General features: G+C 54.7%; 41 protein-coding genes, 1 tRNA gene and 2 riboswitches. Of the genes, 20 read left to right on the top strand and 22 right to left on the bottom strand.

Annotated features, from left to right (window positions below; genetic code table 11):
- Positions 1-224 precede the first annotated feature (224 nt).
- The 6 genes from dgcN to ABJF76_RS06435 all read left to right on the top strand — a co-directional run bounded on the left by dgcN (position 225) and on the right by ABJF76_RS06435 (position 5,267).
- On the top strand, positions 225-1,226 hold the full coding sequence (dgcN, locus tag ABJF76_RS06460) for an N-acetyltransferase DgcN (protein WP_413822101.1): 1,002 nt from the start codon (positions 225-227) through the stop codon (positions 1,224-1,226).
- 89 nt (positions 1,227-1,315) lie between these two features.
- Complete coding sequence (gene dgcA, locus ABJF76_RS06455) at positions 1,316-2,281, top strand: N-acetyl-D-Glu racemase DgcA (RefSeq protein WP_413822100.1); 966 nt, start codon at positions 1,316-1,318, stop codon at positions 2,279-2,281.
- A gap of 24 nt (positions 2,282-2,305) precedes the next feature.
- The gene (locus ABJF76_RS06450; RefSeq protein ID WP_413822099.1) at positions 2,306-3,106 is read left to right on the top strand and encodes a hypothetical protein; all 801 of its coding nucleotides are present in this window, start codon (positions 2,306-2,308) and stop codon (positions 3,104-3,106) included.
- Positions 3,107-3,140: 34 nt separating this feature from the next.
- Positions 3,141-4,001: a D-amino-acid transaminase gene (locus tag ABJF76_RS06445; protein WP_413822098.1), complete on the top strand. Its 861-nt coding sequence runs from the start codon at positions 3,141-3,143 to the stop codon at positions 3,999-4,001.
- Positions 4,002-4,092: 91 nt separating this feature from the next.
- A complete protein-coding gene (locus tag ABJF76_RS06440) occupies positions 4,093-4,989 on the top strand; it encodes an SPFH domain-containing protein (RefSeq protein WP_413822097.1) in 897 nt (298 codons plus the stop codon).
- The gene (locus ABJF76_RS06435) at positions 4,986-5,267 is read left to right on the top strand and encodes an NfeD family protein (protein ID WP_413822096.1); all 282 of its coding nucleotides are present in this window, start codon (positions 4,986-4,988) and stop codon (positions 5,265-5,267) included. Before ABJF76_RS06440 ends, ABJF76_RS06435 begins: the two co-directional genes overlap by 4 nt.
- Positions 5,268-5,270: 3 nt before the next feature.
- On the opposite strand, the gene ABJF76_RS06430 is transcribed toward ABJF76_RS06435, so the two are convergent.
- The gene (locus ABJF76_RS06430; protein ID WP_413822095.1) at positions 5,271-5,585 is read right to left on the bottom strand and encodes a DUF1244 domain-containing protein; all 315 of its coding nucleotides are present in this window, start codon (positions 5,583-5,585) and stop codon (positions 5,271-5,273) included.
- Positions 5,586-5,666: 81 nt separating this feature from the next.
- Entirely contained in the window at positions 5,667-6,404 is a 738-nt protein-coding gene (locus ABJF76_RS06425) for an N-formylglutamate amidohydrolase (RefSeq protein WP_413822094.1), read from the bottom strand.
- 103 nt (positions 6,405-6,507) lie between these two features.
- Between ABJF76_RS06425 and pyk the strand changes: the two genes are divergently transcribed.
- The 4 genes from pyk (at position 6,508) to rplT (ending at position 8,954) form a co-directional block, all read left to right on the top strand.
- Positions 6,508-7,953 (top strand): pyruvate kinase, encoded by a 1,446-nt coding sequence (pyk, locus tag ABJF76_RS06420; RefSeq protein ID WP_413822093.1) that lies wholly within the window; start codon positions 6,508-6,510, stop codon positions 7,951-7,953.
- 30 nt (positions 7,954-7,983) lie between these two features.
- The gene (locus ABJF76_RS06415; RefSeq protein WP_413822092.1) at positions 7,984-8,208 is read left to right on the top strand and encodes a hypothetical protein; all 225 of its coding nucleotides are present in this window, start codon (positions 7,984-7,986) and stop codon (positions 8,206-8,208) included.
- A gap of 167 nt (positions 8,209-8,375) precedes the next feature.
- Positions 8,376-8,576 carry a 50S ribosomal protein L35 gene (gene rpmI, locus ABJF76_RS06410; RefSeq protein ID WP_413822091.1) on the top strand — a complete coding sequence of 67 codons (201 nt, stop codon included), beginning with the start codon at positions 8,376-8,378 and terminating at the stop codon, positions 8,574-8,576.
- A gap of 15 nt (positions 8,577-8,591) precedes the next feature.
- Complete coding sequence (rplT, locus tag ABJF76_RS06405) at positions 8,592-8,954, top strand: 50S ribosomal protein L20 (RefSeq protein WP_413822090.1); 363 nt, start codon at positions 8,592-8,594, stop codon at positions 8,952-8,954.
- A gap of 316 nt (positions 8,955-9,270) precedes the next feature.
- Here the strand turns inward: rplT and ABJF76_RS06400 are convergent.
- Together ABJF76_RS06400 and ABJF76_RS06395 are read right to left on the bottom strand one after the other, a co-directional pair.
- Positions 9,271-9,347: transfer RNA gene (locus ABJF76_RS06400), tRNA-Arg, on the bottom strand.
- 12 nt (positions 9,348-9,359) lie between these two features.
- Positions 9,360-9,887, bottom strand: coding sequence for a GNAT family N-acetyltransferase (locus ABJF76_RS06395; protein WP_413822089.1), 528 nt, complete (start codon positions 9,885-9,887; stop codon positions 9,360-9,362).
- Between the two features lie 299 nt (positions 9,888-10,186).
- Here ABJF76_RS06395 and ABJF76_RS06390 point away from each other — a divergent pair, with 299 nt between their 5' ends.
- Complete coding sequence (locus ABJF76_RS06390; protein ID WP_413822088.1) at positions 10,187-11,293, top strand: Hint domain-containing protein; 1,107 nt, start codon at positions 10,187-10,189, stop codon at positions 11,291-11,293.
- A gap of 100 nt (positions 11,294-11,393) precedes the next feature.
- On the opposite strand, the gene ABJF76_RS06385 is transcribed toward ABJF76_RS06390, so the two are convergent.
- The 9 genes from ABJF76_RS06385 to ABJF76_RS06345 form a co-directional block, all read right to left on the bottom strand.
- A complete protein-coding gene (locus ABJF76_RS06385; protein WP_413822087.1) occupies positions 11,394-12,461 on the bottom strand; it encodes an ABC transporter ATP-binding protein in 1,068 nt (355 codons plus the stop codon).
- Positions 12,462-12,479: 18 nt separating this feature from the next.
- Complete coding sequence (locus tag ABJF76_RS06380) at positions 12,480-13,334, bottom strand: carbohydrate ABC transporter permease (RefSeq protein ID WP_413822086.1); 855 nt, start codon at positions 13,332-13,334, stop codon at positions 12,480-12,482.
- Positions 13,331-14,272 (bottom strand): carbohydrate ABC transporter permease, encoded by a 942-nt coding sequence (locus ABJF76_RS06375; protein ID WP_413822085.1) that lies wholly within the window; start codon positions 14,270-14,272, stop codon positions 13,331-13,333. The genes ABJF76_RS06380 and ABJF76_RS06375 overlap by 4 nt, the downstream gene beginning before the upstream one ends.
- An 8-nt stretch (positions 14,273-14,280) precedes the next feature.
- A complete protein-coding gene (locus ABJF76_RS06370) occupies positions 14,281-15,531 on the bottom strand; it encodes an ABC transporter substrate-binding protein (RefSeq protein WP_413822084.1) in 1,251 nt (416 codons plus the stop codon).
- Positions 15,532-15,608: 77 nt separating this feature from the next.
- Positions 15,609-16,544: a nucleoside hydrolase gene (locus ABJF76_RS06365; protein ID WP_413822083.1), complete on the bottom strand. Its 936-nt coding sequence runs from the start codon at positions 16,542-16,544 to the stop codon at positions 15,609-15,611.
- Positions 16,541-16,774 carry a hypothetical protein gene (locus ABJF76_RS06360; RefSeq protein ID WP_413822082.1) on the bottom strand — a complete coding sequence of 78 codons (234 nt, stop codon included), beginning with the start codon at positions 16,772-16,774 and terminating at the stop codon, positions 16,541-16,543. The genes ABJF76_RS06365 and ABJF76_RS06360 overlap by 4 nt, the downstream gene beginning before the upstream one ends.
- 52 nt (positions 16,775-16,826) lie before the next feature.
- On the bottom strand, positions 16,827-17,153 hold the full coding sequence (locus ABJF76_RS06355; RefSeq protein WP_413822081.1) for a hypothetical protein: 327 nt from the start codon (positions 17,151-17,153) through the stop codon (positions 16,827-16,829).
- Between the two features lie 315 nt (positions 17,154-17,468).
- Positions 17,469-18,395 (bottom strand): MYG1 family protein, encoded by a 927-nt coding sequence (locus ABJF76_RS06350; protein ID WP_413822080.1) that lies wholly within the window; start codon positions 18,393-18,395, stop codon positions 17,469-17,471.
- Positions 18,396-18,582: 187 nt separating this feature from the next.
- On the bottom strand, positions 18,583-18,894 hold the full coding sequence (locus tag ABJF76_RS06345) for an ETC complex I subunit (RefSeq protein ID WP_413822079.1): 312 nt from the start codon (positions 18,892-18,894) through the stop codon (positions 18,583-18,585).
- A gap of 340 nt (positions 18,895-19,234) precedes the next feature.
- On the opposite strand from ABJF76_RS06345, the gene uvrB reads away from it, so the two are divergent.
- The 4 genes from uvrB (at position 19,235) to ABJF76_RS06325 (ending at position 23,642) form a co-directional block, all read left to right on the top strand.
- The gene (gene uvrB / locus ABJF76_RS06340; RefSeq protein ID WP_413822078.1) at positions 19,235-21,433 is read left to right on the top strand and encodes an excinuclease ABC subunit UvrB; all 2,199 of its coding nucleotides are present in this window, start codon (positions 19,235-19,237) and stop codon (positions 21,431-21,433) included.
- Between the two features lie 2 nt (positions 21,434-21,435).
- Complete coding sequence (locus ABJF76_RS06335) at positions 21,436-22,341, top strand: abortive infection family protein (RefSeq protein WP_413822077.1); 906 nt, start codon at positions 21,436-21,438, stop codon at positions 22,339-22,341.
- A 154-nt stretch (positions 22,342-22,495) separates the two neighbouring features.
- Entirely contained in the window at positions 22,496-22,915 is a 420-nt protein-coding gene (locus ABJF76_RS06330; RefSeq protein WP_413822076.1) for a hypothetical protein, read from the top strand.
- 73 nt (positions 22,916-22,988) lie between these two features.
- A complete protein-coding gene (locus tag ABJF76_RS06325; protein WP_413822075.1) occupies positions 22,989-23,642 on the top strand; it encodes a hypothetical protein in 654 nt (217 codons plus the stop codon).
- Positions 23,643-23,678: 36 nt separating this feature from the next.
- On the opposite strand, the gene ABJF76_RS06320 is transcribed toward ABJF76_RS06325, so the two are convergent.
- A complete protein-coding gene (locus ABJF76_RS06320) occupies positions 23,679-25,964 on the bottom strand; it encodes a glycosyl hydrolase family 28-related protein (protein WP_413822074.1) in 2,286 nt (761 codons plus the stop codon).
- A 202-nt stretch (positions 25,965-26,166) separates the two neighbouring features.
- Positions 26,167-26,592: a tellurite resistance TerB family protein gene (locus tag ABJF76_RS06315; protein WP_413822073.1), complete on the bottom strand. Its 426-nt coding sequence runs from the start codon at positions 26,590-26,592 to the stop codon at positions 26,167-26,169.
- Between the two features lie 145 nt (positions 26,593-26,737).
- Between ABJF76_RS06315 and ABJF76_RS06310 the strand changes: the two genes are divergently transcribed.
- Together ABJF76_RS06310 and ABJF76_RS06305 are read left to right on the top strand one after the other, a co-directional pair.
- Positions 26,738-28,315: a lysine--tRNA ligase gene (locus ABJF76_RS06310; RefSeq protein ID WP_413822072.1), complete on the top strand. Its 1,578-nt coding sequence runs from the start codon at positions 26,738-26,740 to the stop codon at positions 28,313-28,315.
- A gap of 76 nt (positions 28,316-28,391) precedes the next feature.
- Complete coding sequence (locus tag ABJF76_RS06305; RefSeq protein WP_413822071.1) at positions 28,392-28,793, top strand: DUF4864 domain-containing protein; 402 nt, start codon at positions 28,392-28,394, stop codon at positions 28,791-28,793.
- Here ABJF76_RS06305 and ABJF76_RS06300 read toward each other — a convergent pair.
- From ABJF76_RS06300 to ABJF76_RS06285, 4 genes are read right to left on the bottom strand one after another with little or no spacing between them, the layout of a single operon-like run.
- The gene (locus ABJF76_RS06300) at positions 28,790-29,440 is read right to left on the bottom strand and encodes an ABC-type transport auxiliary lipoprotein family protein (RefSeq protein WP_413822070.1); all 651 of its coding nucleotides are present in this window, start codon (positions 29,438-29,440) and stop codon (positions 28,790-28,792) included. The genes ABJF76_RS06305 and ABJF76_RS06300 overlap by 4 nt on opposite strands.
- Entirely contained in the window at positions 29,437-31,218 is a 1,782-nt protein-coding gene (locus ABJF76_RS06295) for an MlaD family protein (protein WP_413822069.1), read from the bottom strand. The genes ABJF76_RS06300 and ABJF76_RS06295 overlap by 4 nt, the downstream gene beginning before the upstream one ends.
- 18 nt (positions 31,219-31,236) lie before the next feature.
- Positions 31,237-32,028 carry an ABC transporter ATP-binding protein gene (locus ABJF76_RS06290; RefSeq protein WP_413822068.1) on the bottom strand — a complete coding sequence of 264 codons (792 nt, stop codon included), beginning with the start codon at positions 32,026-32,028 and terminating at the stop codon, positions 31,237-31,239.
- Positions 32,025-33,149, bottom strand: a complete 1,125-nt coding sequence (locus tag ABJF76_RS06285; protein ID WP_413822067.1) for an ABC transporter permease — start codon at positions 33,147-33,149, stop codon at positions 32,025-32,027. Before ABJF76_RS06285 ends, ABJF76_RS06290 begins: the two co-directional genes overlap by 4 nt.
- 216 nt (positions 33,150-33,365) lie before the next feature.
- Between ABJF76_RS06285 and ABJF76_RS06280 the strand changes: the two genes are divergently transcribed.
- Both ABJF76_RS06280 and ABJF76_RS06275 read left to right on the top strand, forming a co-directional pair.
- Positions 33,366-34,391 carry a glycoside hydrolase domain-containing protein gene (locus tag ABJF76_RS06280; RefSeq protein WP_413822066.1) on the top strand — a complete coding sequence of 342 codons (1,026 nt, stop codon included), beginning with the start codon at positions 33,366-33,368 and terminating at the stop codon, positions 34,389-34,391.
- Positions 34,392-34,472: 81 nt separating this feature from the next.
- A riboswitch (glycine riboswitch) is annotated at positions 34,473-34,564 on the top strand.
- Positions 34,565-34,580: 16 nt separating this feature from the next.
- A riboswitch (glycine riboswitch) is annotated at positions 34,581-34,688 on the top strand.
- Positions 34,689-34,749: 61 nt separating this feature from the next.
- Positions 34,750-35,982 (top strand): D-amino acid dehydrogenase, encoded by a 1,233-nt coding sequence (locus tag ABJF76_RS06275; RefSeq protein ID WP_413822065.1) that lies wholly within the window; start codon positions 34,750-34,752, stop codon positions 35,980-35,982.
- Positions 35,983-36,020: 38 nt separating this feature from the next.
- On the opposite strand, the gene dacB is transcribed toward ABJF76_RS06275, so the two are convergent.
- The 3 genes from dacB to ABJF76_RS06260 are packed head-to-tail and all read right to left on the bottom strand — an operon-like array spanning position 36,021 to position 38,710.
- Positions 36,021-37,514: a D-alanyl-D-alanine carboxypeptidase/D-alanyl-D-alanine-endopeptidase gene (gene dacB / locus ABJF76_RS06270; RefSeq protein ID WP_413822064.1), complete on the bottom strand. Its 1,494-nt coding sequence runs from the start codon at positions 37,512-37,514 to the stop codon at positions 36,021-36,023.
- 47 nt (positions 37,515-37,561) lie between these two features.
- Positions 37,562-38,179, bottom strand: a complete 618-nt coding sequence (locus tag ABJF76_RS06265; protein ID WP_413822063.1) for a nicotinate-nucleotide adenylyltransferase — start codon at positions 38,177-38,179, stop codon at positions 37,562-37,564.
- A gap of 60 nt (positions 38,180-38,239) precedes the next feature.
- Positions 38,240-38,710 carry an MOSC domain-containing protein gene (locus ABJF76_RS06260; RefSeq protein WP_413822062.1) on the bottom strand — a complete coding sequence of 157 codons (471 nt, stop codon included), beginning with the start codon at positions 38,708-38,710 and terminating at the stop codon, positions 38,240-38,242.
- A gap of 152 nt (positions 38,711-38,862) precedes the next feature.
- Between ABJF76_RS06260 and ettA the strand changes: the two genes are divergently transcribed.
- Positions 38,863-40,518, top strand: a complete 1,656-nt coding sequence (gene ettA / locus ABJF76_RS06255) for an energy-dependent translational throttle protein EttA (RefSeq protein WP_413822542.1) — start codon at positions 38,863-38,865, stop codon at positions 40,516-40,518.
- Positions 40,519-41,089: the final 571 nt, after the last annotated feature.

The raw sequence follows: 41,089 nt of genomic DNA, 5'->3' as shown, positions 1-41,089 counted from the left end.
AACGATCTACCGATGTTGATATTAAGTTACGCAAAGCGGTGCAAGTCGGATTGTGCAATTGCAGCATTTTCGCCGATCCGCTCCGAAAATGTCTGAAATGCGCATATTTACCGCAAGAACCGTGCCGATCTGTCTAAATCGGCACCCTACGTGCCGTTTTTCGTAATGCTGTCTGCACAATATTCCTGCACGTTGCCCAAAACGTAACTTCAGAAAGTGATCCGATGATTCAGACTCCGTATCTTTTGTTTTTGGGCGATGCGCCTGATCAATTGGCCGCAAAAGTGGCGCAAGGGATCAAAGATTGGCGTCCTGGAAACGCTGTTGGTCAATTTCGTCTGCCTGGTTGCGGGGCGGATATGGGGCTGTCGGACATGAGCCTTGAAGAAGGTCTAGCGGCTGGCGCCAAGACGCTTGTGATTGGCGTAGCCAACCGTGGCGGCGTTATTTCAGACGAATGGAAGGCCGTTTTGGTGCAGGCCTTGCAGATGGGTTATGATCTGGCTGCGGGCTTACACAACTTGTTGCGCAACGAAGATGCTTTGCAGGCCGCTGCCAAGGTGAATGGCCGCACCATGCATGATGTGCGTGTGCCGTCGGTGGCTTATCCGATTGCTAATGGAATCAAACGCACCGGCAAACGCGTGCTGGCCATCGGTACGGATTGTTCCTGCGGCAAGATGTATACTGCGATGTCGATGGATGCAGAGATGCAGAAACGCGGCATGAAATCAGATTTTCGTGCCACCGGGCAAACCGGCATTCTGATCACAGGCAAGGGCGTGCCTTTGGACGCTGTGATTGCCGATTTTATGGCAGGTGCCGTCGAATATTTGACGCCAGACAATGACCCAGACCACTGGGATCACATCGAGGGTCAGGGCAGCCTGTTTCACGTATCGTTTTCCGGGGTGACTATGGCCTTGATCCATGGCGGGCAGCCGGATGCTTTAATTCTTTGTCACGAACCGACCCGCACAAGCATGCGTGGTTTGCCGCATTTCGGCCTGCCAAGCTTAGAACAGTTGCGCGATACGGCTTTGCCCTTGGCGCGCCTTGCCAATCCTGCGTGTCAGGTGACAGGGGTTTCTGTGAACACCAAAGCGTTGGATGAGGATGCAGCCCGCGCCTGTTTGGCTGACATCGAAAAACGCATGGGTTTGCCTGCGACAGATCCCTATCGCTTTGGCGCGGCGAAATTAGTGGATTCGCTTGTCGATCTGTGACGCGACGGACTAGGAAAGGCTCTGCCGTTGAACGGCGGGGCCACTCGTTGGCCGCTGGGCAGCATTTTTTGAAAAATTGAAGGTGGTTTATGCGCATTGAAGTGACGCGGGACGTGTTCAAATTAGCGCAAGTGTTTACCATTTCGCGCGGATCAAGAACCGAGGCTCAGGTGTTAACTGTGACGCTGTCCGATGGCGAACATCGCGGCTGGGGCGAATGCGTGCCCTATGCCCGGTACGGCGAAACATTGGAGTCCGTAACAAATGAAATAACCGGCCTGCCTGCTGATTTTAATCGGCAGGATTTGTTTGATCTTTTACCTGCTGGGGCTGCGCGCAACGCAGTGGATTGCGCCCTGTGGGATCTTGAGGCCAAGCGTGCGGGGAAACGTGTTTGGGAACTGGCGGGGCTGGCCGCCCCAAAGCCGCAGACCACGGCGTATACCTTGTCACTAGATACGCCCGAAACTATGCGCGCGCAGGCAGCCAAGCACAGCTTTCGTCCGCTTTTAAAAATCAAGCTGGGCACGCCGGATGACATGCCGCGGCTTGAAGCCGTGCGCGCGGGTGCGCCAGATGCGCGGATTATCATTGATGCCAATGAAGGGTGGTCTGCCGAAGTATATGCTGATCTCGCACCCCATTTGGTGCGTCTTGGCGTGGATTTGGTGGAACAACCCTTACCAGCGGGCGAGGACGAAGCGCTTATCGGCATGGCCCGCCCTGTGCCGGTTTGTGCAGATGAATCATGTCATGATCGTGCCAGCTTGGCCGCGTTAAAGGGCAAGTATGATATGGTGAATATCAAGCTCGACAAGACCGGTGGCCTGACCGAAGCGCTGGCTTTACGCACAGCCGCGCTTGCCGAAGGATACGACGTAATGGTGGGCTGTATGGTAGGCTCAAGCCTTGCGATGGCGCCTGCAACCCTTGTCGCGCAGGGTGCAGCCGTGGTGGATCTAGATGGGCCGCTTTTGTTGGCTGAAGACCGCGCATCGCCTTTGATTTTCGATGACGCTGGGGTACATCCACCCAAAGGCGAACTTTGGGGCTAGCCAGCCAAACAGGAGACGAGCGCGTTGCAGAAAGGTTCGATGTGGGTGTTTGGGCTGTGCGCATGTCTGCTGGCCAGCGCAGGAACAGCGCAAGAGGCGTGGACGGTTCAGTTGACGTCAAAGCAAGCTAAGGCACATGCTGAGCAGGCAGGACGGAAAGCAGTCACGGCGTTTGCGATTTCCCCTGATGGCGCGTGGGGTCGGTCCCATGGGTTCCAAGATGCGGATCAAGCGGCCAAAAGAGCCATGTCGTTTTGTCAGGGCGAACTTCGGCCTCGCAAGCGCGATTGCATTCTGTTCGAAGTCGCGGGCAAACGCGCCGCGCCCCAAGTTGTGCAGACCCGCAAAGTAAGCACCGTTTACCAACCCCTAAATGGGCGCAAGGCGGCCTTTGTGTTCGGGCGCGCGGCACTAGATTTTCGTGGCAACAAAGATGGCGCGATGGCGCAACTTGCAACGGCACCTACACAACCAAGCGCCCTCGCCCAAGACAAAAAGCTGCGCGCAGGTCTGACAAACCGCACGATAATGACCACTCAGGCCAAGGGCTTCGGCCTTTGGTTGGGGGATGTCTATGCCGAACATTTGGTATCGACAAACAATGGGGTTCTGGTTGTAGGATTTGACAGCTGGGCCGTCACTGCGCAGGGGTTATTGTGCATGTTCAATGGATTCTGGGACAGTGGAAAACCGGTCGGCACCAAATGCGTGCTGCTGAATTCGATTGGGAATGGATTGGTCGATTTGTCTTGGGACGGATCGCCGAATGCCTCGCGGAAGGGGCAATTAATTGCAGGTGATGCGCGATTTAGCGCCGCGAAATGATACCGGGCTGTGCCCGTCAAAAAGGAAATTAGATATGCGAACCGTATACGTGAACGGCGACTATGTGCCCGAAAATGAAGCAAAAGTATCGATCTTTGATCGTGGGTTTTTGATGGCGGATGGTGTCTATGAAGTCACGTCGGTCTTGGACGGCAAACTGATCGACTTTGACGGCCACGCAGTACGCTTGCAGCGGTCCTTGGACGAATTGGATATGCCTTCGCCGATTGCCAAGGAAGACCTGCTTGAGGTGCACCGCGAGTTGGTTCGCTTGAACGGTATCGAGGAAGGCATGATTTATTTACAGATCACGCGCGGCGCGCCTGCTGATCGTGATTTCGTGTTCCCTGACCCTGAAACCACGCCGCAAACAATCGTACTGTTCACCCAAAACAAGCCCGGCTTGGCGGATAATCCTGCTGCCAAAAAAGGCATAAAAGTTATTAGTATCGAAGACATTCGTTGGGGCCGTCGCGATATCAAAACAGTGCAATTGCTGTACCCAAGCATGGGCAAAATGATGGCCAAGAAGGCGGGTGTGGATGACGCTTGGCTGTTGCAGGACGGTTTTGTGACCGAAGGTACGTCGAACAACGCCTACATCGTAAAAGGCAACAAAATCATCACCCGCGAGGCCTCGCCTGATATTCTCAAGGGGATCACGCGCACAGCTGTGCTGCGCTTTGCCCGCGAGGCGCAAATGGAGGTCGAGGAACGCAACTTTACCATCGAAGAAGCGCGCGAAGCGGATGAGGCGTTTATCACCTCGGCCAGCACATTCGTGATGCCTGTGGTTGAGATTGACGGCACGACTTTGGGCGATGGCACACCGGGTCGCGTAGCCCCACGTTTGCGCGAAATTTATCTAGATGAAAGCCGCAAAGCAGCCATGTGATAGCAAAGAATTGCCGCGTTTCGTCTTGAAAACGGGGCATTTGAACACCAAGTTGTGATGTGAAATTAATTTACTTTGCGGAGTACGATTTGTGAACGAAGAGCTGATTTTAAGTTTGCTCAGTGAAAACCTGGTCTATGTTTTGGCAACGCTATTTTTGGTGCTTTGCCTGTTTCTGGGGGTTCGGATCGTTCCGCAAAGTGAAAAATATGTGGTGGAACGATTTGGGCGCTTGCGTGCGGTGCTTGGGCCAGGGATCAACTTTATCGTTCCGTTTATGGATGTTGTTCGCCACAAAGTGTCGGTTCTTGAACGTCAATTGCCCAACGAAAGTCAGGACGCGATCACGTCCGACAACGCACTTGTGCAGGTCGAAACCAGTGTTTTTTACCGCGTGACCGAACCCGAACGTACGGTGTATCGCATCCGCGACGTGGACGGTGCGGTTCAGACGACCATTGCCGGGATTGTGCGATCCGAGATCGGCAAGATGGAGCTGGATGAAGTTCAATCCAACCGCACGCATTTAATCGGTCAGATCAAGGTGTTGGTCGAAGAAGCCGTAGATGACTGGGGCATCGAAGTGACGCGTGCCGAAATTTTGGACGTGAACCTTGATGTCGCCACCCGAGAAGCGATGTTGCAGCAATTAAACGCGGAGCGTGCGCGCCGGGCTTCGGTCACCGAAGCAGAAGGCCAGAAACGGGCAGTTGAATTGAATGCGGACGCCGAGCTTTATGCCGCCGAACAGGCCGCCAAAGCGCGGCGCATTACGGCGGATGCCGAAGCCTATGCGACCCAAGTTGTGGCAGAGGCCATTAACACGCATGGTATCGAATCTGCGCAGTTTCAGGTCGCATTAAAACAAGTGGAAGCCGTGACAGAGATTGCGCGCGGCGAAGGGCAGCAGACCATTGTTTTGCCATCCAGCGCGATGGACGCCTTCGGTGAAGCCTTTGGTATGTTGACCGGAAAGCGGCGCGCATGAGCGAGCTTTGGACGTACTGGTGGGTCTGGATTGCCGCCGCTTTGGTGTTCAGCATCGTTGAAGTCTTTGTGCCTGCCTTTGTGTTTCTTGGCATGGCTGTGGGCGCGGTGACAGTCGGGGTTGGTTTGGCGTTTGGCCTGTTGGGCTGGCTTGCAACGCCGTCTGTGTTGCTTTTGATTTTTGCGGCGGCGTCGCTGATTGCTGCGCTTGTTTTACGCAAAGTCATTGGGGTTCAGCGCGGTCAGGTCAAAATCTGGGATCGCGACATAAATGACTGAGCCTTAACCCTTTTTTTCGACGTTTTCGGCAAATGCGGTTTTGAACGCGTCTTGTTGTGCGCCTGTCGCGTCGGTTTGATAATTGGCTTTCCATTCATCCATCGTCATTCCGTAGAATGCTTCGCGACCGTCATCTTTGGACATTTCAATGCCTTTTTCTGCGGCCGCCTGTTGATACCAACGCGCCAAGCAGTTTCGGCAAAACCCTGTGAGGTTCATCATATCGATATTCTGCACGTCCGTGCGGTCTTGCATCAGGTGCTGGCGCATCCGGCGGTAGGTCGCTGCTTCGAGTTCAAGTTGGGTTTGTGCGTCCATGTTTAGCGGTCCCTTTAGTTGATCTGTCGGACTGGGGCCCTGCCCCAGACCCCGGAGTTTATTTGGCAAGATGAAGTTAGTTTAAAGATTGGCATGCGCGCGCGCCGCTTCAAGGTGTGGCGCAAGAAGATTGGCCCATTTGTGTTGGCCCGCCTTGTTTGTGATCAGATCTTGGCGAATTTCGAGAATCACGTTGGGGCGGCCAGGCCCATGGGCGTGTTGGCTGAGAGCATCGCCCGGAAAGAAGCCAGCATAGGGAGCGTTGTCTCCGACTGGGCTAGTTAAAGCACCTGACAAACTGGCAATTACAGGATCAGCGATGCGGCGATCCTGGGCAGAAAGGACACCGATTTCCCATGGCCGCGGGGCATGGCCGACCAGTTGCGGTGTGAAGCTGTGTATCGACAGGAACGTAATGCTGCGACCTTTGGCCAAGTCGGCTATGGCGTCATGATACGGTTGATACAGTTTCTGAATGCGATCCGCGCGTTCTTGTGCGTCCACGTGGCTATTCCCTTCAATGATCGTGCCATCATAGAGTTGCGGGATAAGCGTGGGATCGTCAGTGCCCCGGTTCGGGTCGATGACAAGCCGCGAAAAGTTTGAGCAGATTGCTGGCGCATTCAGCGCTGTGGCCAATGCCAATGCAGTATCCATTGCGCCGATGTCATAAGCAATGTGTCGCGCCATTTCGGCTTTGGGCAATCCCAGCGATCCCCCTGCCACAAAATTGGGCACTGTATTCGTTGCATGATCACAAGTGATCAACCAAGGGCCGGTGCGGTCTGGTCCATGGATCGAAAATGGAGAATATATCATGTAAATTTCACCTAATTTAACGAACTTTTAGTCCAGTTGCCTACAGATGTGAATTGAGCAATAACGGGCGCTGTTAGCGATATCACCAAGAAGGCTATGGACCATGAAGCGCAATCGGAACGTAAAAATCGTGGCCACGTTGGGCCCCGCATCTGACACCTATGAAACGATTCGAGCCTTGCACGATGCTGGCGCTGATGTGTTTCGTCTGAACATGTCGCATGGTAGCCATGATGAGATTGCGAAGAAGCACGCAATTATTCGTCAAATTGAAGAGGACACCGGGTCTTCGATCGCTATTCTGGCGGACCTTCAGGGGCCGAAGTTGCGCGTCGGTGTTTTTGGCGCTGAAAGCGAGATGCTGGAAGAGGGCGCGACATTCCGTCTTGATCTGGACACGGCTGAGGGCGACGTCAATCGTGTCTGCCTGCCCCACCCCGAGATTTTCGCGGCTCTTGAGCCGGGCAAGTCGCTGTTGGTGAACGATGGTAAGATCCGTTTGCGGGTCGAGACATGTGGCGAAGATTTTGCCAATTGCGTGGTCATTGCAGGTGGCGCGATTTCCAACCGCAAGGGTGTGAACGTGCCGGATGTGGAACTGCCTTTGGCCGCTTTGTCGGAAAAAGATCGCGCAGATTTGGAATTCACCGCCGACTTGGGCGTCGACTGGATGGCACTAAGCTTTGTGCAGCGTCCTGCAGATGTCGAAGAAGCGCGTGCGTTGGTCAAAGGCCGGGCCGCGATCTTGTCCAAGATTGAAAAACCAAATGCGGTTGAACGTTTCGACGCCATTCTGGCCGCAAGTGACGGCATCATGGTTGCGCGTGGTGATCTTGGTGTGGAATTGCCTGTTCAGAACGTCCCGCCAATCCAGAAGCGATTGGTGCGTAAGTGTCGCCATGCCGCTAAACCCGTCATTGTGGCAACGCAAATGCTCGAAAGCATGATCGAAAGCCCCATGCCGACCCGCGCCGAAGTCAGCGACGTTGCGACCGCCATCTATGAAGGTGCCGATGCCGTGATGTTAAGCGCGGAAAGTGCTGCGGGCAGCTATCCGATCGAAGCTGTGACCACCATGGATCGTGTCGCCTCTGAGGTAGAAAAAGACCCAACATACACCCAAATCATCGAGTCCAGCCGCAGCGCCAACCGCGGATCGGTTGCGGATGGGATTGTTGCGGCAGCGCGTGAGATTGCCGAAACCACCAACATCAAAGCGATTTGCTGCTTCACGCAAAGTGGTACGACTGCATTGCTGGTGGCGCGTGAGCGCCCACGCGTGCCGATCATCGCCTTGACCCCGCTCGCAGGTACTGCGCGCCGTCTTGCCATGTCTTGGGGATGCAACTGCGTAATCACCGACACAATGGATCGCTTTAAAGGTGCTGTTGTAAGTGCAGCCAAAGCGGCGTTAGACAATGGTTTTGCCACATCCGAAGATCAGATCGTGGTCACAGCTGGCGTGCCGTTCAATGTGACGGGCACCACGAACATCTTGCGTGTGGCCCCTTGTGATGAACGTTTGATTTTCTCGACCGATCCGGAGTAACCTTACCGTGATGTTAAGCAGGGTGAACAGATGGATCCGGATACGTTCCTTGTACTAGGGCTAATCGTAGCAGCGTTTTCTGTTCCTTCGATCATGTCGGCACTGTCGGATGGTCGTGTACCTCGGGCATCTGCGATCACTATTTTGATCGCGGGTGCCCTGATTTTATATGCAATCCAGTCGCAACCGGGCGGATACGCGATGTCGCAAATTCCGGATGTGTTTGTGCGGGTAGTGGCGCGATACGTTCCATAACCTAAATCTAGGTTTGCCGATCTTTTTGCTGCATATTTCCCAAGACTTTGCACATTCGACTTGCCTTTGACGCCGTGCCATCCTAAATCGCGGCTTCGTTCCTGTGCGTCCGGCCAATGTGGCATGCCGAGTCGCGCGTAAACCGAACTCGAACTATGGAGACGGAAATGCCCAAGATGAAGACCAAGTCGAGCGCCAAAAAGCGCTTTAAGGTGACAGCGACCGGTAAGGTCCTGGCAAGTCAAGCCGGCAAACAACACGGCATGATCAAACGCACCCGTAAATTCATTCGTAACGCCCGTGGCACTACGACCCTGTCGGCCCCCGACGCCAAGATCATCAAGGGCTTCATGCCCTACGATCGCTGATAGGAGGATACAAATATGTCCCGCACCAAAGGTGGAACCATCGCTCACGGCCGTCACAAGAAGGTCATCAAAGCAGCCAAAGGTTACTATGGCCGCCGCAAGAGCACGTTCAAAGTCGCACGCCAAGCCGTCGACAAAGCGAACCAATACGCGACGCGTGACCGTCACAATCGCAAGCGCAACTTCCGCGCGCTGTGGATTCAACGGATCAACGCCGCCGTGCGTGCCCATGACGAAGCGCTGACATACAGCCGTTTCATCAACGGCCTGTCATTGGCTGGTATCGAAGTGGACCGTAAGGTTCTGGCCGATCTGGCAGTTAATGAGCCCGAGGCATTTTCTGCCATCGTGGATCAAGCCAAGGCGCAATTGGCGTAAACGCCTAAACGCTTAAAATTACGAAAGCCCTGTATGGTTTCCATGCGGGGCTTTTTTGTTTCTGGCTTTCTATGACTGCCCGATTGTCACAAGTGCGCCAGAGATTATCACGGCTGTATCCCTAGGTGCCGTTTGGTTTGTGGATGTGTAACGCAGCGTGAGAAATCCAACGCGCCTCAGCATGCTGCATTGTTCCAATGTAGAGTCCGCGAGTTTGCAGCGTATTGGGAAAGGGATTACTTAACCGCAGCGTATCAAAGCCCTTCCACATCCCAGCACACCGCTTTGCTATGGTCCTGCTGCTAAAACAGTAAAATGGCGATCCCGGAAGGACTCGAACCCTCAACATCCTGATTAGAAGTCAGGTGCTCTATCCAGTTGAGCTACAGGACCGCGCTGTCACAGTCATGCCGCAGGTCTCGTCGCAGGGCAAGTGGGTCCAAGCGTATGCGTCATGAAAATACTAAGTGGATCCAGCGCATAGTCACTAAATGGCGGGCATTCGACAAATCCACTGGCCAAATACAGCGCACGGGCCGGGGCGAACATCTCGGCTGTGCCGGTCTCAAGGCTGACGCGTTTCAGGCCTTGATCACGCGCAACGTCCAACAACGCGGACAAAATCGCACGGGCCACACCGCGCCCCCGCGCCTCGGCGCTTGTGTGCATCGATTTCAATTCACCATGGTCGTCATCAAGCCGAGCCAAAGCCCCGACTCCAAGCACCTTGCCATTATCGCGCGCAGAAAACAGCATCACACCACGGTCGAGCAAAGCTGTAGGTTCCATGACATGGCAACTTTCCTCAGGAGAGCCCGCACGCATTAGATCAAAGTGCCGGAGCAACAGCGCCCGTACATCCGCAGCCTCTGGCGTGTCGCGCGCGATCTGTAACGTGGGGTATTGCCGTTTCGAAGGTGGTGAAATTTCCATGTAATTACAATAATTTGCCCTTGAGGAAGCTACAGTAAGCGGAAAGTTTGCGCCGGAATCAGGGGGAAATCCAGCGAATTCATTTAAAAGGCATCATCGATGCACACTTGCTCAGTGCTGGCACACATAGGTGCCTAAATTTCAAACGTTCGGTGCTAGACTTATCGCAACACTTCCATCGATCGCATAAATTCGGTCAAGGTGATTACTGCACAGATTTTCCCATCTATTGTGTGCCTCAGTTTCGACATACAATTTAATTAAACTGTTCTGGTAACGATTTTCTGTTTGGGTTTTCCATGACAATCTTGGTTGGAAACGGGTTTCATCTTACCACCGCCTTGGGTGCCGCGGGAACTGCGGCCGAAGGTACCGTTCTGTCTGCAAGTGACCTTGGGCAAATCGTAAATATTCAAACAGATGGCTCTCTTGAGGGGGGCGACACCGTTATGCATGCTGGTGACAGTATTGTTGTCGATACTGACGATGATGGTGATTTTTCGGACGAGGCGGCAACCCTACAGGTTAGCAACGACCGCTTTTCGCGCTCTACGATCACCTACACTGACGGGTCCACTTCGAGGGTCACACTGGAGGTGGTCACCCTATCTGACGGCACGCAGACCATTTTGGTAAATGATGCCGGGGCCGGCAACATCAATGCGTCAGCTGATCAGATTGAATCGATCACGCTTGGCACGTTAAACACCAATTTCGTCAACCGTTACAATCAAGGCAATTACAGCAACACCATAACGAATTCTGTCGTTTGTTTTAGTGCAGAAACTCTAATTCAAACACCTATGGGCGAACAAAAAATCGTTTCCTTAGGCATTGGCGACGACGTTATGACTGCCGAAAATGGCGTACAAAAGATCGCTTGGATCGGCAAACGTACGCTGTCCTCCGCGCAGCTTGTCGCTGCACCGCATCTGAAACCGGTTCGCATTCGCGCCGGCGCATTGGGTGCGGGCCTACCGCAGATTGATCTTTTGGTGTCGCCGCAACATCGCATTTTGATTGTGTCAAGAATCGCAAAGCGCATGTTTGGGCAAAAGGAAGTCTTGGTTCCGGCCATCAAATTGATCGAAGCAGACGGCATCGAACAAGTGACCTCGGTCGCACCAGTGACCTACATTCACATGCTTTTTGCAAAACATCAGATCGTCTTTGCCAACGGGACACCGGCCGAAAGTCTGTATACCGGGCCTCTTGCGCTTCAGGCTTTGACGGACAAGGCGCGCAACGAAATTTACGAGATCTTCCCTGAGCTTAAATCTGAGGGCAAAGCGGCGCGTCTTGCATGCCCGGCGGTCGAAAAGCAGGCGCGTGTCAGCAAGCTTTTGGCAAGGCACGAAAAGAACCGCAAGCCACTGGTGTTATTGGACGCAGACGGCCCTGCATGATGGGTGTTTTGGCAAGCCTGATTGGCTGCCAATAGACCGGAGAGTTGCGCCCCTAACTTACCGCCATCGCCTACCGCGTCGCCTGTGCATTGCCGCCAAGTTACAATTTAGCCGTCGGAATTCGGTTGGTGCTTTCTGCATCGAACAAATGCAGTGTCTCGGCCTCATAGCCCGCAACCAGTGTTTCACCAATATCTGCGGTAACCCGATTGGTTGTGACCACCCTAATCGGAAGCCCCATTGGGGTCGTCGCAGAAATATGGGTTTCGGAACCCGTCGGTTCTATTTCATTGACAGTGATCTTCAGTGAACCACCGCTGCCTAATGTCAAATGTTCGGGCCTGATGCCGACAGTCACGTCGCCCGTAACACTATCGTCGACCTTAATTTGCAACAGTGTTCCGTCTGTCAGGTGCACTTGTCCCCCTTCAGCCTTGGCTGGCAGGAAGTTCATTGCAGGCGCTCCGATAAAGCCCGCCACAAACAAGTTTTCCGGATGGTCATATAGTTCAAGCGGTGCACCAACCTGTTGCACATACCCATCGTTCATCACAATGATCTGGTCAGCCATCGTCATGGCCTCGATCTGGTCGTGTGTTACGTAGATCATTGTTGACCCAAGACGCCGGTGCATCGCTCGCAATTCGGTCCGCATCTGACCCCGCATTTTGGCATCAAGATTTGAAAGCGGTTCATCGAACAGAAACACTGACGGATCCCGCACAATTGCGCGTCCCATGGCGACACGTTGGCGCTGACCGCCAGAAAGTTTTTGAGGGCGGCGATTAAGATATTCCGTCAAACCTAGCATTTCTGCGGCATCTTTGACCTTTTCGGCGATTGTCGCTTTGGGAAACCCTGCAACCTTAAGCGAAAAGCCCATGTTTTGCGCGACGGTCAGGTGTGGGTAAAGCGCGTAGTTTTGGAACACCATTGCGATGTCACGCTTGGGCGACGACAGATCGTTCACAACCTTATCACCGATGCTGATTTCGCCGCTGGTGATGACCTCTAGCCCTGCAATCATCCGCAGCAACGTCGATTTCCCGCACCCCGAAGGTCCGACGAGGATCGAAAAACTGCCATCGGGTATGTCGATGTCGACGCCATGAAGGACTTCGTTGGTGCCGTACGCTTTGCGGACCTGCGCGATTTTGACCTGAGCCATTTGGGATAAGCCCTTTTGTTATTTGATGCCGCTGGACGCGACGTTGCGGATGTAAAATCGCTGGAACACCAGGAATGGCAGTGCTGCGATCACGCACACGATGCTCATCGACGAAAACAGCAAACCCCAGTTGGCGCCTTCAAGGCTGATGTTTTTTGCGATTTCCACTTGCGCCACTGTCAGTTCAGCCGACGGTGCGGCGACAAGCGGCCAGAAAAATGCTTCGAATTGTGTGATGAAAATCATGATCGATCCCGTCAGGATGACCGGCCACGAAACAGGCAGAGCAATGGTAAAGAAAATCCGGAACCAAGATGCCCCGTCGATCCGCCCCGCTTCATAAAGTTCGCGTGGAATCGCCGCGAAGAATTGGCGGAACATCAAAATGACAAAGCCATTCGCAAGTTCTGGCACGATAAGCACCGAATAGCTGTCGATCATCCCGAGCCTGTTCACCAGCATGTAAAGCGGTAGCACGATCGCCTCAAAGGGCATCATCGCGGTCATAAGAACCAACAGAAATAGCGGCCCACGGAACCGGAATTCGAACGTCGCAAAGGCAAACGCCGCGGCTGCGTTGACCAGCACGCCGATGACCATCGTCACCCCTGCAACGAACAGTGAATTGCCGATGGCGCGGGGAAAACCGGTTTCCAGCAGACCAGTATAGTTTGAAAAGGTGAACGTCTCTGGCCAGATTGTGTGCCATGAAAAACTACCCGCATAGGAAAACATTTCTTGGGTCGGACGCAGCGAAGACAAGAACATCCAAAGCAGTGGGGCCAGCGCAAGAAAGGCCAACGCACACATTAGGGCGTAACGCCCAGTTTGTTTTACAGGACTGTACGTTCCAGGGCGGAGTGTATCGCTCATTCGCCTTCTCCGGGTTTAAAGAACAACATCTGCGCGGCGGCCACGATGACCACAAGCGCCAGCAGGATGCAGGACAATGACAACGCGCGCCCCCAATCCACAAAGGTAAAGGAACTCTCGTAGGCGCGGTACATCAGCGTATCGGTCGTACCGTTCGGGCCACCACGCGTGATGATGTAAACAGGCGCAAAGAACAGCAGGTTGACCGTGGTATCGGCCACAAAAACGAACAAAAACGTGCGTTTCATTTGCGGCAATGTGATCAGTCGCAGTTGTTGCCACGGGCTTGCGCCATCAACGTGCGCTGCCTCGTACAGTTCTTCGGAAATGCGGAACAAACCGGCCAAGAGGAAGATCATATAATATCCCGCCCCTTTCCATGTCGAAATCCAAATCATGGCGCCAAGCGCTTGATCTTCATCGAAGAAGAACCCCTGACGGCCCAGTGGGGTCTGCGCGAGGACGGAATTTACAAGACCTAAGTTCGGATCAAACAAAAGGTTCCACATTACAGCCACCAGCGCCGTCGACATGGTCATTGGCAAAAAGAAGGAAACCCGGAAAAAAGTTAAAAACCGCCCCGGCGCAAAAACAAGCAGCGCCATGATGAACGCGACGAAAATCTGAAGCGGGTTGATGATAATATTGAACAACAGGGTCACGCGAACGGAATTCCAAAACCCCTCGTCGCTGAATAAAGTGTCGTAATTCCCCAATCCGTGAAAGGTCGTTTCACCTAGCAAAGATTGGCTGGTAAAACTGCCCCCGATCGAGATTGCGATCGGGGCCAGCCTAAAGACGATAAGAAGACTGATCGCCGGCAGCAAAAACATCATAAGCGTCGCCCAACTTGGTCTTTGCGGATCAAGCATTGCGCGTTTCTTCGATGCTTTCCCGACCGATTTGGCCGCTGAAGCTGCTGCTGGCGCGTCAGTCATCTGTTATCTCACTTCTTGTATTTCAGAAGTTCACGATCCATTTCAGCCGCAGCTGCATTCAGTCGCTCCGTGACATCGGCACCGCCCTGAATCTCACGCAACGCACTACGTAAGATCGAGTCATACTCGAGCCAGCCACCAATGGATGGACGCGGCACAGCCGTGTTGTTGATCTCGTAGCGTGCAAGTGTCCAAAGTTCGCCTTCCAACTGATCGCCAAGGCTTTCCCAAGCGGATTTCAGAACCGGTGGGTTAGCGCGGGCACCGAAATAGGCTGATACAAATTCTGGCTGTGCCAGAGCCTGCACAAACGCAGCGGCTTTTTCTGGGTTCGCAGAACGTGGGTTTACACCTAGGTGCCAACTGCCCGTTGGCGTCACAGGGGTGCCGCCCTCAAAATATGGCAGGGGTGCAACCGTCAGGTCCAAACCGTCACGTTTACCGGCGGTCACCGCATCAGACACAACGCCTGCGAACATGCCAACTTTGCCATTCAGGAACAGTTCCAACGCGAGGCTATAATCATACATGCCAGCAGGTGCGATGCCGTCGCTGTACAGCGCCGAATAGGCGCTAATCGCCTCGATGAACTCGGGGCTGTTAACGTAACCCGTTGCCGTTACGCCGTCTTCGCCGATCAGCGTGGCACCGTTGGACTGTGGCATGATAAGTGCCATGTATGGGCTGTCACCGAAGTGGAAATTAAAACCCCAGGTATCTTCGCCCAATGCTGAAATCTTCTTGCCCGCGTCGGCGACTTGTTCCCATGTCCAGCGCTCTTCTGGGTTGTTTGTTGGCGCGTCGATCCCGGCTTGTTCAAACAAAGCATTGTTGACCAGCATCACGACCGTGCTGCTTTCCAGTGGAACAGACATCAATTTGCCGTCGACAGTACCCTGTTGCAAAGCAGCCGATGTGTAGATCTCAGATGCATTTGGCAGGATATCATCCAGAGGCGTCAAGTGCCCGCGTGCCGTATAAGAGGCGGTCAATGGACCATCTACATAGTAAAGGTCAGGGGTTTCATTACGCGCTTGCAGGCGAACTTCGAGGCCCGAAAACAACTGCCCAAAGGGCAGCAATTCAGTGTCAACCGTGACGCCGTCAACATTCGTGGCAGCATCGCTCAACAGGCTTGTCAAAGCGCCATCCGAAAAGGACAGGCCGATTGCACTCAGTTCGGCATCTTCAGCGGCGACTGCACCAGCGGCAAGGGTCGACGCGGCCAATGCAAAGGTGAATTCTCTTAGATGTTTCATTTGTACTCCATGTTGGTAGACCGCGATCTGCGCGGAAACAGGCCCTTCTGTGGGGCGTTTATTTGTGGCTAGCAGGCCTATTCATATTCAAGAATGGCCTCGATCATGGCTTCAACACTCGCTGGGCCATCTACACGCACACCGACTTTTACATTCGGTTTTGGTAACGTCTCCCCCGGGAAAGGGTCGATTTCGCGCATGTCACATATGGTCATCCCACGCAGCGCAGGACTGACCAATTCCACCGACACATTCGTGTCGCGAAATTCAAATAAATCTGGATGCACCAAAGAAATGACAGCAGAGGGGTCGTGCATCGGCGCATCAAGGCGTCTGTAGCGCGCCGAATGCTGTTTTAGATAAAAGCTAAGTATTTGGCCCGCGTGACCGCCGATAACCGTCCCTGCCTTGGCCATCCGGTCGGCATGGGCTTGCGACAAGCGGGCTTGCCCCGTCAGGTTCAGCCCCGCCATGCGCAAGGGAACCCCCGAGGCCAAAACCATTTGTGCCGCTTCAGGGTCCTTCCAGACGTTGGCTTCGGCAAAGGCGGTCACATTGCCGGTCCCGGTTGATCCGCCCATAAACGATATCTCAGATATCCATTCAGCCAGCTTTGGTTCGACACGAAGGGCCAGTGCGACATTCGTCATCGGCCCAAGCACGATCAACGACAGGTTTCCGGCATGGGCACGCGCCATTTCGATCAAATATTGCGCGGCTCCACGCGGGTCCATGTCGCGACGCGTCGAAGGGATGGATTTACCCCCTTCCAGACCGTCAGCACCGTGGATTGGGGACACGACATAGTCGCCCACAATTGGTTTTCCAGCGCCCATCGCAACCGGAATATCAAGCTTTGCCAAATCGCAAATACGCAGCGCATTTTTGGTCGTGTTTTCAACTGTTGAATTACCGAACACCGTCGTTAACCCAATCACATCAAGGCGGCGCGCAGCATAGAGGATGGCGAAAAAATCATCGTGGCCGGGGTCTGTATCAATGATGTACTTCATTGAACCGCCCCTGCTTTTGGTACGGCGCGCGGGATCGCATTCACGATGCCCAATCGCGCGACATGACTGGCCGAACCACCCGCTCGTACAACCGCAACTGATTTGCTAATTCGTTGACTGACAAATCCCGACTGACAACACGGCAACTTAATGGCCTCTTCCCCATCAGGAAAATAAGACACGGGGGCGATAAAATCGCGTTGTTTCGAACCGATACTAACGATAGTCACCGACGTCCCTCCTAGTCTCGGACACATACCTGTCGCAAAGTGTTTTCTTTGATTAGCCTCGATCAGCTGAAAAGCCCCTTCCCTCAAAGCAGATACACGTCGACGCCAACGCAGGTTTTCCCTTCGTTAAGAAGACAGCTTCATCCATATAATGTTGTTTGTATGCATACAACATTTTTTCCAAAGCCACCGTGCAAAGCAATCCTTTTCCAGTGTTTTGGCCTACGCTTTTAGCAACAAAACTCAGCGGCACTTGCGCGCTATGAGCCAAGCTTGAGGGTTGGTTGCCGAGGATGGTTGAGACAAGGCCATTGGCGCGGACCTCACGCTTATAGAAGCTTTTACGTGTGTGAATCTCTTCGGTGCGAACGATGGTCATGCCGCCTTCGCGTAGTTTTCAGTGGCCATGCAGCCATTTGGCGCGCCGACCTCAACGCCTTTATCGCATCCTAACACACAACCCGCAGGACAACCTTGGCCTTCACGGAAACTACGTTCGTGACGGCGGTCATGCCTGCCGGTCTTGCTGATTCAGCTTGGGAAGCTGAGCGCATTGTAAAGCCGGTTGAAAAGGCCGAGGCCGAAACAGCACCAAGGAAGCGTGGATCTTACAAAAAGAAAGATAATTCAAAATGACCCACGACCCGGCAACCATCAGCCGTGTTGTCCGCCGCGACTTCAAGTACGTCAAAGTTTATTCTGTTGCAGCCTCGGCTACGGCAATTTCGGCCATCTTTAGAATTGCGGCGCGGGAGGATGCCACTGCGATAAACCGTCCGTTGTGACAGAATTTTGCACCAACAACGCCGCTGGCAGCTTCGAGCGCGTCGTCAGTCAGGCCGGCCCATGCCGCAGGCAAGTCAGCGCGATTGTCGAATGTGTCATCGCCCACACGGATGGTGGTCAGGGTCCAATCTACTCCGCGTGGATGGACAACGAATAACAGGTGATCAGCGCCAGCCTTTTCTACGCCTGCCCGGAACGGCATGCCCATCGGCAAGTCCAGAACACGGCCCTCTCCTGCGGCTTTGATCGCCGACATCACCATGTCTTCGGCGCGGAATTTGGCCGCCTTGCGTTTGACCTGCGCTTCGATAAAGGCGCGCGCGACGGGAAGTGCTTCGGCAAAGGCGCGATCATCTGCGCCGTCCTCACGATCGTCAAAGACGGTCTTCAGGCTTTCAAGCAGCACCGGCAATGTCATACCTGAAAACAACGGCCCAGCCTCTGACGTGTTCACCGCGCCGTTGTCGACCAAATCGACAGGCAGGACGAAACCTCTGTCAAACGAGGCGTGAATATCTTCAATGTCTTTTTCGGGCACGTCCATCGCTGTCAAATAATCGCGGCCGTAATGTGCCCAAATCAATCCAAATGAGCTATAGGGCTGGCCATCTTCACGCAGCGGGTTGGGTCTTTGATGGTGGTCGAAGATTTGTGCACTCGCATTAAAATCACCGCCTACATCGTAAATAATCCGATCCTCGTTGGGCGTAATCCACGCTTTGTCGCGTGTGCGCAGAAGTGTGGCCGCAGGAAACAGGCGTGTCAGGATGACCGAGGACAACAGCTCATCCGCATGAAAGCCACCGGAATGTGTGACGAGGTGGGTGATGGTCATGAATGTAGGCTCCGGCCTTGTTTGAAACGGTTTGAGCAGCCCAATTGGCTGCACAGCGGATCATGTTTGAATGGGTTTGATGCGATTTCGAAGGCGCCGCCAGAATATGATCGACACATGCAAGCGTCCGTCACATTTGGTTGTAACTTTAGCTTCGCGAAAGTTCTGCGCCGAGCTTACACAGCGATCAGTGGGTCCAAGCCCCACGTCGGCCTGTTGCAAAGTTATCCCCGTAACCGCCGGGACGCACGTTGGCGCGGCGTTTTTGCGGGTCTTGCACGGCCGCGTCGATTCCGTGGTGAGACGCGTAATCAAGCGCGGCTTCCTTGGTGTCAAAACTCATACGCACTTGCGCTTGCGTGTCATCTGATGACGTCCAGCCCATCAAGGGATCCACAGAACGCGCCGACGACGGTGCGAATTCCAACACCCAATGCTTGGTCTTGGCTGTGCCCGAGGACATTGCCGTTTTGGCGGGCTGAAAGATGCGTGCGCGCATAGGGATGCTCCTTGACGATGAACATAAGTATATCGACAATTTGCGGCCCTGTCGCAAGATGCGAATTGTCTCAAGGGTTATTCCCTCTGTTTCGGGAAACAAGATCGACACCTAAGCACAGATTGATTGGACACTTACGCCAAGCCGGAAAGGCGGTTTTGCAAAGAAACCCTTGTATCAAAGGGTCATCGCAGACGAAACGAACCAATCCCTGCTCCCTGTCAGTGTTCAAATTTTTAAAGCGCCGATCATGTCATGAGCACCATTTGCTCCTGCCAAATCTTGACAAGAGAACACCGCACCCCCTTGCACACCCGTTCTTTTGAGCCAAGTTAGCAGCATGCCTCATGTACACACCGATTCCTCTGACACATTTCTTGCCAACCCAGCCGAAGACGTCCGCACCCGTCTAAAGCTGGAAGGTGGGCAAGCCTTGCGTATGAACACCGAATTCAAGCCCGCAGGCGACCAACCCACCGCCATCAAAGAACTGAGCGCGGGTGTTATCGCAGGGGATCGAGATCAAGTGCTGTTGGGCGCAACCGGCACCGGCAAGACCTATACAATGGCCAAGGTCATCGAGGAAACGCAGCGCCCTGCGATCATCCTTGCGCCTAACAAAACACTGGCTGCGCAACTTTACGGGGAATTCAAAGGATTTTTCCCCGACAACGCCGTCGAGTACTTTGTCAGCTTCTATGACTACTACCAACCCGAAGCCTATGTGGCGCGCTCTGACACCTACATAGAAAAGGAATCCCAGATCAACGAACAGATCGACCGCATGCGCCACTCGGCCACGCGGGCGCTGCTGGAACGCGATGATGTGGTGATCATCGCGTCGGTGTCGTGCATTTACGGGATCGGATCGGTCGAAACTTATGGGGCCATGACGCAGGATTTGAAGGTCGGCAACGATTACGACCAACGCCAAGTCATCGCGGACCTTGTCGCCCAGCAATACAAACGCAACGATCAGGCCTTTTTTCGCGGCACATTCCGGGTGCGCGGCGATGCGCTTGAGATCTTTCCGGCGCACTTGGATGACCGTGCTTGGCGGTTGTCTTTCTTTGGTGAGGAACTGGAAAGCATCACCGAATTTGACCCGCTCACAGGTGAAAAAACCGCAACGATGGAACACATCCGCGTTTACGCCAACAGCCACTATGTGACGCCAAAGCCGACGATGTCGCAGGCGATCATCAAGATCAAATCCGAACTGAAAATCCGCCTTGATCAGTTGGTGAACGACGGCAAATTGCTTGAGGCCCAGCGCCTTGAGCAGCGCACCAATTTCGACCTCGAAATGTTGGAAGCCACCGGCGTGTGCAACGGGATCGAGAACTATTCGCGCTATCTGACGGGGCGCGCGCCGGGCGAGCCGCCCCCCACCCTGTTCGAATTTATCCCCGACAACGCGATCGTGTTTGCAGATGAATCCCACGTGTCGGTTCCCCAAATCGGCGGCATGTACAAAGGTGACTTCAGACGCAAAATGACGTTGGCTGAACACGGGTTTCGACTGCCGAGTTGCATGGACAACCGCCCCCTCAAATTCGAGGAATGGGATGCAATGCGCCCGCAATCCGTGTTCGTATCGGCCACCCCGTCGAAGTGGGAATTGGAACAATCCGGCGGTGTGTTTACCGAACAGGTCATTCGTCCCACCGGTCTTTTGGACCCCATGGTCGAAATCCGCCCCGTCGGCACGCAAGTCGATGATCTGTTGGACGAAGTACGCCGCGTCACTGCCGACGGCATGCGCACCCTTTGCACCACGCTGACCAAACGCATGGCCGAAGATTTGACCGAATACATGCACGAACAGGGCATCAAAGTGCGCTACATGCACTCTGACATCGACACACTGGAACGCATCGAAATCCTGCGCGATCTGCGCCTTGGTGCCTTTGACGTGCTGATCGGGATCAACCTGCTGCGCGAAGGTTTGGATATTCCTGAATGCGGGTTGGTCGCCATTTTGGACGCGGACAAAGAAGGGTTCTTGCGCTCTGAAACCTCGCTGATCCAAACCATCGGACGCGCCGCGCGCAACGCTGATGGACGCGTGATCATGTATGCCGACAAGGTGACCGGATCGATGGAACGCGCCTTGGGCGAAACCGACCGCCGTCGCGCCAAACAAATCGCCTATAACGAAGAACACGGAATCACGCCGACCACGGTGAAAAAGAACGTCGAGGATGTGCTGAAGGGCCTGTACAAAGGCGACACGGATCAATCGCGCGTGACAGCCAAGATCGACAACCCACTGGCGGGCGGCAACTTGCAAACTGTGCTGGACGGTTTGCGCACCGACATGCGCAAAGCGGCCGAGAATTTGGAATTCGAAGAGGCCGCGCGTTTGCGAGATGAGGTCAAGCGGCTCGAGGCGGTCGATTTGGTTGTCGCCGACGACCCGATGGCGCGGCAGTATGCGGTGGAAAAGGCCGTTGTGGATGCGAAGAAAGCAAGCGGGCGCAGTACGGCGGGGCGTGCTGGGCAACGTGGTGGGAATGTGAAGCGTCGGGGGCGGTAGTTTTGGCAATACTCAAACACTACCAAAACGAACAAATACGGGATTGGTTTTGCCCAAGTCCTGGTTACGTGTTGGACTTTTCGAACCGTACGTTTGTCGACTTCTTTGAAGACCATTTTGACATAAACATCTACGCTGACGCTTTCAGTGAAAAAGGAACTTCGAAGTTTAATAGACTACAAGCCTTTGTCGAGTTGTCTCCCCCACACTTGGTAATCGAAGTTCTCAAACTGCTTTGGGAACGCCGGAACCAAGAACGAAATGAAGAAATCGAAAATGCTGAAGCAATGGTTGCTTCCGATGCATCGTCAGGTTCATCCGAACACTTGGAAATGATGCATGACGAGGCCGCGAACGAAGATAGGCCTTTTGAAAAGCTAATTGGCGACTTTGCAGGTCTTGCCAGTCATGTTGGTGCGCCACACCTAGCGAAAGTGAGTTCGGAGTGGACTCTGGATACTCTAGAACGAGAATTCAAAAGAGCCTTCGAGAACGTCGACACCGATCCAGAGGCAGCAGTAACAGCATCATGTTCTATGCTGGAGAGTGTTTGCCGATCTGTCTTGAAGGCCCGAGGGATTTCCCCACCAAAGTCTTTGGACATCAAGTCCTTGTACAAGGCGGTTCGCGAACCTCTTGGACTTTCCCCGGCAAAACACATACCTGACGATGAAATCGAAGCCGACGTTAGAGCTATATTGAGCGCGTTATCAAACGCGACGCAAGGAATTGGTGCCTTGCGGACGCATGCCGGAACTGCCCATGGAAGGGAACGTGGATTTCGCCGCTTGGACCCACGTATTGCCAGACTGTCAGTGAATACTTCGACCTCGCTTGCCTTGTTCCTAATGGAGACATGGGAAAAGAAATTCCCGGGCGACAAGCTACCTAAATCAACTGAATTATGATCACCCCGCTAGACGGTACAGCCCGGGAACACTTAACCGAGGCTTGATCCTTTCGCGGTTGAACCGTTCCCACAGATCCTACCCAAGACTCCATTTATCTTCCATCACCAAGATCAACGTTGGCTAAAAACATCAATCAAACTATCCTCAAGTTATGCGCACTCTCGTCCCCCTCCTACTCCTCGCCGCCCCAGCCCACGCATGGGAGTTCACCCCAAACCCTATCTGCACCCTCACCCATACCGAGGACGCAGCTAGCGTCGAACTGATCTACGACCACTCCACCGCGCTTTATTCGATCAACGTCAACACACCCCAAGGTTGGCCCTCCGCCCCTGCCTTTTCGATACGCTTTGACGGACCACAACCAGGCCTCATCTCAACCGCACGCCATCAAATTGTGGGCGATACGATCAGCGTCTCGGACTCAGGGTTCGGCAATGTTCTGGATGGGCTGGAAATCAACACCTCCGCCACAGCATTTACCGAAACGACCTCCGTCACCGTGTCGCTTGATGGCGCGGCAGAACCGGTTGCACGCTTTCGCGACTGCACAGACGCGCCCATTGCCTAACCCCCGATCCTAACCAAATTTTAACCAACATCAGGCCAAGTCATGGTTTGTTTACCATGTTGGAGCGCTCAAAATGCGCACCCCTTTCCTGATCGCGGCCTTGATGCTGTCAGACCCGGCCCACGCCGGCGCGTGGCTGCGCGAACAGGGCAGCGGGTTCTTGTCCTTTGGCTCAACGATCGACGAACTGGGGCGAAGCACAGGTTCGGCTTACGCCGAATACGGCTTGCGGCCTAAGTTAACGTTGGGTGCAAAAGTAGATGTCGACATGACCGCAGGGCAAATCGGCGACGGCAGCGCCTATGTATTTGCCCGCAAACCTATCCCAACTGGCGAACGCACATACAAACTGGCCTACGAACTCGGGATCGGTGGCACAATCGAACAGGATCCATCCGCATTGCTGCGCACCGGCCTTAGCTATGGCCGTGGCATCACAGCGTGGGATCGCGCGGGATGGATTGCGATCGATGGCGCATTGGAATGGGTCGAAAGTGACAGCTCAATCACAGCCAAATTGGACGCCACAATGGGCCTAACATTGAACGACCGATTCAAAGTGATGTTTCAAGTTTTCTATTCGCAAACAGAAACCGAGGCGACGACAACACTGGCCCCCTCGCTGATCTGGACGCCAAAACCAGACAAAAATCACAGCTATCAGCTAGGGGTCGAAGCGAAGGAAGGTGTGCTCGGCCTCAAGCTGGGAGTTTGGCGTTCGTTTTGAAACGGGCGGGCCATTTTTGACCCGCCCGCATGCTGTTTAGTTTTTGTCCATGCGCACCGTCGCACGTATAGACCCACTGACATCCGAACCGAATTCCAGAGTGAATTGATCGTCATTGGTGCCAATGCGCCCTCGGCCAACCGGTGCCGTATAGGTCCGAACATTGGAATTGTTCCGAATGTCGCTGATGGCCACAACTGAATCAACGAACTGACAATAGCTTTCAAAGGGCAACCGTTTGTCGGTGCCGATCGTCCACGTTCTCGCGGCCGAACTTTCCGTGTGATCCACGATCAGTGGGTTTTGGGCCTGCTCCTGAACGTTGTGAAACGAATTTCCATCGAAGGACACAGACCGGTTCCGATCATGGTCCAAATCAGAAAAGCTAGTATCGACGCGTTCTGCCCGTACCATGGTGCCATTGATGGTCCGGAACCGGTTGCCGCGTACAGTCACACCGTTCAAGAAATGCCCGCTACCGTGAGGCTTGACGATCAGATAGCTAAACCACGGCCCCACATCCCCCGACAGACAAACATTATCGGTCATGCTAAACGAACTGAATGAAAAGCCAGACGTGAATTCCGGCGTGCGATCACGTTCATTGGTCCATTCGATAAAGCAATTGTCGATATAGTTCCCAGTGACCACCGACGCCGTAAAGTTGTCTTGAAGGATAATTCCAGCCGTGCGCACACCGCCGGACACCCCATCACCTTGGAAAAAGTGATTGCCCATAATCAGATGGTTCTGCCCAGCCAAACACCCAAAGTGTTTAAACTGCGTCGCCCGACAATCACGAATTTTGGCGTCGTTTGCGTTGACATTAAAGCCAATGCTTGTCCGATCCTCAACGTTCTCGCTTTCTTCGGCCGACAAGAATTGGCAACGATCCAGCAACAGACCCTGACACCCTGTCCCATGAGACGAAAGACCACGGTCCTTAGGGCGACTAAAGAAACATTCTTGGAATTCGTAGGTCGAACCGGACGGCGTCAACAATACACCGGAGCACTTACCATTGCTCTGGAATTCGATGCCGGACATGGCGAACTTGGTCAGTTTAGAAAATCCGCTGAAATCGATCAGATACTTGAAACGTCGGAAGGTGTAATTTTGCGTTCCCGATGCATCAAAGGGTGAGGCATTTAATTCAATCGTTCCGGCTGCGACATTGACACTGCGAACGTAAATTTCACGCCCGACCCCATTGGCTTCGACCAATGAGCCGATAGGAATATTGGCGACATTGGTCACATTGCTCAGAACCCGCGCATTGGATGTGCTATAGGTTGCCTGACTGGTTACCACGATGGTGTCCCAGTTGTCGCCAGTGGCATCAAACTGGCCATTGCGGATAACGCGACGCGTATTGAATTGATCGCGGTTAGGAACTGCAGCCGCCATGTCTATGGTGTCAGTGACCTGTATGCGACGACCGCCCATATCAAGGCTTTCGTGGTCTGCACTGTTCAGCAACGCTTGAAACGCTTTCTTAAATGCTTCCTCTTCATCATCGAAGGCTTCGATATAAGTTGGAAGATCGTAACTTTTGCGCAGCAGCAACATTTTGTCGACGGGCATCGAAATCGTGCCCTCGAACTTGACCAACTCATCGATCGCAACATCTTGGTTCAGGCGGAATGTGCCAGCAGGAACCAAGATCGTGCGCCCGTCCGCGGCAGCGTTGGCGGCATCAAACGCATCACTGTCATCCGTCGTACCATCGCCCACAGCGCCATAGTCGCGCACATCCACAACCGATAGAATATCGCGAAAAAACACCGATGTGACGTCTTCAATCTCGATGTCATCGATGCGCACAACACCGCCATTGGCTCCAGTCAGATCAATACCGAAATGCCCATAGACGGGTTCAGCCCCCCAAACCAGATCGACGCCGCTCCGGTTTCCAGCGCCCACGATGGCCGAAACTTCAACCACCTCGCCATACGTGGTCAGCGCAACAGATGGACCCGTGGTGACAACATCCGAAACAGCCGACCCATTACCCTTAGCCGCAAAGCCGGACACCCGCACCGAAGGCAGGCTGCCACTGATCGCTTTGATACGGGCCGTCACCCGCAAATAGCAGCCCGGCAACAGCGGCGTTTCGCCCATAAAACGCACGCGCGTCGTGCTCGAAACCTTCTGCAGTTCCAACGCACCGCCAAAATCCTGATCGGCGGGTACAAAAGCCGCGTTAACTGCGTTTTGATAGGTATCCGTACCCGGCGTACCGTCGCCGCTCGACCAGACATTCAAGCCGTCTGCAAAGGCCGGTGGCATCAACAGCACACCCTCAGTAATCGCCTTGTTCATACATCTATCCCTTTTTGATGGACGGGCCGGGGGGATCCGACCTGTTCAAAAAGGGGAAGTATCAACGCATGGTTAACGCACTGTCAGAAGGCCGCGCGATGCCCAGCCTGCCAACGCAACGCGCAGACAAAACGAGTCTCCGAATTGAATTTCGCCACCCGGTCAACCGCTGCCGAACAAGCTGACCGGAACAAAACCTTGCTCAGACCGTCATATGCCGCGCACGCGATCCACGCTCAATCGCAGCGGCGTGTAGCCGATCAATCTCCAGCTCGTAACGGATCTCTTCGAGCAACCGCAGCTCCGCCTCTTCCAGCGACCCATCAGCCGCCGCCACATCACACGCCAACGCATAGGCCGTTTCGTTCAAATGGGCAGGCAAGGCATCACGTACCAAACCAAATAGTGCGTCCAAACCGTCTTCTTGTTCGAACAAATCAAACACCGTTTGAGCGGTCACATTCAGCCGATCCAGATCGTAATCCGCAAACACAGGCAGGTGGTTCACCGACGCATTGATCTTAACCAATTCGACCGTGCGAATATCCTCATCCGAGGCAGACACGGCAATCATCAACGCCACAAGCGCATCCTGCGCAGTAAGGCTCAGCTGTTCGGTCTCAGACATGTTCAATCCTTTTCACTCTGTTATGCCCTAAATATTGACGCCTGACGCCCCCCGCAATAGGTAGCGGCGGGATGTCGCCCCCATAAGGGCGCGTCAAATTGGCCCCTGCGCCGGGTACGGGCCGAATAAGTTAGGACAAAACCTTATGTCGAGTTTGCGTGACACTGCGATGACGAGCAAAGCATGGCCCTTTGAAGAGGCCCGCAAAGTTCTTAAACGCTATCAAAAAGCGCCTCCCGAAAAAGGGTATGTCCTGTTTGAAACAGGTTATGGTCCTTCGGGCCTGCCCCATATCGGCACTTTTGGCGAAGTCGCGCGCACATCGATGGTGATGCGCGCCTTCCAAGAACTCTCGGACATCCCGACCAAGCTGATCTGCTTTTCCGATGACCTTGACGGTATGCGCAAAGTCCCCGGCAACGTGCCCAACCCCGAAGCATTGCAAGAACACCTGCAAAAGCCACTGACATCCGTGCCAGACCCCTTTGGTACCCACGACAGCTTTGGCGCGCACAACAATGCGATGTTGCGCCGCTTCCTCGATACGTTCGGGTTTGAATACGAATTTATCTCGGCCACCGAATTCTACCGCTCCGGCCAATTCGACACCGTGTTGCTGCGCGCCGCCGAAAAGTACGACGACGTCATGAAAGTGATGCTGAAATCCCTGCGCGAAGAACGCGCGCAAACTTATTCCATCTTCCTGCCCATCCACCCCGACACCGGTCGCGTGATGTACGTGCCGATGAAAACCGTCGACGCGGCAAACGGCACCATCACCTTCGAAACCGAAGAAGGCAAAGAAATGACCCTGCCCGTCACCGGCGGCAACGTGAAATTGCAATGGAAGCCCGATTTCGGCGCACGCTGGGCCGCCCTTGGCGTCGATTTCGAGATGTACGGCAAGGATCACTCGACCAACACACCGATCTATGACCGCATCTGCGAAATCTTGGGCCACAAAAAACCCGAACACTTCACCTATGAATTGTTCCTTGATGAAAACGGGCAGAAGATTTCCAAAACCTCGGGCAACGGGGTCAGCATCGACCAATGGCTGACATATGCCAGCGCGGAATCCCTGTCGTATTTCATGTATCAAAAGCCAAAAACGGCCAAACGCATGTTCTTTGACGTGATCCCGAAAGCCGTTGACGAATACCACCAGCAACTGCGCGCCTACGCTGGCCAAGACGACACACAGCGGCTCAACAACCCGGTCTGGCACATCCATGGCGGCGACGTGCCTGCAAGCGACATGGTGGTTCCATTTGCCATGCTGCTCAACCTTGCGTCAGTTTCAAGCGCGGAAACCAAAGATACGCTTTGGGGCTTTATCCAACGTTACGCCCCCGACACAGGCCCAGAATCGCATCCTGGCATGGATTTGGCCGTGGGCTTTGCCGTGCGTTATTACAACGACTTCGTAAAGCCTGCCAAAACCTACCGCCTGCCCACCGATACCGAACGCGAAGCACTCGAAGCTCTGCGCGCAGAACTCGCGGCCTACGACGGCGATATCAATGACGAAGCCCTACAATCCGTGGTTTACGCCGTGGGCCGCGACCGCTTCGATCCTCTTCGTGGATGGTTCACTGCCCTTTACGAAGTGCTCTTGGGTGCCAGCCAAGGCCCGCGTTTTGGCGGGTTCATTGCGCTTTATGGCCTGCAAGAAACCATTGATCTGATCGATAAAGGACTGGCTGGCGAATTGGTGGGTTAAAGCCCACCGGCCTGCATACCCTTGGCGGACGCCTGAACTGCGCTATCATCTCCCTTACAAAAAGGGGAGATGATAGATGCGCAAATGGATCTTTGGCTTAGTACTGGCAACGGCCATGACGAGCGCCGCGTGGGCACAAAGCACCGAAGTCGAAAGCACAATCAACAGCCAGATCGAAGCCTTTCAGGCCGATAATTTCACGCAAGCCTTCGAATTCGCATCACCTGCCATCCAAGGCATCTTTGGCACGCCGCAAAACTTTGGGCGAATGGTGACCCAAGGCTTTCCCATGGTCTGGCGCCCTGCCGACGTGACCTATCTTGACCTACGCGAGATCAACGGGACGCTGCACCAGAAAGTACAAATAACAGACGCGGACGGGCGCGTGCATCTTCTGGATTACCGAATGATCGAAACCGATACAGGGTGGAAAATCAACGGCGTTCAGCTGTTAGAAAGCGCTGACCTAAACGCCTAGAAACGCGGCGCGCCATAGCTTGAAATTTCCCGAACGCTCCATTCAACCGCGCGGCGCATCGTGTTCCCCAACGCTTGATCGAAAGCCTCGGCGACTTTGGTTGCATCGTCCGTTTCGGACAAAGCCAGTGCTTCAAAGGAATCTGACGCAATAATGCGATCTGAAAAGGCATCAATCAGCTTGATGTTCAAACGTACATCAATCTCCAACGGCGCTTCCGGATCCTCTTGGGGTACAGTGGCCTGAAATTCGCGAATATCCGTCACAACCAGAAAATCTGCGCGCAGTCCGATCGCAGAACTCCCCACCGCCGGTACCTTGCCAGAGTTTTCAAAGCTCTCGATCAGGAGCGATTGAACGATCAACGGCGCACGATCCACCCAACGCGCACCCGGCAGATACTGAACCCGCAAAGGTGTCGGCTGTACTGCGATCTGATCTGTATCCACAGCAGCCGTCGCCGTCGGTTCTTCGACCGCGATCTGAAATTCCAAAGACGGCAATTTCTCATCAAACGTGCTTTTGGGCGACAACACATAAAGATCGTTCGGCGTCGTCGCAGCCGACAATCCTGAAAGAGCGGCACAGCCGGGCAAAGCCCCCACAAGCAACAAACACAAAGCCCATGGTTTCATTGTCATTTTCATCGGTCAAACCTTGAGTTTTGAGTACCAAGCAGAAAACGCGCAGGATCACGTTCAATTCTATTTACCAAACGATCGATGTTGCCAACAAGGCGGTTCGCTTCGTCGGTAAATTTAAGCAACGAAGGCAAGCCAAGGCGCAAAAAATCTGACAATTGACGTTCGTTGTCCTGAACAACCTGATCCAACGTCCCGGTTAAATTGGCCGCTGAAGCCGCTGCAGAAAGCACCTCGCTCGCAATCGAATCGATACTGCCAGACGCTTTGTTAATCGTCGACGTTAAGGCTGTGGCCGCGCCACGGAAATCGGTGATGATACCATCAATATCAGCGCTGGCGATAATCCGGTTGGCTGTCTCAAAGGTCGAGTTCGCAGTCGCCAAGGTTTCAGACGCATCTTCCATCGCCTCATATATCGCCGCGAGGGTTATATCAGAATTGGCAAACGTCTGGTTTGCGACCGCAATCAATTCGGTGCCATCATCCGCAAACTTAACAAAGCGATCCGCCACAACACTCGCACGACCACCGACGTCGTCAATCACGCGATTGGCTGTTTGAACAGTGGTGCGTAAATCACGAGTCATCGGCGTTAATTGCTCGTCGATATAGGTGTTGGCACGCGCCACAGTGGTGCGCGCATCCCGAATCGTGTTCTGCGCGTCATCCAACGCCACAGCGGCCGAATCCAGTGCCACGCCCCCCTGATCCGCCAGCGTATCGATGCGCCCAGCAACGCGTTGAACTTCGGTGCCCACTTCGGCAATGACCCGGTCAGCCGTCTGCGTTGTCGTACGCAGATCATCGGAAAGCGGCACAAGATTGTTGGCGCGGAATTCATCGATCCCGTCGATGACCGCGTTCGCAGTCACAAAGGTTTGGTTCACGGTGTCCAGCGTCTGCGTGGCACCATCCAGAACCACCGCGCCGCGTGTAGTCAAATCGCCAATCTGCGTGGCAATGACCGACGCCTGCCCGCCGACATCGTCAATCACCCGGTTGGCGGTCATCGTCGCGGTGCGCAAATCTTCGGCCAATGGCACCAGATTGGTGGTGGTAAAATCGCCAATAGTGGCCACCGTGCCATTCGCGGTTTCAAGCGCGCCGGTTGCTGTCGTCAGCGTGGTCTCAGCCGTATCAGCCAGCAAATCCAACCTCTCAGTAAAGACCGCAATCTCGCGTGCTGCAGATCCCAGATCGCCGGACAACGATTCAAAATCCTCCAGCACGGTATCAACACGCTCGGACGCCGACGCGAGGTTTCCCAGCAACACGCTTACGGCTTCCTTGTTCTCAGGATCAAAAACGTCGTTGATGTTTTCCAGCAGCACAACTGCACGGTCCAAAACCACCGGCGCTCCTTCAAACACCGATTGCAACGCGGTGCGTTCAGACGGGATTTCAGCGCCAGCGGGCAAGGCTGTCGATGTCTCTGATCCGCCCGAAAGACCGACAAAACCGACCCCCGTAACCCCCTGCGATTGCAGCTTGGCAACTGTTTCGGAATTCACTGGCGTGTCCGACGAAACCTCAAGCGTGACACGCACCATCGAGGAATTTTCTTCGTCCAACTCGATGTCGACAACCTGCCCCACCGGCAATCCATTATAGCGCACATCGCTTGCAGGGCCGAGCCCGGACACATCCGAAAACAGAACGTCGTAATAGGCGTATTGTTTGTCCACCTCGACCTTGGCGAACCACAATAAAAGCGCCAGCGCACCTATAATGCCACCAAGAGTGAACAACCCGATCAGGACGTAGTTGGCTTTGGTTTCCATTGCTTAACGCAACCTTCCTCAGGACTTTTCTTGGGCTGCGCGGGCGCGCGGTCCGGTGAAATATTCTTGGACCCAAGGGTGATCAATATCGGTCATCCCCTCGATCGGCCCTTCGAACAAAACCCGCTTTTCAGCAAGCACAGCAATTCTGTCGCAGATTGCATAAAGAGAGTCGAGATCATGGGTCACCATGAAAACGGTCAACCCAAGCGAACGCTTAAGTTCGTTGATCAGGTCGTCGTAGGCCGCCGCCCCAATCGGATCGAGACCCGCCGTCGGCTCATCCAAAAATACGATTCTAGGATCCAACGCCAACGCACGCGCCAGTGCGGCCCGCTTGCGCATGCCACCAGACAGCTCAGACGGCAGTTTGCCGCATGCCAAAGACGGCAAGCCCACCAACGAAACCTTAAGCCCACCAAGGCTACGCATCAAAGCCGGGCTTAAGTTCAAATGCTCGCGCATCGGCGCCATCACGTTTTGCAAAACCGTCAATGACGAAAACAACGCCCCATCCTGAAACGCGACACCCCATTGTTTTTCCACCTGCAACCGTTCTTTGCGGCTGCCATGCAACACGTCAGTACCCAACACATTGATCGTGCCAGCAGCAGGTTGGTTCAGCCCAACAATCGTGCGCAACAGTACGGATTTGCCCGTACCCGACCCGCCAACGATACCCAAAACTTCGCCTTTCCAAACATCAAGATCCAGATTGTCATGCACCGTTTGCGTACCGAACTTATTAACCAACCCGCGCACGGTGATCACCGCCTCGCGGTTGGGGTCTTGAGCCGGGGAAACGCTCACAAACCAAGCTCCGCGAAAAAGATGGAAAACACAGCATCCGCCACAATAACCAAGAAAATCGATTGCACCACAGACTTGGTCGTATGCCGCCCGACACTATCGGCAGAGCCCTGCACCTGCATCGCCTGCCAACACGCCACGATAGCGATGATGGCCGCAAAAAACGGCGCTTTGACCATGCCGATGATCAGGTGCCAAATATCGGTGTTTTCCTGCAAACGAGTCACGAACATACTTGGGCTGACCCCCAGTTCTGCCCAACTCATCAACGCGCCGCCAAGCAAACCAGAGATATTTGCGATAAAACCAAGGATCGGCAGCATAATGACCAAGGCAATCACACGGGGCAGCACCAACACCTCAATCGGATCAAGGCCAAGGGTGCGCATTGCGTCTAGTTCTTCACGCACCTTCATTGACCCAATCGAGGCGGTAAAAGCCGAGCCAGATCGCCCAGCCACAATGATCGACGTCAGCAAAATACCCAACTCGCGCAGGATCGAAATGGCGATCAGATCGACAACAAACACCTCTGCCCCGAACTGACGCAACTGGGATGCCCCCTGAAACGACAACACAACGCCGATCAGAAAACTCATCAAAACGACGATGGGAATGGCGTTGAACCCGACCTCTTGCATCTGGCTAACCAAAGCCGCAGCGCGCCAACGACGCGGCCGCACAACGCCAAAAACAAAGCGCGACAACACCTCACCGATAAAGCTCAGCAAAGATATGATCGACGCGCCAGCACCGGCTGTCGCCACACCCACGCTTGCAATCCAAGGCACCAAACCACCGGGCGGGGCCTCGATCCCCTCCTCCGTCGGCAGGGCTGCATAAACTGTTTCAATCAGCGCAGCACGATTCGAGGTCGCGTCGATCAAGGACACCGATACCCCCTGCCCTTCAAGCCGTGCTTTCAGACTGGCCACAAGCCACGCACCACTGGTGTCCAATGCATCAAGCCCATCAAGGTTGATCGCAAGACGGTCAACATCGGTATCCACACGCGCAAATTCAGCCTGAACAGCGTCCGTGTGTTCAATATCCAAATGCCCAGCAAGGCGCAGAATTCCCGCGCCGTTTTCATCACCGAAACTAAGGGTCGGAGCATTCATGAGTGTACCAACAGAATCCAGCAGAAGGATTTAAAAGCAGCGTGAATAATACTCTAATCAACGGGCGCAGCAATGGCCACAGCTTGCAACATCACAGGGCCCGTCCAAGCCGTGCGCGATCAAGGACACCCCTAGGATACATCTTGCGCCACCGCACAATCGCGCATAGCGTAAAATCATATTTTACACCTGTTTTCATACATTTGAGGTAAGCGCATGTTCGCCAAAATGACATTCTCAATCCTTGGCTTTTTGTGTACGGCCGTAACAGCACACGCCGCTCCGACCTGCTCGCCCGGTCACGATTATGGCGTGGCTGACTTTTCTGCGCCCATCACCGATCTGGCAGCACGCGACGGCACCAATGCGACGACCGAATTGTGGCGCTTGGGCATCGAAACGATCATCCGCTACTATGACCACCCCGACGAAACCATCCCCTGCAAAACGCTGGTGCCAGAAGAAACTGATTTCTTGCTCGACAACGGGTTTTCCATCGCCGTCGTCTTTCAACACCGCAACGACAGCCCGCTGACCTTTCTTGATGGGCGACGCGGCGCGCGTGATGCTGAACGTAGCCTTGAATTGGCGGCCGCCAACGGCCAGCCTCTTGGCAGCACGATCTACTTTGGCGTGGACGGCGTGGCCGAGGCACTGAAGGGCGCAAACTATCAATACGCCATCAACAAAGGTGCCGCGATTTCTGCCACCCAAGAGGCGGAAATGAAAGCCCGTATGGGAGCCGGCAACTACAAAAAACACGCCAGTTTTTACGAAATATTCCGCTCAAAACATCAGGAGTACTTTGGCCTACCCGGGGGCAAAGTTCCCCCCGAAGCGATCCTGCCTTTCATCGCACAATATTTCGAGGACATTCGCGACGTCTTCGACACGCACCGTGCGCAAACTGGCATAGGCTACGAAATTGGCGGATATGGCAGCGGTCTGGTCTGCGACGACTTACTGAACCGCGGGCTGATCAGTCGGTGCTGGCTTGCTCAATCCACAGGCTGGCCGGGGTACGAAGGGTTCTCGAATTCTGGCCGATGGGCCTTGCGCCAGCAACTTGTAACCAAATGCGACGGTTGGAAACGCCATTCTGGCGGGCGCGTGGAATTCGATTTCAACGAAGTCAGCCCACAAAACGAAGACTTCGGGCAATGGAACTATCTGGATGAACGCACCACCAGTTTCACCCGCCCCATTCGCAATCCCGCGGCCAGTTGTTACGTCGGGCCTTAAATATTGCTACTTTGTGATGCCCTGTGTGCAGCAATGGATTGACCAAACCCGTTCGCACTCCCTATATCGCACGTAGTCGACCAGACTGACATGGGAGAGCGCAGGACAATACCCTGCCACCGAAGGAGCAACGCCCCGACAAACTCTCAGGTACCAAGGACCGTGTCAGTCGCGCCCTCACCTTGGGCATATCGACGATCTGGAGAGCGGCCGGGATGAAACGCCCCCGGTCCACCGAAGGAGAAAGCGCCGCGCATGTGGCGTCAAGCTCTCAGGTAACGCGACAGATGGGGACGTGACTGGCAATTCCGCCAGTGTCGTCCGTGTCAAATGCGTTCCACTGGGGGAGTAACCCACAATGACCCATATCGCCGTAATCGGTGCTGGCATCACCGGCATCACCACCGCCTACGCGCTTGCCCGTCGTGGCTATGACGTGTCCGTCTTTGATCGCAATCGCTATGCCGCGATGGAAACATCCTTTGCCAATGGTGGTCAGCTTTCTGCATCCAATGCCGAAGTCTGGACCCGTTGGGGCACAGTGATGAAGGGCATGAAATGGATGTTCAACCGCGACGCCCCTCTGCTGGTAAATCCCAAACCCAGCTGGCACAAACTGTCTTGGATGGCGGAATTTGTCGGAAACATTCCCGATTACGAGGCCAACACCATCGCCACCGCCAAATTGGCGATCGAGGCGCGCAAGCACCTTTTGGAATTCGCCAAAGAGGTCGACGTTGATTTCGATATGGAACAACGCGGCATCCTGCACGTTTACAAAAAGCAATCCGAATTCGACCACGCACGACGTGTTAATGTGCTGCTAGAAAAAGCCGGGCTTGAGCGGCGCGAAGTCGGCCCGGACGAGGTTCAAAAACTCGAACCCGCTTTGCAAACCGACACGTTGGGCGGCTTTTATACTGAAAGCGATTTCACTGGCGACATCCACAGCTATTCCCGCAAACTGTCCCAAGGTTGCGAGAAAATGGGTGTGTCCTTCCATTACAAATCCATGGTCAGCCATATCGAACACACCGGCGACGGCGTGCGTGTGGATTGGAAAGAAGACAACGACAAACAAACCGCACAGTTCGACGGCATCGTTGTGTGCGCAGGTGTGGCCAGCAAAGCCATCGCATCCCAACTTGGCGACCGCGTGAATATTTATCCGGTCAAAGGGTATTCGATCACCGTCAACCTCGACGACGAAGCCAGCCAAAAAGCCGCACCATGGATGAGCCTGCTTGATGACGAAGCCAAAGTCGTCACCTCGCGTCTTGGCAACAACCGGTTGCGTATTGCAGGCACTGCGGAATTTAATGGCTACAACCTTGATATCCGCGATGACCGGATCAAGCCGCTGCGCGATTGGTGCGAAACGTTCTTTCCAACCGTGTCCACCGAACATTGCGTGCCATGGGCAGGCCTGCGCCCGATGTTGCCCTCAATGATGCCCCGTGTCGGACCGGGTGCAAAGCCAGGCGTGTTCTATAACACCGGGCATGGGCACTTGGGCTGGACACTTTCAGCGGCCACAGCCCAAGGTGTCGCGGATTCAGTCGATCTTTATCGCACAAGAAACGCAGCCTAAAGTAAGGCGCACCTATTGGTGCGCCACCCCTCCACCCATCAAACGCCGTAAATAGCACCCCAACGTTCAATCAATTGTTGCTGCATCGCCTTGGCGCGCCGGTTCCAACTGCGCCCACCTTGCGGTGACTCGCGTTCGGCTTTGGAAATGCGCGAACGCGTCGCCTCATCGGCCGCAAAGATTGCAAAAGCCAACACGCGCCCATTCGGGGCAGTCATATACCCCCCCAACCCCGAAACAAAATTCAGCGTACCCGTCTTGGCATCAACCTGAATGGGGTGATCCTTGATCAGCCGTCGATTGGCATCACGCATAGGAAAGCTCTTGAGGATCGGGCGCAACGCATTGCTGTCATAGGTTTTTAAAAGCGCCTGCACCATATCATCAGCCGTAATCTTGCTGGCGCTACCAAGCCCCGAATGATCGACCAGACGCAGATTAGACGTCCCAAGGGACTCCCCCGCCCAGCGGTTCATTTCCGAAGCCGAAGCCTTCAACCCCGACGGCACCCGCCCCGTGCGCTTGGCCGTTGCGGCCATTCCCACCATTTCCGCCGTGATATTGGTCGAAAAGCGCAGCATATCGCGCAGGATGGTACGCAAGTCATCGCTTTGGCGAGATACCAAGACAGTGCCTTGCGGCGCACGGTTCACCACCTCTGGGTTCTTCAGCACAATGCCTTGCGCTCGGGCCAGTGTTTGGAACACATCGCCAACATAAAGCGCAGGTTTGCGCACCGGCAGCCAGCGTGACCCGCTACCACCCAACGCACTTCTGGCAACAGTCCAGTCGTCACTGTTTCCACCATCACGATAGCCATACACAGGCGCACTGCGATCAACGATCTGCATTTTGGTCACATAGACCGTAGGGCGCAGACGGTCCGAACGCGCATCCATCGCGACATTGTATGCGCCACCCGAACGCCTCCATTCGAAATGCACCCGGTTGTAATTCAACGCGACCCCGGAAATCGCTGGGCTATAGCCCACATGATCAGGCTGATCGCGGTCGATGGTTTTCACATAGGGCAACGCCCCTTCAGCCACTTTAAACCCACCACGCACTTCGCGAATGCCACGTTCTTTTAGCGATGCAACCATCGCCGCCAACCCATTGGTGTCCAGCGTGGGATCGCCACCGCCCACAAAGATCAAATCGCCTGAAACAACGCCGCCCGAAACAGACCCCGTCGCAACAAGCTGCGAGGAAAAACGATGCCCAGACCCAAGCACATTCATCGCATAAAGCGCTGTAATCGCTTTGGCCACACTGGCAGGCGGCGTACCAACCTTGGCATTGCCACCCTCAAGCTTTTGCCCTGTCGTCGCATCGGCTACCGCAAATACAACTTGCCCATTCAATTGGGCCGCATCGACGATAGCATCAGCGCCTTTGATCGCCTTTTTGGCATGCTCAGCCCCGCGCACACTGGGGCGCAACGATTCAGTTGGCGGCGCGGCGCAAGCTGCCGTGGCAGCTGTACTACCGAGTAAACTCAGGAAAAGGCGGCGAGAAATAAAATCAGTCATAGCGGCATGTAACCCCAGCACGCAGGGGCAAACAAGCACTCAACGCATCACGTTTGCGCAGGTGCATTCCAGCCCCCCGCAGCACGGATCGCGCTAGATGACTGCCCCGACATTGGCACGTTCACAAAACACCACGCTGGCGCATCCGCGCGCACCAACGTCTGGCTTGCGCGCCCTGTGATCCGGTACGGCGCATAAAGCCGCGCGGCACGGCTTAATCGCGCAGAAATACGATCGTCCGGCCGGGCCAGCACACCAACCGGCACGTGATCCATGATCCATTGCCAATCTTGCCAGTGATGCAACTGCGCTAGATTGTCGGCCCCCATCAACCACACAAATCGAACGCCGGGATAACGCCGCATCAATGCCGCCAACGTCTGCGCCGTGTAGCGTGTTCCAAGGGTCCCTTCGATATCTGTGACCGTCACACGCGGGTCTTGGATAACGCCACGCGCCCGCTCCATGCGCTGATCTAATGGAGCAGGGCCATGCGCTTTCAACGGATTTCCAGGGCTGACCAACCACCAAACCCGCGTCAGACCAAAGCGCTTCATCGCCTCACGGGTGATATGCGCGTGCCCCTCGTGGGCCGGATCAAAGGACCCCCCCAACAGGCCAATCGTTTGGCCCGATCGCGCAAAAGGAAGGGAATGACGTTTCAAAGCGTGGTCCTGAGCATACACATTGGCGACGCGGAACCGGACCGTAGTTGGCCGCAATTGTCAATCAAGCGGGCACACCTTGTCACCAAGTCGCACAAGGCCCGGCTGCACCACTTGCGCGCACCATCCTCCGTGACCACGCACAGCCGAATACCCTCCATAACCAAAGGTCTCCTCCATCCGCGAACAGGGCGCACAGATCGTCGTTAGCTGCAAAACAGCCGTGCCGATTGTGATGGAACGCCCCTTAAGGGCTGAAAGATTCAGACCCGCGATCACAAAATTACGCCGCAAATCCATTGGTTGCACCGGATCGCCCCCGAGATACTGACCAATGACTGGCAGATGTTCAGCCTGCACAAGGGTCACCGCCCGCTTGCCGGGGCGCCCATGGTCGCCTTGCAAACCATGGTCTGCAATCTCGACGACATCGACCGGCACAACGATGTCCCGCCGTGCGGGACGCAAGCCGATCCAATTGACCCGGCCCGGCTGCGCAGATCGCGCCATCATCGCATGTAAATCGCTCATAAACGCTCCCCCACTCTGGTCCTAATAAGACACGGGCAGACCCACAAGCCACATGCAAATGACCCAAGCGCGCCTCCCGCCATTGCACCCTGCCATTTGCCCCTGTATCTGACGGTCAAAACCAGTGTTTCCCGCCCGAAAAGGAGCGCGCCATGGCCGCTTATCAATACGTCTATCACATGTCTGCCGTCTCCAAGACCTATCCGGGTGGCAAAAAGTGCTTTGAAAACCTGCACCTAAACTTCCTACCCGGCGTCAAAATCGGCGTGGTCGGCGTGAACGGCGCGGGTAAATCCACCCTGATGAAAATCATGGCCGGGCTCGACAAAGACTTTTCTGGCGAGGCTTGGGTCGCAGAAGGGGCCAAAGTCGGCTACCTGCCGCAGGAACCCTACCTTGATCCAGCCCTGACGGTGCGCGAAAATGTGATGCTGGGCGTGGCCAAGAAAAAGGCCGTACTGGATCGCTATAACGACTTGGCGATGAACTATTCTGACGAAACTGCCGACGAAATGGCTGCCCTTCAGGATCAGATCGACGCCGAAAACCTTTGGGACCTCGACAGCCAAATTGACGTATCGATGGAGGCCCTGCGCTGCCCACCAGACGATGGCGATGTCACAACACTGTCAGGCGGCGAAGCGCGCCGTGTCGCGCTATGCAAGCTGTTGCTTGAAGCCCCTGAAATGCTGTTGCTCGATGAACCGACCAACCACCTTGATGCGGAAACCATCGCTTGGCTGCAACAGCACCTGATCGACTACAAAGGCACGATCCTGATCGTGACCCACGACCGCTACTTCCTTGATTCCATCACCGGCTGGATTCTGGAACTTGACCGCGGCAAAGGAGTGCCATGGGAAGGCAACTATTCCTCTTGGGTCGAACAAAAGGCCAAGCGCCTCGAACAAGAAGCCCGCGAAGACAAAAGCCGCCAGAAAACTCTGGAACGCGAACTTAAATGGATGCGTCAGGGGGCCAAAGCCCGTCAGGCAAAATCCAAAGCCCGGATTAGCGCCTATAACGACATGCTGGACACGTCCGAACGCGAAAAGTTGGCCTATGCCCAGATCGTCATCCCCAACGGCCAACGTCTTGGCGGCAAGGTGATCGACATCGAAGGTCTGACCAAGGGCATGGGCGACAAGCTGTTGATGGAGAACCTGACCTTCTCCATTCCACCCGGCGCGATTGTTGGCGTGATCGGTCCCAACGGCGCGGGTAAATCGACGCTGTTCAAAATGATCACCGGCCAAGAAACGCCCGACGCAGGCACTGTCGAAGTCGGCGATACGGTCGAACTGTCTTATGTGGATCAGTCGCGCGACGACTTGAACGCCGATGACAACGTCTGGGAAGCGATCTCGGGCGGGGCCGAACTGATTGTGTTGGGCGACGCCGAAGTGAACTCGCGCGCCTACTGTTCGTCCTTCAACTTCAAGGGCAGCGATCAGCAAAAGAAAGTCGGCAAGCTGTCAGGCGGCGAACGCAACCGCGTCCACATGGCCCGTCTGCTGAAAGAAGGCGGTAACGTGCTGCTGCTCGATGAACCGACCAACGACCTCGATGTCGAAACTCTGCGTGCTTTGGAAGATGCACTTGTCGATTTCGGCGGCTGCGCCGTGGTTATCTCGCACGACCGCTTCTTCCTTGACCGGATTTGCACGCACATGCCGGCCTTTGAAGGCGAAGCGCATGTGGAGTGGTTCGAAGGCAACTTTGAGGATTACGAAGAAGACAAAAAGCGCCGTCTGGGCGCGGATGCGATGGAACCAAAACGGTTGAAGCACAAGAAGTTCGCGCGTTAACGTTGAACTTTACGAAGTAAATTCAACGGGTGCGAGGCAGGGTATGCGCAAGCATGCCTGTCCGCATTCCAAGAACAAACGCAAAACATCCTTGCAGAATCGCAACGCGCTCACTACCTTAGATAGTGGCAGCGTTGGTACGATGTACCAGTGCTTGTTGACGTAGCGGCCCCGGATGGGCAACCCGCGAAACCAACTCGAAACTGCAAGCGCTTAGCGGCGCTATGTCGAAACCTTTGCGGGAAGTAGGCTAAGGCGGTCCGACAGGTCTCTAGGCGATGCCTAGAGTAATCTGAGCCGGAAGTTGTCGGAACGAGAGCGCCAAGTGATCATAGGTGCAATCAACTGCTAGCAAGGGCAGTATAATCTACTGAGCGAGTGAAATCGCTCGACCGGTCGGGCATCGCAAAAGGCTAAGGCTCATGCGTTTTTTGACCATATTGAAAGGGCGAGTGTCCTATCGCGATTTTGTCGCGACAGTGGCCCTCTTGCTAATGATCATAGATTTATTTCTGTGAATTTGGGCGGTCTTCGGACCGCCCTTTCTTTTCAGCAAGCTGTACCTGGTCCC

It is taken from the genome of Tateyamaria sp., assembly GCF_039940735.1.
Lineage (GTDB): Bacteria > Pseudomonadota > Alphaproteobacteria > Rhodobacterales > Rhodobacteraceae > Tateyamaria.
The sequence above is the reverse complement of the archived record's forward strand: the minus strand, read 5'-3'. Positions and strand labels throughout refer to the sequence as shown.

What these genes read in the sequence shown, in the direction of transcription:
- dgcN (WP_413822101.1), top strand. Translation starts at nt 225, where the DNA reads ATGATTCAGACTCCGTATCTTTTGTTTTTGGGCGATGCGCCTGATCAA.
- dgcA (WP_413822100.1), top strand. Translation starts at nt 1,316, where the DNA reads ATGCGCATTGAAGTGACGCGGGACGTGTTCAAATTAGCGCAAGTGTTT.
- ABJF76_RS06445 (WP_413822098.1), top strand. Translation starts at nt 3,141, where the DNA reads ATGCGAACCGTATACGTGAACGGCGACTATGTGCCCGAAAATGAAGCA.
- ABJF76_RS06435 (WP_413822096.1), top strand. Translation starts at nt 4,986, where the DNA reads ATGAGCGAGCTTTGGACGTACTGGTGGGTCTGGATTGCCGCCGCTTTG.
- ABJF76_RS06430 (WP_413822095.1), bottom strand. Translation starts at nt 5,585, where the DNA reads ATGGACGCACAAACCCAACTTGAACTCGAAGCAGCGACCTACCGCCGG.
- ABJF76_RS06425 (WP_413822094.1), bottom strand. Translation starts at nt 6,404, where the DNA reads ATGATATATTCTCCATTTTCGATCCATGGACCAGACCGCACCGGCCCT.
- pyk (WP_413822093.1), top strand. Translation starts at nt 6,508, where the DNA reads ATGAAGCGCAATCGGAACGTAAAAATCGTGGCCACGTTGGGCCCCGCA.
- ABJF76_RS06415 (WP_413822092.1), top strand. Translation starts at nt 7,984, where the DNA reads ATGGATCCGGATACGTTCCTTGTACTAGGGCTAATCGTAGCAGCGTTT.
- rpmI (WP_413822091.1), top strand. Translation starts at nt 8,376, where the DNA reads ATGCCCAAGATGAAGACCAAGTCGAGCGCCAAAAAGCGCTTTAAGGTG.
- rplT (WP_413822090.1), top strand. Translation starts at nt 8,592, where the DNA reads ATGTCCCGCACCAAAGGTGGAACCATCGCTCACGGCCGTCACAAGAAG.
- ABJF76_RS06395 (WP_413822089.1), bottom strand. Translation starts at nt 9,887, where the DNA reads ATGGAAATTTCACCACCTTCGAAACGGCAATACCCCACGTTACAGATC.
- ABJF76_RS06390 (WP_413822088.1), top strand. Translation starts at nt 10,187, where the DNA reads ATGACAATCTTGGTTGGAAACGGGTTTCATCTTACCACCGCCTTGGGT.
- ABJF76_RS06385 (WP_413822087.1), bottom strand. Translation starts at nt 12,461, where the DNA reads ATGGCTCAGGTCAAAATCGCGCAGGTCCGCAAAGCGTACGGCACCAAC.
- ABJF76_RS06380 (WP_413822086.1), bottom strand. Translation starts at nt 13,334, where the DNA reads ATGAGCGATACACTCCGCCCTGGAACGTACAGTCCTGTAAAACAAACT.
- ABJF76_RS06375 (WP_413822085.1), bottom strand. Translation starts at nt 14,272, where the DNA reads ATGACTGACGCGCCAGCAGCAGCTTCAGCGGCCAAATCGGTCGGGAAA.
- ABJF76_RS06370 (WP_413822084.1), bottom strand. Translation starts at nt 15,531, where the DNA reads ATGAAACATCTAAGAGAATTCACCTTTGCATTGGCCGCGTCGACCCTT.
- ABJF76_RS06365 (WP_413822083.1), bottom strand. Translation starts at nt 16,544, where the DNA reads ATGAAGTACATCATTGATACAGACCCCGGCCACGATGATTTTTTCGCC.
- ABJF76_RS06355 (WP_413822081.1), bottom strand. Translation starts at nt 17,153, where the DNA reads ATGACCATCGTTCGCACCGAAGAGATTCACACACGTAAAAGCTTCTAT.
- ABJF76_RS06350 (WP_413822080.1), bottom strand. Translation starts at nt 18,395, where the DNA reads ATGACCATCACCCACCTCGTCACACATTCCGGTGGCTTTCATGCGGAT.
- ABJF76_RS06345 (WP_413822079.1), bottom strand. Translation starts at nt 18,894, where the DNA reads ATGCGCGCACGCATCTTTCAGCCCGCCAAAACGGCAATGTCCTCGGGC.
- uvrB (WP_413822078.1), top strand. Translation starts at nt 19,235, where the DNA reads ATGCCTCATGTACACACCGATTCCTCTGACACATTTCTTGCCAACCCA.
- ABJF76_RS06330 (WP_413822076.1), top strand. Translation starts at nt 22,496, where the DNA reads ATGCGCACTCTCGTCCCCCTCCTACTCCTCGCCGCCCCAGCCCACGCA.
- ABJF76_RS06325 (WP_413822075.1), top strand. Translation starts at nt 22,989, where the DNA reads ATGCGCACCCCTTTCCTGATCGCGGCCTTGATGCTGTCAGACCCGGCC.
- ABJF76_RS06320 (WP_413822074.1), bottom strand. Translation starts at nt 25,964, where the DNA reads ATGAACAAGGCGATTACTGAGGGTGTGCTGTTGATGCCACCGGCCTTT.
- ABJF76_RS06315 (WP_413822073.1), bottom strand. Translation starts at nt 26,592, where the DNA reads ATGTCTGAGACCGAACAGCTGAGCCTTACTGCGCAGGATGCGCTTGTG.
- ABJF76_RS06310 (WP_413822072.1), top strand. Translation starts at nt 26,738, where the DNA reads ATGTCGAGTTTGCGTGACACTGCGATGACGAGCAAAGCATGGCCCTTT.
- ABJF76_RS06305 (WP_413822071.1), top strand. Translation starts at nt 28,392, where the DNA reads ATGCGCAAATGGATCTTTGGCTTAGTACTGGCAACGGCCATGACGAGC.
- ABJF76_RS06300 (WP_413822070.1), bottom strand. Translation starts at nt 29,440, where the DNA reads ATGAAAATGACAATGAAACCATGGGCTTTGTGTTTGTTGCTTGTGGGG.
- ABJF76_RS06295 (WP_413822069.1), bottom strand. Translation starts at nt 31,218, where the DNA reads ATGGAAACCAAAGCCAACTACGTCCTGATCGGGTTGTTCACTCTTGGT.
- ABJF76_RS06285 (WP_413822067.1), bottom strand. Translation starts at nt 33,149, where the DNA reads ATGAATGCTCCGACCCTTAGTTTCGGTGATGAAAACGGCGCGGGAATT.
- ABJF76_RS06280 (WP_413822066.1), top strand. Translation starts at nt 33,366, where the DNA reads ATGTTCGCCAAAATGACATTCTCAATCCTTGGCTTTTTGTGTACGGCC.
- ABJF76_RS06275 (WP_413822065.1), top strand. Translation starts at nt 34,750, where the DNA reads ATGACCCATATCGCCGTAATCGGTGCTGGCATCACCGGCATCACCACC.
- dacB (WP_413822064.1), bottom strand. Translation starts at nt 37,514, where the DNA reads ATGACTGATTTTATTTCTCGCCGCCTTTTCCTGAGTTTACTCGGTAGT.
- ABJF76_RS06260 (WP_413822062.1), bottom strand. Translation starts at nt 38,710, where the DNA reads ATGAGCGATTTACATGCGATGATGGCGCGATCTGCGCAGCCGGGCCGG.
- ettA (WP_413822542.1), top strand. Translation starts at nt 38,863, where the DNA reads ATGGCCGCTTATCAATACGTCTATCACATGTCTGCCGTCTCCAAGACC.